The organism is Luteimonas suaedae, from assembly GCF_008312895.1.
GTDB classification, from domain to species: Bacteria; Pseudomonadota; Gammaproteobacteria; order Xanthomonadales; family Xanthomonadaceae; genus Luteimonas; species Luteimonas suaedae.
This window is the reverse complement of record NZ_VSSP01000006.1, coordinates 56515-113158: the sequence shown is the minus strand read 5'-3', so window position 1 is coordinate 113158 and position 56644 is coordinate 56515. Positions and strand designations below refer to the sequence as shown.

At 70.2% G+C, this 56644-nt stretch carries 53 protein-coding genes (1 of these 53 cut by a window edge); 21 read left to right on the top strand and 32 right to left on the bottom strand.

The genetic code is table 11. From position 1 onward, the window contains the following. The 3 genes from FXO19_RS11035 to FXO19_RS11025 all read right to left on the bottom strand — a co-directional run. A protein-coding gene (locus FXO19_RS11035) for a superoxide dismutase family protein (RefSeq protein WP_149195149.1) crosses the window boundary here: on the bottom strand, positions 1 to 441 show its 5' portion. It extends 105 nt beyond the left edge of the window; the window shows 441 of its 546 coding nt (coding positions 1–441); its start codon is at positions 439 to 441; its stop codon lies beyond the left edge, outside the window. A gap of 130 nt (positions 442 to 571) precedes the next feature. Next, positions 572 to 1975: a nitrogen regulation protein NR(I) gene (gene ntrC, locus FXO19_RS11030; protein ID WP_149195148.1), complete on the bottom strand. Its 1404-nt coding sequence runs from the start codon at positions 1973 to 1975 to the stop codon at positions 572 to 574. 113 nt (positions 1976 to 2088) lie between these two features. Further along, positions 2089 to 3162: a two-component system sensor histidine kinase NtrB gene (locus tag FXO19_RS11025; RefSeq protein ID WP_149195147.1), complete on the bottom strand. Its 1074-nt coding sequence runs from the start codon at positions 3160 to 3162 to the stop codon at positions 2089 to 2091. Positions 3163 to 3269: 107 nt separating this feature from the next. Between FXO19_RS11025 and ku the strand changes: the two genes are divergently transcribed. Continuing rightward, the gene (gene ku, locus FXO19_RS11020) at positions 3270 to 4202 is read left to right on the top strand and encodes a non-homologous end joining protein Ku (protein WP_149195146.1); all 933 of its coding nucleotides are present in this window, start codon (positions 3270 to 3272) and stop codon (positions 4200 to 4202) included. Between the two features lie 105 nt (positions 4203 to 4307). Beyond that, positions 4308 to 5162, top strand: a complete 855-nt coding sequence (ligD, locus tag FXO19_RS11015) for a non-homologous end-joining DNA ligase (protein WP_425481466.1) — start codon at positions 4308 to 4310, stop codon at positions 5160 to 5162. A 264-nt stretch (positions 5163 to 5426) separates the two neighbouring features. Here the strand turns inward: ligD and FXO19_RS11010 are convergent, their stop codons facing one another. The 6 genes from FXO19_RS11010 to glnA form a co-directional block, all read right to left on the bottom strand. Further along, positions 5427 to 5783 carry an MmcQ/YjbR family DNA-binding protein gene (locus tag FXO19_RS11010; RefSeq protein ID WP_149195144.1) on the bottom strand — a complete coding sequence of 119 codons (357 nt, stop codon included), beginning with the start codon at positions 5781 to 5783 and terminating at the stop codon, positions 5427 to 5429. 217 nt (positions 5784 to 6000) lie between these two features. Then, entirely contained in the window at positions 6001 to 6765 is a 765-nt protein-coding gene (locus FXO19_RS11005) for an N-acetylmuramoyl-L-alanine amidase (RefSeq protein ID WP_149195143.1), read from the bottom strand. Between the two features lie 361 nt (positions 6766 to 7126). Further along, the gene (locus FXO19_RS11000) at positions 7127 to 8539 is read right to left on the bottom strand and encodes an ammonium transporter (protein WP_149195142.1); all 1413 of its coding nucleotides are present in this window, start codon (positions 8537 to 8539) and stop codon (positions 7127 to 7129) included. Between the two features lie 19 nt (positions 8540 to 8558). Continuing rightward, a complete protein-coding gene (locus FXO19_RS10995) occupies positions 8559 to 8897 on the bottom strand; it encodes a P-II family nitrogen regulator (protein WP_149195141.1) in 339 nt (112 codons plus the stop codon). Positions 8898 to 8937: 40 nt separating this feature from the next. Beyond that, positions 8938 to 9639, bottom strand: a complete 702-nt coding sequence (locus FXO19_RS10990) for a TorF family putative porin (protein WP_149195140.1) — start codon at positions 9637 to 9639, stop codon at positions 8938 to 8940. 651 nt (positions 9640 to 10290) lie between these two features. Next, entirely contained in the window at positions 10291 to 11700 is a 1410-nt protein-coding gene (gene glnA / locus FXO19_RS10985) for a type I glutamate--ammonia ligase (protein ID WP_149195139.1), read from the bottom strand. Between the two features lie 401 nt (positions 11701 to 12101). On the opposite strand from glnA, the gene FXO19_RS10980 reads away from it, so the two are divergent. The 9 genes from FXO19_RS10980 to FXO19_RS10940 all read left to right on the top strand — a co-directional run bounded on the left by FXO19_RS10980 (position 12102) and on the right by FXO19_RS10940 (position 17874). After that, positions 12102 to 12314 carry a hypothetical protein gene (locus tag FXO19_RS10980; protein WP_149195138.1) on the top strand — a complete coding sequence of 71 codons (213 nt, stop codon included), beginning with the start codon at positions 12102 to 12104 and terminating at the stop codon, positions 12312 to 12314. Positions 12315 to 12613: 299 nt separating this feature from the next. After that, the gene (locus FXO19_RS10975) at positions 12614 to 13810 is read left to right on the top strand and encodes a BaiN/RdsA family NAD(P)/FAD-dependent oxidoreductase (protein WP_149195137.1); all 1197 of its coding nucleotides are present in this window, start codon (positions 12614 to 12616) and stop codon (positions 13808 to 13810) included. 246 nt (positions 13811 to 14056) lie between these two features. Further along, entirely contained in the window at positions 14057 to 14494 is a 438-nt protein-coding gene (locus FXO19_RS10970; protein WP_223115485.1) for a PadR family transcriptional regulator, read from the top strand. Then, a complete protein-coding gene (locus FXO19_RS10965) occupies positions 14485 to 14688 on the top strand; it encodes a hypothetical protein (RefSeq protein WP_149195136.1) in 204 nt (67 codons plus the stop codon). Before FXO19_RS10970 ends, FXO19_RS10965 begins: the two co-directional genes overlap by 10 nt. Further along, positions 14685 to 15452 carry an arsenical resistance protein ArsH gene (gene arsH, locus FXO19_RS10960; RefSeq protein ID WP_149195135.1) on the top strand — a complete coding sequence of 256 codons (768 nt, stop codon included), beginning with the start codon at positions 14685 to 14687 and terminating at the stop codon, positions 15450 to 15452. The genes FXO19_RS10965 and arsH overlap by 4 nt, the downstream gene beginning before the upstream one ends. A gap of 140 nt (positions 15453 to 15592) precedes the next feature. Beyond that, positions 15593 to 16387 (top strand): undecaprenyl-diphosphate phosphatase, encoded by a 795-nt coding sequence (locus FXO19_RS10955; RefSeq protein WP_149195134.1) that lies wholly within the window; start codon positions 15593 to 15595, stop codon positions 16385 to 16387. Positions 16388 to 16501: 114 nt separating this feature from the next. Further along, positions 16502 to 16714 (top strand): DUF4287 domain-containing protein, encoded by a 213-nt coding sequence (locus FXO19_RS10950; protein ID WP_149195133.1) that lies wholly within the window; start codon positions 16502 to 16504, stop codon positions 16712 to 16714. Positions 16715 to 17017: 303 nt separating this feature from the next. Further along, a complete protein-coding gene (locus tag FXO19_RS10945) occupies positions 17018 to 17374 on the top strand; it encodes a DUF1428 domain-containing protein (protein WP_149195132.1) in 357 nt (118 codons plus the stop codon). Positions 17375 to 17451: 77 nt separating this feature from the next. Beyond that, a complete protein-coding gene (locus FXO19_RS10940) occupies positions 17452 to 17874 on the top strand; it encodes a GFA family protein (protein WP_149195131.1) in 423 nt (140 codons plus the stop codon). Positions 17875 to 17968: 94 nt separating this feature from the next. On the opposite strand, the gene FXO19_RS10935 is transcribed toward FXO19_RS10940, so the two are convergent. Continuing rightward, on the bottom strand, positions 17969 to 19237 hold the full coding sequence (locus FXO19_RS10935; protein ID WP_149195130.1) for an RNA polymerase sigma factor: 1269 nt from the start codon (positions 19235 to 19237) through the stop codon (positions 17969 to 17971). Positions 19238 to 19344: 107 nt separating this feature from the next. Further along, positions 19345 to 19740, bottom strand: coding sequence for a YciI family protein (locus FXO19_RS10930; protein ID WP_149195129.1), 396 nt, complete (start codon positions 19738 to 19740; stop codon positions 19345 to 19347). Positions 19741 to 19985: 245 nt separating this feature from the next. On the opposite strand from FXO19_RS10930, the gene FXO19_RS10925 reads away from it, so the two are divergent. Continuing rightward, the gene (locus FXO19_RS10925) at positions 19986 to 20780 is read left to right on the top strand and encodes an META and DUF4377 domain-containing protein (protein WP_149195260.1); all 795 of its coding nucleotides are present in this window, start codon (positions 19986 to 19988) and stop codon (positions 20778 to 20780) included. Between the two features lie 296 nt (positions 20781 to 21076). Here FXO19_RS10925 and FXO19_RS10920 read toward each other — a convergent pair whose 3' ends face one another. The 12 genes from FXO19_RS10920 to FXO19_RS10865 form a co-directional block, all read right to left on the bottom strand. Next, on the bottom strand, positions 21077 to 21691 hold the full coding sequence (locus tag FXO19_RS10920; protein ID WP_149195128.1) for a YbhB/YbcL family Raf kinase inhibitor-like protein: 615 nt from the start codon (positions 21689 to 21691) through the stop codon (positions 21077 to 21079). A gap of 76 nt (positions 21692 to 21767) precedes the next feature. Next, positions 21768 to 23831: a tetratricopeptide repeat protein gene (locus FXO19_RS10915; RefSeq protein WP_149195127.1), complete on the bottom strand. Its 2064-nt coding sequence runs from the start codon at positions 23829 to 23831 to the stop codon at positions 21768 to 21770. A gap of 63 nt (positions 23832 to 23894) precedes the next feature. Further along, a complete protein-coding gene (locus tag FXO19_RS10910) occupies positions 23895 to 24881 on the bottom strand; it encodes a YheT family hydrolase (protein ID WP_149195126.1) in 987 nt (328 codons plus the stop codon). Positions 24882 to 24928: 47 nt separating this feature from the next. Further along, on the bottom strand, positions 24929 to 25765 hold the full coding sequence (locus FXO19_RS10905) for a lysophospholipid acyltransferase family protein (protein WP_149195125.1): 837 nt from the start codon (positions 25763 to 25765) through the stop codon (positions 24929 to 24931). 137 nt (positions 25766 to 25902) lie between these two features. Then, a complete protein-coding gene (locus tag FXO19_RS10900) occupies positions 25903 to 26286 on the bottom strand; it encodes a hotdog fold thioesterase (protein ID WP_255516387.1) in 384 nt (127 codons plus the stop codon). A gap of 183 nt (positions 26287 to 26469) precedes the next feature. Further along, complete coding sequence (locus FXO19_RS10895; protein ID WP_149195123.1) at positions 26470 to 26664, bottom strand: hypothetical protein; 195 nt, start codon at positions 26662 to 26664, stop codon at positions 26470 to 26472. 31 nt (positions 26665 to 26695) lie between these two features. Next, positions 26696 to 26890 (bottom strand): hypothetical protein, encoded by a 195-nt coding sequence (locus FXO19_RS10890; RefSeq protein WP_149195122.1) that lies wholly within the window; start codon positions 26888 to 26890, stop codon positions 26696 to 26698. A gap of 33 nt (positions 26891 to 26923) precedes the next feature. Continuing rightward, the gene (locus tag FXO19_RS10885) at positions 26924 to 27112 is read right to left on the bottom strand and encodes a hypothetical protein (RefSeq protein ID WP_149195121.1); all 189 of its coding nucleotides are present in this window, start codon (positions 27110 to 27112) and stop codon (positions 26924 to 26926) included. Positions 27113 to 27449: 337 nt separating this feature from the next. Continuing rightward, positions 27450 to 29420, bottom strand: a complete 1971-nt coding sequence (locus FXO19_RS10880) for a phospholipase D family protein (protein ID WP_149195120.1) — start codon at positions 29418 to 29420, stop codon at positions 27450 to 27452. After that, positions 29417 to 29983 (bottom strand): YceI family protein, encoded by a 567-nt coding sequence (locus FXO19_RS10875; RefSeq protein ID WP_187775740.1) that lies wholly within the window; start codon positions 29981 to 29983, stop codon positions 29417 to 29419. The genes FXO19_RS10880 and FXO19_RS10875 overlap by 4 nt, the downstream gene beginning before the upstream one ends. Beyond that, positions 29980 to 30456 carry a SixA phosphatase family protein gene (locus tag FXO19_RS10870; RefSeq protein WP_149195118.1) on the bottom strand — a complete coding sequence of 159 codons (477 nt, stop codon included), beginning with the start codon at positions 30454 to 30456 and terminating at the stop codon, positions 29980 to 29982. Before FXO19_RS10870 ends, FXO19_RS10875 begins: the two co-directional genes overlap by 4 nt. A gap of 134 nt (positions 30457 to 30590) precedes the next feature. Further along, the gene (locus FXO19_RS10865; protein WP_149195117.1) at positions 30591 to 31223 is read right to left on the bottom strand and encodes a ParA family protein; all 633 of its coding nucleotides are present in this window, start codon (positions 31221 to 31223) and stop codon (positions 30591 to 30593) included. 105 nt (positions 31224 to 31328) lie between these two features. Between FXO19_RS10865 and FXO19_RS10860 the strand changes: the two genes are divergently transcribed. After that, entirely contained in the window at positions 31329 to 32816 is a 1488-nt protein-coding gene (locus FXO19_RS10860) for an AAA family ATPase (RefSeq protein WP_149195116.1), read from the top strand. A gap of 449 nt (positions 32817 to 33265) precedes the next feature. Here FXO19_RS10860 and FXO19_RS10855 read toward each other — a convergent pair whose 3' ends face one another. Together FXO19_RS10855 and ggt are read right to left on the bottom strand one after the other, a co-directional pair. Continuing rightward, positions 33266 to 34282, bottom strand: coding sequence for a hypothetical protein (locus tag FXO19_RS10855; RefSeq protein ID WP_149195115.1), 1017 nt, complete (start codon positions 34280 to 34282; stop codon positions 33266 to 33268). Positions 34283 to 34319: 37 nt separating this feature from the next. Beyond that, positions 34320 to 36020, bottom strand: coding sequence for a gamma-glutamyltransferase (gene ggt, locus FXO19_RS10850; protein WP_149195114.1), 1701 nt, complete (start codon positions 36018 to 36020; stop codon positions 34320 to 34322). A 274-nt stretch (positions 36021 to 36294) separates the two neighbouring features. Here ggt and FXO19_RS19260 point away from each other — a divergent pair, with 274 nt between their 5' ends. The 4 genes from FXO19_RS19260 (at position 36295) to FXO19_RS10830 (ending at position 40458) form a co-directional block, all read left to right on the top strand. Beyond that, the gene (locus FXO19_RS19260; protein WP_187775738.1) at positions 36295 to 37836 is read left to right on the top strand and encodes a Tle-like phospholipase domain-containing protein; all 1542 of its coding nucleotides are present in this window, start codon (positions 36295 to 36297) and stop codon (positions 37834 to 37836) included. Positions 37837 to 37930: 94 nt separating this feature from the next. Next, positions 37931 to 38662: an ankyrin repeat domain-containing protein gene (locus FXO19_RS10840; RefSeq protein WP_149195113.1), complete on the top strand. Its 732-nt coding sequence runs from the start codon at positions 37931 to 37933 to the stop codon at positions 38660 to 38662. 77 nt (positions 38663 to 38739) lie between these two features. After that, entirely contained in the window at positions 38740 to 39675 is a 936-nt protein-coding gene (locus FXO19_RS10835) for a Tle-like phospholipase domain-containing protein (protein WP_149195112.1), read from the top strand. A gap of 54 nt (positions 39676 to 39729) precedes the next feature. Continuing rightward, a complete protein-coding gene (locus FXO19_RS10830) occupies positions 39730 to 40458 on the top strand; it encodes an ankyrin repeat domain-containing protein (protein ID WP_149195111.1) in 729 nt (242 codons plus the stop codon). A 217-nt stretch (positions 40459 to 40675) separates the two neighbouring features. Here the strand turns inward: FXO19_RS10830 and FXO19_RS10825 are convergent, their stop codons facing one another. Then, entirely contained in the window at positions 40676 to 41308 is a 633-nt protein-coding gene (locus tag FXO19_RS10825; protein WP_149195110.1) for a tetratricopeptide repeat protein, read from the bottom strand. A 69-nt stretch (positions 41309 to 41377) separates the two neighbouring features. Beyond that, a complete protein-coding gene (locus FXO19_RS10820) occupies positions 41378 to 43213 on the bottom strand; it encodes a putative bifunctional diguanylate cyclase/phosphodiesterase (protein WP_187775737.1) in 1836 nt (611 codons plus the stop codon). A gap of 200 nt (positions 43214 to 43413) precedes the next feature. Between FXO19_RS10820 and FXO19_RS10815 the strand changes: the two genes are divergently transcribed. The 4 genes from FXO19_RS10815 to FXO19_RS10800 all read left to right on the top strand — a co-directional run bounded on the left by FXO19_RS10815 (position 43414) and on the right by FXO19_RS10800 (position 49441). Continuing rightward, the gene (locus tag FXO19_RS10815) at positions 43414 to 47193 is read left to right on the top strand and encodes an indolepyruvate ferredoxin oxidoreductase family protein (protein ID WP_149195108.1); all 3780 of its coding nucleotides are present in this window, start codon (positions 43414 to 43416) and stop codon (positions 47191 to 47193) included. 76 nt (positions 47194 to 47269) lie between these two features. After that, entirely contained in the window at positions 47270 to 47857 is a 588-nt protein-coding gene (locus tag FXO19_RS10810; protein ID WP_149195107.1) for a putative glycolipid-binding domain-containing protein, read from the top strand. A gap of 169 nt (positions 47858 to 48026) precedes the next feature. Then, positions 48027 to 48914 carry an SDR family oxidoreductase gene (locus tag FXO19_RS10805; RefSeq protein WP_149195106.1) on the top strand — a complete coding sequence of 296 codons (888 nt, stop codon included), beginning with the start codon at positions 48027 to 48029 and terminating at the stop codon, positions 48912 to 48914. 194 nt (positions 48915 to 49108) lie between these two features. Then, positions 49109 to 49441: a hypothetical protein gene (locus FXO19_RS10800; protein ID WP_187775736.1), complete on the top strand. Its 333-nt coding sequence runs from the start codon at positions 49109 to 49111 to the stop codon at positions 49439 to 49441. Between the two features lie 28 nt (positions 49442 to 49469). Here FXO19_RS10800 and FXO19_RS10795 read toward each other — a convergent pair whose 3' ends face one another. The 5 genes from FXO19_RS10795 to FXO19_RS10775 form a co-directional block, all read right to left on the bottom strand. After that, positions 49470 to 51128 (bottom strand): M28 family metallopeptidase, encoded by a 1659-nt coding sequence (locus FXO19_RS10795; protein WP_149195104.1) that lies wholly within the window; start codon positions 51126 to 51128, stop codon positions 49470 to 49472. 62 nt (positions 51129 to 51190) lie between these two features. Further along, positions 51191 to 53326, bottom strand: coding sequence for a S9 family peptidase (locus tag FXO19_RS10790; RefSeq protein ID WP_149195103.1), 2136 nt, complete (start codon positions 53324 to 53326; stop codon positions 51191 to 51193). Between the two features lie 70 nt (positions 53327 to 53396). After that, a complete protein-coding gene (locus FXO19_RS10785) occupies positions 53397 to 55241 on the bottom strand; it encodes a hypothetical protein (RefSeq protein ID WP_149195102.1) in 1845 nt (614 codons plus the stop codon). A gap of 30 nt (positions 55242 to 55271) precedes the next feature. Beyond that, complete coding sequence (locus FXO19_RS10780) at positions 55272 to 56192, bottom strand: ABC transporter ATP-binding protein (RefSeq protein ID WP_149195101.1); 921 nt, start codon at positions 56190 to 56192, stop codon at positions 55272 to 55274. A 31-nt stretch (positions 56193 to 56223) separates the two neighbouring features. After that, positions 56224 to 56634: a GntR family transcriptional regulator gene (locus FXO19_RS10775; RefSeq protein ID WP_149195100.1), complete on the bottom strand. Its 411-nt coding sequence runs from the start codon at positions 56632 to 56634 to the stop codon at positions 56224 to 56226. Between the last annotated feature and the right edge of the window lie 10 nt (positions 56635 to 56644).

Sequence of the window (56644 nt, the reverse complement as noted above, 5' to 3'; positions counted from 1 at the left end):
GCCGCCGAGCACCGCGCCCGGCAGCAGCAGGTCGACCCGCGCCAGGCCTTCGGCGTCGGCGACGATACGATCGCGATTGCCGCCGACCACGCCACGCTGTTCGGCGCCGGCCTGCGGATCGAAGTACGGGCCGGCGCTGGCGGCGTCGGCGGCGCTGCAGTCGCCGCGCTCGTGTACCTGCAGGCTGTGCGCGCCGTTGCGCACCAGACCGCCGATCTCGCCGGTGACACGCACGCCGCCGTCGGCGGGCACCAGGGTGACGCGGCCGCTGACCAGGCTACCCGACGCCGACGCCAGGTTGGCCACCGCTTCGCTGGCGGTCCCGATCGTCGCCAGCGCCGGCGCTGCCGGAAGCGCAGGAGGCTGCGGCGCGCGAGGCGCGGGTGCACTGGCGCAGGCCGAGAGCAGCAATACGGCAACGACAGGCAGGATCGAGCGCATGGCAGGCGGCGGCAGTGGAGATGCGCGACACCATAGCGCCGCGCGACTCAGCGCACCATGAATTCCGTTTGCACATGCATCGGTCGCGATGCCATACCCGCGGCCGCGCCAACCGCTTGCCCCGTCGGCCTCAGTGCCGCTTGCGGCCGGCGGCGAGCTTGCGGGTGACGGTGTTGCGGCCGAGGCCGAGGCGCGCCGCGGCCTCGGCGCGGCGGCCGCCGGTGTGCGCCAGCGCCGCCTCCAGCAGCACGCGGTCGAAGCGCTCGCGCGCATGGGCGTGCAGGTCGGAATCACCGGCGGCCAGGCGCTCGCGCGCCCAGCGCCCGAGCGTGTCTTCCCATGACGTCTCGACGGCGGGAGAGGGCGCCGTCGACAGCGCGCTGTCGAGGTCGGCCGCGTCGATCGTGTCGCCCGGGGCCAGCGCCGCCAGGCGCCAGCACAGGTTCTCCAGTTCGCGCACGTTGCCGGGCCAGTCGTAGGCGAGCAGGCGTTCGCGCGCGGCGCGGTCGAACTGCTTGACCGGTGCCTGGAACCGGGCCGCGGCTGCGCGCAGGAATGCATCGGCCAGGCGCGGCACGTCGGCGCGGCGCTCACGCAGCGGCGGCAACCGCAGCCGCACCACGTCCAGGCGATGCAGCAGATCGGCGCGGAAGCGGCCGTCGGCCACCAGTGCCTCCAGCTGCTGGTGGGTGGCGGCGACCACTCGTACGTCGACCCGGATCAGTTCGCGGCCGCCGACACGGAAGAACTCGCCCTCGGCCAGCACCCGCAGCAACCGGGTCTGCAGCGGCAGCGGCATGTCGCCGATCTCGTCCAGGAACAGGGTGCCGCCGTCGGCCTGCTCGAAGCGGCCGACATGGCGCTTGCCGGCCCCGGTGAAGGCCCCGGCCTCGTGCCCGAACAGTTCGCTCTCCAGCAGTTCCGACGGCACTGCGGCGGTGTTCATGGCGACGAAGGGCCGCCGCGCCCGCGGCGACTCGTGGTGCAGGGCGCGCGCCACCAGCTCCTTGCCGGTGCCGGTCTCGCCGGTGATCAGCACGTTGAGCGGTGCCTGCGCCAGGCGCCCGATCGCGCGGAACAGGTCGCGCATCGCCGGAGTGTCGCCGATCAGCGTGTCCTCGTCGGCGGCGACCGGCTCGCCGTCGCCGGAGGCGCCCGCGTTGTCGCGGAGCGCGCGCGCCGCCAGCGCCACCGCATCGTCGAGATCGAACGGCTTGGACAGGAACTCGTGCGCACCGCCACGGAAGGCACCGGCGGTGCTGGCGATGTCGGTATAGGCCGACATCACGATCACCGGCAGCTGCGGTCGCGCGGCCTTGAGCTTGTCCAGCAGCACCAGGCCGTCGTCGCCGGGCATGCGCACGTCGGTGAACAGCAGCTGCGGCGCCGGCCGCCGCTGCAGCGCCTCCAGTGCCCCCTGCGCCGAGTCGAAGCCGGAAACCTCGTAGCCGGCCTCGCCCAGCGCTGCCGCCAGCACGAAACGCACACTGCGGTCGTCGTCGACGATCCAGACGCGGGCGGGCTCAGCGGACATGGGGAAGACGAGGAGTGAGAAACGAGGAGTGAGAAACGAGAAGTGAGAAACGAGTGAAGGCGGATCCGCCCGCTTTTACTCGTTTCTCACTCCTCTCCACTCGTTTCTCGCTTTCAGGTCGCATCATCGCAGGACTCCTTCGCCGCCAGCGGCAGCAACAGCGTGAACACGGTATGGCCGGGACGCGAGCGATATGCCAGCGAGCCGCGATGCTCGCGCACCACCTGCTGCGCCAGCGCCAGGCCAAGGCCGCTGCCGTCGGCGCGGCCGGACACCAGCGGCAGGAAGATCTGCTCGGCCAGTTCCTCCGGCACGCCGCGGCCGTCGTCGACGATCTCCAGCCGCAGCGCCAGCGCGTGCACGGCATCGGCGATGCGCACGCCGCGCTCGATGCGGGTGCGCAGGGTGACGTTGGCGGCGCCGGCCTGGATCGCGTTGCGCACCAGGTTCCAGGTCGCCTGGGTCAGGCGGTCGGCGTCGCCGGTCATGTCGGGCAGGCTGGGGTCGTAGTCGCGGATCAGCTTCACCACCCAGCCGGCCTCGTGCTCGGCCAGCCGCAGCACGCGCTCGAGCACGCCGTGGATGTTGAGCGCGGCGTGCGGCTGCGGCGGCGACGGTGCCAGCAGCTGGTCGATCAGGTCGGTCAGGCGCGCGACCTCGGACTGGATCAGGTCGACCAGCTCGCGCGACTCGCCGTCGTCCACCCGTCGCGCCAGCAGCTGCGCCGCACCCTTCAGCCCGGCCAGCGGATTGCGCAACTCGTGCGCCAGGCCCTTCAGCGCAGCGGCCAGCGCGCTCGGCAACACCCGCAGCGGATCGTCGCCGGGAAATTCGTCGACCGGATGCGCTTCCAGCATCCAGCCGCCGCCCTCGCGCCGCGACAGCCAGCCGTCGGCGAAACGCGGCTCGCCGCCCAGGAACGCCAGTTCGATCCGCCGCAGCCGCAGCTGCTCGGCGCCATCGCCCGCGTCCGCCACCAGCGCCCGCCGCAGCGCCTCGCCCTCGACCTCCAGCGCCGCCAACGGCTGGTCCAGCAGCCGCCGCGCGCTGACCCCCAACCAGCGCGCGAACGCCGGATTGCAGCCCTCGATGCGGGCATGACGGTCAGTCCAGGCCATTGGCGTGACCAGGGAGTCGAAGGCCGGATCGGCGGATGGGGGCGGCGCCATCGCACCAATGTAGTGCATGCACCGGGCCGGTGCGAGTGGCCATCGCGCGATCCGGGGCGCGTACCGTTTCACCCGCGTCTCACCCGGGCGGCCGTAGCGTCGGGCTTCCCGCCCGCGGAGCTGCCATGGCGCGCCCGATCTGGACCGGCACCCTCTCCTTCGGCCTGCTCAACGTGCCGGTGTCGCTGATGTCCGGCGAGCGCAAGACCGACCTGCACTTCCGCATGCTCGATTCGCGCAACAACACCCCGGTCCGCTACGAGCGGGTCAACGCCGAGACCGGCGAGGAGGTGCCGTGGAAGGACATCGTCAAGGCGTTCGAGTACGACAAGGGCAGCTACGTGGTGCTGGAAAAGTCGGACATCGCCTCGGCGGCGCCGGAGAGCCATGAGACGGTGGAGGTGGAGAGCTTCGTCGACGCTGCCGCGATCCCGCTGCCCTACTTCGACAAACCTTATGTGCTGGTCCCGGCGAAGAAGGCGGAGAAGGGCTACGTGCTGCTGCGCGAGACGTTGAAGCAGACCGGCCGCGCCGGCATCGCGCGGGTGGTGATCCGCACCCGGGAATACCTGGCGGCGGTACTGCCCCAGGACGACGCGCTGATGCTGCTGTTGCTGCGCTACCCGCAGGAACTGGTGGATCCGGCCGACTACCGCCTGCCGGAGGGCAGCCCCAGCGACTACCGGATCGCCGGCAAGGAGCTGGAGATGGCCAAGCAGCTGATCGAATCGATGGCGGGCGAGTGGAAGCCCAACGACTACAAGAACGAGTTCCGCACCCGGCTGGAGGCGGTGATCCGCAAGAAGATGAAATCGAAGGGGGCGCTGGCCGAGGCCGAGGACGCCGAGTACGAGGCACCCGAGGACACCACCACCAACGTCGTCGATTTCATGTCGCTGCTCGAGAAGAGCATCGCCGGCAAGAAGCGCACGCCGGCGAAGAAGAGCGGCGGCAGGAAGACCGCGAAGAAGGCGGCAAAGAAGACTGCCGCAAAGAAGGCGGCGAAGAAGACCGCGCGCAAGGGCGCCAAGAAAACGGCGGCGCGCAAGGCGGGATGACGATGATGCCGCGCGAATCCGGCCGCGCACACCGGGCGAAGGCTGCGCCGGAACGTACGCGGCCCCGCGACCATGCCTGCGACGCCTGGTAGAGGAGAAGCCGACATGCGGCTGACCAGCGCCGACCGGGTGATGTTCGAGGGCGCGACGTACACCAAGCAGGACGTGGCGGACTACTACCGCGGCGTGGCGGACCGGCTGCTACCGGAACTGGCCGGCCGGCCGCTGTCGCTGCTGCGCTGCCCGGACGGCGCCTGCGGCGAGTGTTTCTTCCAGAAGCATCATGCCGACAGCCTGGGCGGGCACGTGCACGCGATCGCGCTGCGGCAGAAGAGCGGCATCGAGCCCTACCTCTACGTCGACGACATCGGGGGCGTGCTCGACCTGGTGCAGATGAACACGCTGGAGTTCCACCCTTGGGGTTCACGCACCGACGCGCCCGAGCGCCCCGACCGATTGGTGTTCGACCTCGATCCGGGCAAGGGCGTGCGCTGGCCGGACATCGTCGCCGCGGCGCGCGACATGCGCCGCACGCTGAAGCGCGCCGGATTGGAGAGTTTCGTGCGGCTGTCCGGCGGCAAGGGCCTGCACGTGGTGGTGCCGATCGCGCCGGGCCCGTCGTGGGACGAGGCGCGCGGCTTCTGTGAGGGCGTCGCGCAGGCGATGGCGGAACGCGCACCCGAACGCTACGTCGCCACCATGTCCAAGGCCAGGCGCGGCGGCAAGGTGTTCATCGACTGGCTGCGCAACGCCCGCGGCCAGACCAGCGTGGCGTCGTGGTCGTTGCGCGCGCGCCGAGGCGCGCCGGTGGCGGTGCCGATCCGCTGGGAGCAGCTGGGCAAGATGGCGCGTCCGGACGCCGTCGACCTGGCCGCAGCCGGGCGGCGCGCGGCACGGCTGCGCAAGGATCCATGGGACGGGTTTGATGCGCTGGCGCAGACGCTTCCAGCGCGGGAATGAGCGGACGCAAAGGCGTGGAGCCGTAGCGCGTGCGATGCCTTTGCCAAAGGTGCCTGCGCGCCGGCGGCTCTTCCGTAGGAGCGCGCCATGCGCGCGATGCCGCGGGTGCCCGCAGGATCCGGTAAACGCCGCGATTCCAGACCGGCAGCCGCGCCGCTCACCGAAATCCACAGGCGGTGAAATGTCCGCGGTATCGCGCGCATGGCGCGCTCCTACGGATTCGGCAGCCCACGCCAATGAGCGAGCGCCGGGAAGCCGGGTGGTTCAACCCGTCAGCTGCGCCCGGCGCGCCTTGCTCAACCCGGCCAACGCCTTACGGTAGGACCAGTCCACCAGTTCCCGCAGATGCGCATCGGGCAGGCGGCGCACGTCGACGATGGTGATCCAGTGGTAGCGGCCCAGCCAGCGCGCCGGCTTGATGCCCGGCACGTCGGTGAGCTCGAGGAAGCGCTCGTCCGCCACCTTGAGGCTGAAGCGCCAGCGCTCCGGATCGCTGGTCTTGAAATGGGCGAAGCGCTTGCCGCCGATGGCATAGACCAGGATGTTGGCCGGTGCGCCGTGCGCGCGGCATTCGGCGCCCGGCAGGCCGGCGCACAGGGCCTTGAGCTGTTCGACGTTCATGGCGGCATGATGCACTCCAACCGCAGATGCCAGGCGGTGGCCGTCCGTAGGAGCGCGTCATGCGCGCGATGCCGGCGCGGCCGGGAGACGCGCGTATCGCGCGCAAGATGCGCTCCTTTGGTTTCATGGCGAATGCCGGAAGAGCGCGGCCGGCCAGCGGGAATCACAAACGACACCGGCGCGGCAATGGCGGGGGCATCGCGCGCATGGCGCGCTCCTACGGGGAGGCGACGGGCGTCGGGCCCGGCGCTTGCAGCGGTGCGGTCAGCGCGTGCAGGATGCGCAGGTCCTCGGCATCGAGCACGGTGCCGTCGAGGCCACGGAAGCGCAGGCGAAAGGCACGGACGGTCGCCTCGGGGGCGTCCACCGGATAGCCGATCAGGCGCAGCGCCCGGATCGGGTCGAACCCGGGCGGCGGATCGGCGACCAGCGCCGGATCCGGCCAGATGCCGAAACCCGCTTCGGCGAGCCGCTTCCACGGAAACCGTGCGCCGGGGTCGACTTTGCGCACGGGCGCCAGGTCGGCGTGGCCGATCACGTTCTCACGCGGGATGCGCCACCGCGTGGTGAGGTCCTCCAGCAGCCGCAGCAATGCGGTGATCTGGGCCTCGGAGAACGGTTCGTGGCCGTCGTTGTCCAGCTCGATGCCGATCGAGGCGGAGTTGACGTCGCTGATCGCACCCCAGCTGCCGGCCCCGGCATGCCAGGCGCGATGTTCGTCCGCGACCAGCTGGTACAGCGTGCCGTCGTCGCCGATCAGGTAGTGCGCGCTGACCCGCCCGCCGCTGTTGCGCGTGCGCAGGGTGCGCAGGCTGCGCTCCACCGAGTCCTGCTCGGTGTAGTGGATCACGATCAGGACCGGGCGACGGACATCGTAGTTGTCCGACGGCACCCAGTGCGCCATGGGATTGCGTGGCGGCGCGTGGGTGCACGCGGCCAACGCGACGATGCAGCACGAGAGCAGCAGGATCCGGAAACGCATGCCGCATTGCACCCGCTTGGCCGGCGGATTGCAAGGCGGTCCGCTGCGCGGATTGCATCAAGAAGATCCTTCTCCCGATCCAGGGAACGGCGCATGCCGTCCAAGACCGCACCTCCGTAGGAGCGCGCCATGCGCGCGATGCCGCGGGCATCGTGCCGCCCGCAAATTCCGGTGACCGGCGCGCCGGCCGCTCCAAAATCGCGGCGTCCAGCGGATCCGGCCGGCACCCGCGGCATCGCGCGCATGGCGCGCTCCTACGGAAGCAGCGGGCTCGTTCCGGCAATCGGGAGAAGGACCAAAAGAAAGCGGGCGGCGGATCGCTCCGCCGCCCGCGTCACCTCGTGGGGGAGGTGGATCCCGCTCAGTACTCGTAGGCGGTCTCGCCGTGCTCGGCGATGTCCAAGCCGGCGCGTTCGTCTTCCTCTTCCACGCGCAGGCCGAACACCAGCTTGGCGATGAAGAACGCCACTGCCGCGACGATGCCGATCCAGATCACCGTCAACGCCACGCCCATCGCCTGGATCGCCACCTGCGCGCCCATCGAGAAATCGGCGTCGCCGGTGCCGCCCAGCGCCGGCGCGTGGAACACGCCGGTGAGCAGGGCGCCGACGATGCCGCCGATCGCGTGCACGCCGAACACGTCGGCGGTGTCGTCGGCGCGAAGCATGCGCTTGAGGCCGTTGACGCCCCACACGCACAGCACGCCCGCCGCCGCGCCGATCGCGATCGCGCCCAGCGGGCCGACCAGTCCCGCCGCCGGGGTGATGCCGACCAGTCCGGCCACCGCGCCCGAGGCCACGCCCAGCGCCGACGACTTGCCCTTGATCAGCTTCTCGGCCGCCGCCCACGCCAGTACCGCGGCCGCGGTGGCGACCATGGTGTTGAAGAACGCCAGCGCGGCATCGGCGGTCGCCTCCAGATTGGAGCCGGCATTGAACCCGAACCAGCCCACCCACAGCAGCGATGCGCCGACGAAGGTCAAGGTGACGTTGTGCGGCTTGAGTGCCTCACGCCCGAAGCCGACGCGCTTGCCGACGAAGTACGCGCCCACCAGACCGGCCACGCCGGCATTGATGTGCACCACCGTGCCGCCGGCGAAGTCCAGCGCGCCGCGCTCGAACAGGAAGCCGCCGGCCGCCCACACCATGTGCGCGATCGGCAGGTAGCCGAACGTGAACCACAGCGCCGCGAACAGCATTACTGCGGCGAAACGTGCACGCTCGGCGAAGGCGCCGACGATCAGCGCGCCGGTGATGCCGGCGAAGGTGGCCTGGAACGCCACGAACACGTACTCGGGCAGGGCCACGCCGTCGGTGAACGTCGCCGCCAGCGAGTCCAGCGTCACCCCCGACAGGAACAGCTTGTCGAGGTTGCCGATCCACGGCCCTTCGCCCGAGAACGCCAGGCTGTAGCCGTAGGCCACCCACAGCAGGATCAGCAGCGAGAACACGCTGATCACCTGGATCAGCACCGACAGCACGTTCTTGGCGCGCACCATGCCGCCGTAGAACAGCGCCAATCCGGGCACCACCATCAGCAGCACGAGGAAGGTCGAGGTCAGCATCCAGGCCACGTCGCCCTTGTCGACCGTCGGCTCGGCGGCCGCGTCTTCGGCCGCCGGCGCGTCCTGCAGCGCCGCGGTTTCCATCACCGGCACTGCGGCCTCCTGCGCCAACGCGCCGCCGGCAACGCCGGCCAGCAGCAGCCCGCAGGCGGCGGCCAGTGCCAGCAGGTCCAGTCGGGCCTTCCACCCGGAGAAAAGTCGGATCGTCATGGTTGTCTCCTGCGTGGGGTCAGAGCGCGTCGGCGCCGAGTTCGCCGGTCCGGATGCGGATCACCTGCTCGAGCGTGGTGACGAACACCTTGCCGTCGCCGACCTTGCCGGTCGCCGCGGCCTTGGTGATCGCCTCCATCGCGCCGTCGAAGGCGTCGTCGGACACGGCGCACTCGATCTTCAGCTTGGGCAGGAAGTCGACGACGTACTCGGCGCCGCGGTACAGCTCGGTGTGGCCCTTCTGCCGGCCGAAGCCCTTGACCTCGGTGACGGTGAGCCCCGACACACCGGCCTCGCCGAGCGCCTCGCGCACTTCGTCGAGCTTGAATGGACGGATGATGGCGGTGATCAGTTTCATGCTGCTCCTCCGGTGGAATGCGATGCCGTCGCCACGGCCGTCAGAACGACTTGGTGACGGCGAAGGTGAAGGTCTCGTCTGGCCCGATGAGGTCGTTGTCGTTGAGCGCGGCGGCGATCTCGAAGCCGTTGTCGAAGCCCTTGCTGACGCCGAGCTTCCAGAACGCGTAATCGGCGCCGTCGTAGCCGCTCACCCACTGCTTGCCGACCGCGGCGTTGAGGGTCCAGCTGGGCACGAACTCCCAGTCGGCGGTCACGTCGAGATTGCTGCTGCCGTCGGAATCGGGCAGGCCGAACAGGTCGCTGACGGCGTAGGAGTACTTGCTGCCGAAGATGCCGTAGCTCAGGCCGACGTACAGCTCGGTGGTGTCGGGATCGGTGAATCCGGGCGGGTAGTCACCGGGATACCAGTAGTAGATCGCGCCGACATCGAAGCCGACGCCGCTGTCGCCGAACTCGCCGCCGTAACCCAGGTACAGGTCGATCTCCACCTGGCTGGAGACGTCGGGATCGGAATCGGACAACCAGCTGATGCTGCTGCCCCAGGCGCCGGCATAGAAGCCGCTGTCGTGCGTGTAGTCGATGCCGCCCTGCAACGCCGGCTCCTCGTTGGTCTGGGTAAGCCCGCGGAACAGGTAGTCGCTGGTCAGCGTGACCGATCCGGATACCTCCGCGTGGGCATGGCCGGCGGCCAGCAGGCCCAGTGCGAACAGCGTTGCAACCCCTCGTGTGCGAAACGTCATGACTAGGCTCCTCGATGAATGGAACCCTCCCCGGTCGGTACCTGTTGCGTATCGCCCTTTGCCCGCGCGGCGCCGTGTTGCGATCGCTGCGCTCCGGCCGGAGGCTCTGCGTCCCCGTGCCGGCAATGCTCTCCCTCTCCCTCGTTCTGTTACTCGACTAGAGACTTTCCTATTGGGTACCTACGCGCTTGTGGAAATGCCTCCCTCTCCCGCTTGCGGGGAGAGATCGCGCCAAAACCGCTTGGCGCGGCGCTGCGCTTCCTGAAGCGGCGCGCCGATATCGGTGTCTGCCTCACGTCGTCCGCCGGACAATGCGACGGCCCGGGCAAGCGCACCGGGCCGCCTTCCCCCGTTAGACGGTGTAGTACAGCTGGTACTCGAGCGGGTGAGGTAAGGGCGCTTGCGCGGCACTGCCGCGCGCCCTTTCCGAACGCCCGGCGCGCTGCGCCGGGCCGGACATCCGCCGGCCCGAAGCCCCGTCATTGGTATGCCCGAATGCCATCAGACCGTGTAGTACAGCTGGTACTCGAGCGGGTGAGGTAAGGGCGCTTGCGCGGCACTGCCGCGCGCCCTTCCCGAACGCCCGGCGCGCTGCGCCGGGCCGGACATCCGCCGGCCCGGCGCCCCCGTCATTGGGATGCCCGGATGCCATCAGACGGTGTAGTACAGCTGGTACTCGAGCGGATGGGTGGCCGCGCGGAACTTGGTCACCTCCTGCATCTTCAGCGCGATGTAGCCGTCGATGAAGTCGTCGGAGAACACGCCGCCGGCGGTCAGGAACTCGCGATCGGCATCCAGCGCCTCGAGCGCCTGGTCGAGCGAGTGGCACACCTTCGGAATGTTCTTCTCCTCCTCCGGCGGCAGGTCGTAGAGGTCCTTGTCGCTGGGGCCGCCCGGATCGATCTGGTTCTTGATGCCGTCCAGCCCCGCCATCATCAGCGCGGCGAAGGTGAGATAGCCCGACTGCATCGGATCCGGGAAGCGCACCTCGATGCGGCGCGCCTTCGGGTTGCTCACGAACGGAATGCGGCAGCTCGCCGACCGGTTGCGCGCCGAGTACGCCAGCATCACCGGCGCCTCGAAACCCGGCACCAGCCGCTTGTAGCTGTTGGTGGTGGAATTGGCGAACGCGTTGATCGCACGTGCGTGCTTGAAGATGCCACCGATGTACCACAGCGCCATCTGGCTCAATCCACCGTAGCCGTCGCCGGTGAACAGGTTGGTGCCGCCCTTGGCCAGCGACTGGTGCACGTGCATGCCGCTGCCGTTGTCACCGACCAGCGGCTTGGGCATGAAGGTGGCGCTCTTGCCGTTGCGGAAGGCGACGTTCTTGATGATGTACTTCATCGTCAGCAGCTCGTCGGCCTTCCTGACCAGCGAGTTGAACTTGGTGCCGATCTCGCACTGGCCGGCGTTGGCCACCTCGTGATGGTGCACCTCGACCTCGATGCCGACCTGTTCCAGGGTCTTGCACATCTCGGCGCGCAGGTCGTGCAGCGAGTCCACCGGCGGGGTCGGGAAATAGCCGCCCTTGATCGTCGGCCGGTAGCCGGTGTTGCCGCCCTCGTACTCCTTGGCCGAATTCCAGTGCGCCTCTTCCGAATCGACGTGGAAGAAGGTGTGGCCCATCTCGACGCCGAAGCGGACCGAGTCGAACACGAAGAACTCCGGCTCCGGGCCGAAGAACGCCTGGTCGGCGATGCCGGAGGACTTGAGGTAGGCCTCGGCGCGCTTGGCCACGCCGCGCGGATCGCGCGAGTACGACTGCATCGTCGACGGGTCGAGCACGTCGCAGACCAGCACCAGGGTCGGATCGGCCGGGAACGGATCGACGTAGGCGCTGGCCGGATCGGGCAGCAGCACCATGTCGGATTCGTTGATGCCCTTCCAGCCGGGGATCGACGAGCCATCGAACATCGTGCCGTCCTCGAACAGGCCCGGCTCGACGATCGACTTCGGATAGGTGACGTGGTGCTGCACGCCGCGGATGTCGGTGAAGCGCAGGTCGATGAACTCGACCTTGTGGTCCTTGATCAGCTTTTCGACGTTGTCGATGGACATCGGGGGTTTCAACCTCGGATTGGTGATGGATGGTCAAGTGTATGCAAGGCGCGTGCCAGCCACTCCGGACCCACAAGCCATTGATTTTGCGGCGCTTTCAACCCGGACCCGCCACGGCGATGCACTGCAACCGTGCGTAGATGGAGATGCCGCACCAGGTTGGTGCAATTGCCGTGCGTGCGGCGACGCGCTCGTCCCTGGCCAAACCGGGAACGCCTGCTTCGCCGTGCCCCTCGGAGTTTTCCTACGCACCAAGGCGCATTCTCCCGACTACCCGCAATCCCCGCCGTCCGCCAAGCTGCCCCGATCGGCACCGCCATCCACGGCACACGTGCTGCGCGTGAAGGCAACGCTCCGGCTGGCGGATCGGCCGCCGTCCGGAACGATCACAGGGGAGCAGGATGGAACGCGCATTGGTGGAAGTGGCTCCGGACGACGATGGCTGGACCATCCGCATCGCCGGCTACGCGATCGCCCGCGAGCTCGACATGATCACCGCGATCCAGGAAGCCTCGCGCTTCGCCCGGCAACGGCACGTGGCCACCGGCCGCCCGACCGGCGTACGGGTGAGGTCGACCGCGGGCGACGAGATGGTGGTGGGCGCCTGCGGCTGAGGCGGGACGGCACTCAGTTCAGCTCATCAAGAGCTGTCCGCTACGGATCAACGCGGATGCGCGAAGCCGCAACGCAAAACGGCTCCGTGCAACCTCACTGGCCGCTTTTCCGCGTCGATCCGCGGCTGAACGGCTTGTTCGAGATGCGCTCTAGAATGGCAGGCCGTTCCCGTCCGGCTCCCGCATGTCACCGTCGCCAGCACCGGGCATCGCATCTCGCGGACGAGTGACGCGGCCTGTCGCTGCGTCGGACGCGCGCCAGCGGTTTTCGCGACGGCACGGGCCGGTGGCCTGACACCATGACCGATACGGACGCGCACGAAGCCGACGTGGCGGTGATCGGCGGCGGCGCCGCCGGGCTGATGTGCGCGCACGTCGCCGGCGCGCGCGGGCTGCGGGTGCGGGTGATCGAGCGCGCCAACAGGGTCGGCAAGAAGATCCTGATGTCCGGCGGCGGGCGCTGCAATTTCACCAATACCGGCACCGCGCCGGCGAACTTCCTGTCCGCCAATCCGCACTTCTGCAAGTCGGCGCTGGCGCGCTACACGCCGTGGCAGTTTCTGGAACTGGTCGAGCGCCACGGCATCGCCTGGCACGAGAAGGAGCTCGGGCAGCTGTTCTGCGACGAGTCGTCGAAACAGATCGTGCGCATGCTGCTGGACGAGTGCGTGCACGCCGGCGTGCGCATCGACACGCAGTGCGAAATCGGCCGGGTGACGGTGGAAGACGATGGCCGCTTCCGCCTGGCGACCGACCGCGGCGATCTGGTCGCGGCGAAACTGGTGGTCGCCAGCGGCGGCCTGTCGATCCCGAGCATGGGCGCGAGCGGCTTCGGCTACGAGCTTGCCCATCAATTCGGCCACGCACTGCTACCCACGCGCGCCGGCCTGGTGCCGCTGACCCTCAGCGGCAAGCATCAGCAGCGGCTGGCGGACCTGGCCGGCGTGTCGCTGCCGGTGGAAGCCGCCTGCAACGGACAACGCTTCCGCAACGCGATGCTGGTCACCCATCGCGGCGTCAGCGGCCCGGCGATCCTGCAGATCTCCTCCTATTGGCAGCCCGGCGATGCGCTGCAACTGGACCTGCTGCCGGACGCGGACGTGCCGGCGCTGCTCGCCCGCTGGCAGGCCGAGCGCCCGGCCGCCGAACTGAAGACCCTGCTCGGCGAGGTGCTGCCGCGGCGCTTCGCCCAGCGCCTGTGCGAGGTCTGGCTGCCGAATCGGCCGATGCGGCAGTACGCGCCGGCGCAGCTGCACGACATCGCGGCGCTGCTGCAGGCCTGGCCGCTGGTGGCCAGCGGCACCGAGGGCTACCGCACCGCCGAGGTCACCCTGGGCGGCGTAGCCACCGACGAGGTGTCCTCGTCCACGTTCGAGTCGCGGCGGGTGCCGGGGCTGCACTTCATCGGCGAGGTGCTCGACGTCACCGGCTGGCTCGGCGGCTACAACTTCCAGTGGGCGTGGGCGTCGGGACACGCCGCCGGTCTGGCGGTGTGAGCGCCGTCGGCGCCGCAACTTCCTTGTAAGGGCGCGCCATGCGCGCGATGCCGCGGGCATTGCGCCGCCTGCGATGTCCGCCCACCGGTGCGCTTCTGGCTCGCGGGGGGGCCGCAATGACCGACGACCCGAGGCACCCGCGGCATCGCGCGCATGGCGCGCTCCTACGGGGGTGACGCCGCATTTCGAACGCCTTCAGAAGCGATCGGGACAGGTCTGCGGCTGCTTGATGCCTCGAGCATCGAGGTGTATAACGCCGGTATGCCCTCCACCGCCGAATCCCCCCGCAGAGCATCGCGATCGACGCCCGACTACACCGATCGCGCCTACTGGCAGGGCTCGATCAAGATGTCGCTGTCGAAGTTCTTCGTCCTGCGCGTGCTGCACCGGCAGCCGATGCACGGCTACGAGGTGGTGCAGGCAGTGGCGAAGACCACGCGCGGCTGCTGCAGTCCGACCGAGGGCACGATCTACCCGATGCTCGCCGACTTCGAGAGCGACGGCTGCCTGCGCTCGCACCTGGAAACCGTGCAGGGCCGCGAACGTAAGGTCTACGCGCTCACCGAGCGTGGACGCGACGCCTTCCGCACCGCGGTGGCGGCATGGCTGGAGGCGACCGACTGCATCCTGGCCAGCAAGGCCGCCGCCGCGCCGCGCCGGAGCGAACAGGACGGATGCTGCTGATGATGGTGTTGCTTTACCTATATACATCGATCATCGAGGCATCGATGGCCGATAGCTCGGCCGTTCCACTGTGGCCGCCTGCACGAGCAATGCCGAATGTCGCACGCGCGCTGCCGCCCGCAACTCCCCTGGCGCTGGCCGGACCGGCCGGGCTTTCGGCTCCTGTTCCCGCACCCGAGGCAACGCCGGCATGAGACTGCGCCCCCTTCCCGATCCCGACCACCTGCCCGCGCTGCAGCCACGCCATGCGCCGCAGCGGCCGGCCGACGGCCTGACCGCCGGCGCGCAGGCCCCGCCGAAGATCCTCCTGCTCTACGGTTCGCTGCGCGAGCGCTCGTATTCGCGCCTGGCGATCGAGGAGGCCGCACGGCTGGTGCGCTGGTTCGGCGGCGAGCCGCGGATCTTCGACCCGTCCGACCTGCCGCTGCCGGGACAAGTCCCCGACGATGATCACCCGGCGGTGCACGAACTGCGGGCGCTGTCGCTGTGGTCCGAGGGGCAGATCTGGTGCAGTCCGGAGCGCCACGGCCAGATCAGCAGCGTGATGAAGGCGCAGATCGACCATCTGCCGCTGAGCCTGGGCGGGGTCCGCCCCACCCAGGGACGCACGTTGGCGGTGATGCAGGTCTCGGGCGGCTCGCAGTCGTTCAACTCGGTCAATACGCTGCGCCTGCTCGGGCGCTGGATGCGCATGTTCACCATCCCCAACCAGTCCAGCGTCGCCCAGGCATTCCGCCAGTTCGACGAGGCCGGGCGCATGCTGCCCTCCGGCTACTACGAACGTATCGTCGACGTGGTCGAGGAACTGGTCCGGTTCACCGTGCTGCTGCGACCGCATGCCGCGCGGCTGGTGGACCGCTACTCCGAACGCCGGCAGGCGGCGGACGCGGCGATCGCGGCGGCGAACGACCTGTCATCGATCGCGATCGCGCCGCAGGCGAAGCAGGCGCGGGGATGATCCGGCACATCTGACCGATCCACGCCCGCGGCTGCGCGCGGCGCTGGCGAGCGCGGCGCAGCACGCATGGCATCGGCACGCATGGGTGGGTACAGACGGCTTCGCGTATTCTTGCGCCTCGTTCCGCATCCTCCACGCCCGTGTCCGACCTGCTCGCCGCCCTGCTACTGGGCATCATCGAAGGCTTTACCGAGTTCCTGCCGGTGTCGAGCACCGGACACCTGCTGATCGTGCAGCACTGGCTGGGCGCGCGTTCGGACTTCTTCAACATCGTGATCCAGGCCGGGGCGATCCTGGCGATCACCCTGGTGTTCCGGCAACGGCTGTGGACGCTGGCCACCGGCCTGCACCAACGCGAGAACCGCACCTACGTGCTGAAGCTCGGCGCCGCCTTCGCCGTGACCGCGATCGTCGGCCTGCCGGTGCGGATGGCCGGCTGGGAACTGCCGGAGACGGTGACGCCGGTGGCCTGGGCGCTGATCCTTGGCGGCGTCTGGATGATCGTGGCCGAGCGGTTGGCCGAGCGCCGCGGCGACAGCATCGACGTGACCTGGACGGTGGTGGTGCTGGTCGGCCTGGCGCAGGTGGTGGCGGGCGTGTTCCCGGGCACCTCGCGTTCGGCGGCGGCGATCTTCATGGCGATGCTGGCGGGGCTGAGCCGGCGCTCGGCGGCCACCGAATTCGTGTTCCTGGTCGGCATCCCGACCATGTTCGCGGCCAGCGCCTACGCCTTCCTCGAGCTGTGGCTGGAGCAAGGCCTCGGCGGCGAGGCCTGGAGCGAGGTGGCGGTGGCGTTCACGGCCGCCACGGTCACCGGATTCGTGGTGGTGAAATGGCTGCTGGGCTACATCAAGTCGCACCGCTACACCGGCTTTGCGATCTACCGCATGGTGCTGGGCGGATTGTTGCTGCTGCTGATGCCGGCCGGCAGCTGAGGCCAGGCACCGCAGCGGATTTTCCCGGCAGTCGAAACCGCGCCGCGCCATTCGTCGTCCCTGCAGCGGGCAAGCCAGCGCTTGCCCGCCCGCCCGAACCGGAGACGCACCGACATGGCCAATGCCCCGAAAACCCGAGGCCCCGCCTCCTATTTCCCTTCCATCGAGAAGAAGTACGGCCATCCGGTCGATCACTGGTTTCGGCTGCTGGACGGACTGGGTGAACGCAAGCACATGGAACTGGTCGCCTGGCTGAAGACCGAGCACGCAATGGGCCACGGCCATGCCAATGCACTGGTCGCCCACCATCTGCGGCGAACCGCCTAGGACGCTTGGCAGCGCGGGCTGCATTGTCGAGGCGCCGTTGCGGCAGCCCCTGTCGGGACGGTCAGCCGATGCGTCCGCCCATGTCGTTGTCCCGGGCCGCGAGGACCCCCTAAACGCGCGCGGATGCACAAGACGTTGCATCGCGTTCGCGCATCATGTGTCCTGCTTGGGCGTTTCCGGCCGCGACAGCGGGGGCGCGCCACCGGACAACCCCGAACCGCTCGATGGCACCGGTCGAAATCGCACATCGCGGATCGTCGTTCCAGGAACGACGGCCCTTCACCACTCGCAACGGAGGACAACATGAGCTACGTCGACGGTTTTCTGCTGGCGGTTCCCAAAGCCAAGCTGGCGGCCTACAAGGCGCTGGCGCGCAAGGCCGGCAAGATCTGGATGGAGTACGGCGCCACGCAGTACGTGGAGTGCGTGGCGGATGACGTGGAGCCGGGCAAGGTCACCTCCTTCCCCAGGGCGGTGAAGCTGAAGGAGGACGAGGTGGTGGTGTTCTCCTACATCGTCTACAAGTCGCGCACGCAGCGCGACCGGATCAACAAGAAGGTGATGGCCGACCCGCGCCTGGCCGGCATGGATCCGAAGACACTGCCGTTCGACGGCAAACGCATGATCTGGGGCGGGTTCAAGGGCCTGGTCGAGATGTGATCCGGGGCCGGAACACGTCTGCCGGCCCGGCACTACGATCGACGGCGGTCTCGGCCGCCGTCCGAAGGAGAGACGACATGCGCAGGACCTATTACGGCAGCTGCCACTGCGGCGCGGTCCGCTTCGAGGCGGACATCGACTTCGACGAAGGCATCCGCAAGTGCAACTGCAGCTTCTGCTGGAAGACCGGCTACCGCAAGGCCCTGATTCCTTTCGACGCCTTGCGCATCGTGCAGGGCGAGCAGTCGCTGCACGACTACCGGCCCGAGCCGTCGGCCTGGCCGCCCGGAGACGTCGACCACTACTGCTGTCCCACCTGCTGCACACACCCGTTCTCGCGCGGGTACCTGGAAAAGGAGATGGGCGGCGAGTTCTGGGCGGTCAATGTGGCCTGCCTCGACGACGTCGACGAGGAGACGCTCGCTGCGGCACCGACGATCTACGAGGACGGCAAGCGCGACCGCCAGGACCGCGCGCCCGACATCACCGGCTATCTGTAGGACGCGACCGGGCCGGCCGCGACTTGCATCGCTCCCACGCCAGGGCCGCGGCGCGGCGCCGGAAAGCGACGCGCCCCGGCCTATGGCTGCCGGATCAACCGGCTCGTGCCGCGCTCTGCGCCGCACGCTCCAGCAACAGGCGCCGCTCGGGCTCGTTGCCGGCCAGCGCGGCGGCGCGTTCGAATTCGATCAGGGCTTCGGCGTGGCGTTCGAGCTTCGCCAGCAGGTCGCCGCGCACGGCGGGCAGCAGGTGGTAGTTCGCCAGCGCCGCCACCTCGCGCAGCTGGTCGGCCAGGTCCAGGCCGGCCTGCGGACCATGGGCCATCGCCAGCGCGACCGCGCGGTTGAGTTCGACCACCGGCGAGGGCACCAATTCGGACAGGGTGTCGTACAGGGCGACGATGCGCGGCCAGTCGGTGGCCTCGGCGCTCGGCGCGCGCGCATGACAGGCTGCGATCGCGGCCTGCAATGCATATGGACCGCGCACGCGTCCGAGGCGCTCGGCGCGTTCCAGCGCCTCCAGGCCGCGGCCGATCAGCAGGCGGTCCCACTTGCCACGATCCTGGTCGGGCAGCAGGACCGGGGCGCCGTCGGCGCCGGTGCGCGCGCCCAGCCGCGAGGCCTGCAGTTCCATCAGCGCCACCAGGCCGTGCACCTCAGGCTCGTGCGGCATCAGCTCGGCCAGCACCCGCCCCAGCCGCAGCGCGTCCTCGCACAGCCCCGGCCGTATCCAGTCCTCGCCGCTGCTGGCGCTGTAGCCCTCGTTGAAGATCAGGTAGATCACGCCGAGCACCGAGGCCAGGCGTTCGGCGAGTTGGTCGCGCGGCGGCAGCTCGAACGGGACCTGCGCCGCGCCCAGGCTGCGTTTGGCGCGCACGATGCGCTGGGCCACGGTCGGCTCCGGCAACAGGAAGGCGCGCGCGATCTCCGGCGTGGTCAGCCCGCCCAGCAGGCGCAGGGTCAGCGCCACCTGCGCCTCGGTCGACAGCACCGGGTGGCAGGCGATGAAGATCAGCCGCAACAGGTCGTCGCCGACGGCATCGTCGAGCGCAGCTTCTTGTTTGGCGTCGATGTCCTCGCGTTCGGATTCGAGTTCGTAGGCGAGCTGTTCGTGCTTGCGGTCCAGCAGCTTGTGCCGGCGCAGACGGTCGATCGCGCGGTGCTTAGCGGTGGCCATCAGCCAGGCACCCGGGTTATCCGGGATGCCCGAATCGGGCCAGCGCTCCAGCGCGACCACCAGCGCATCCTGCGCCAGCTCCTCGGCCAGGTCGATGTCGCGCACCATGCGCATCAGTCCGGCGATCAGCCGGGGCGACTCGATCCGCCAGACGGCGTCGATGGTCTTGTGCACATCCGTGGTCATGGCAAGCGATCACAGCACCATCTCCGCGGCCAGGCAAGGGCCACTCGTCGTGCGCCCGGCGGCTCGGGCCGGCGCACAGCCACACCGTCGCGGACGGCGGGACCCGTTCACGCCGCCCGTCCGTCGCGCTCGTGCGTGGGCGCGGCACCGAACGCCTCGGCCTCGAGCACCGGCCGGATCTCGATGTCGGTGTCCCCGCGATGCGGATTGGGACAGCGTTTGACCCATTCGATCGCCTCTTCCAGCGATTTGACCTGGAGCAGCCAGAAGCCGGCCAGCAGCGCCTCCGTCTCGGCGAACGGCCCGTCGATCACGGTCCGGGTTGCGCCTGAAAAGCGCACCCGCACGCCCTTTGCGCTCGGGTAGAGGCCTTCGGCATCGAGCAGCACGCCGGCCCTGACCAGCATCTCGTTGTAGCGGCGCATCTCGGCCAGCAGCCGTGCGTCCGGCAGTGCGCCGGCTTCGCTGTCCCGGGTCGCCTTCACCATCACCATGCAGCGCATGTCGTTTCTCCCACGATCGCGCGGATCCCCCACCGACGGTGCCGGCGCGGCGGCCGCTCATCTGGACGACGAACGACGCGCACCGGGATCGACAACACGGTCGCGGCGGCGCAAAGCGTGACCCGCGCCACATGGACGACCTCGAACCGGACGCGGGCGTACGCAACCCCATTGGCGAAACTGCCGCGTTCAACCTGTTAGTTTCGATCCTGCCTCCTTGCCTGGGAACCGCCATGACACGTCGCCTGCCCCCATCCCTGTCGCTGCTGCTGCCTTTCGCCCTCGCCGCCTGCGCGCCCACCGAGCCACCACCGGCCACGCCTGCGCCCACACCCGCTACGGCGGCGATGCCGGTCGGCGGCGACCGGCTCGAGGCCTATCACTGGCGCCTGCGCGACGCGGTCGCCGCCGATGGCAGTCGCATCGACGCCCTGTTCGCCAGCACCGAACGTCCGCTGCAACTCGACTTCAGCGAGGGCCGGCTGGGGGTGTCGGGCGGCTGCAACCACATCGGCGGCAGCTACACCCGCGAAGGCGACACCTTGCGGATCGACGAGCTGATGCAAACGCTGATGGCCTGCGAGCAGGCGCTGATGGCGCAGGATGCCGCCGCCAACACGCGCCTGCAGGGCGAACTGCAATTGCGGCTCGACGACGGCGATCCGCCGATGCTTGCCCTCACCACTGCCAAGGGCGACCGCCTGCGCTTCGAAGGCGCCGCCACCGCGGATACCCGCTACGGCGGCGCAGGCGAGACCGTGTTTCTGGAGGTCGCCGCGCAGCGCATCGCCTGCAACCACCCGCTGATCCCGGACATGCAGTGCCTGCGGGTGCGCGAGGTGCACTACGACGCGCAGGGCCTGAAGGCCGGCGCGCCGGGCGAATGGCAGCCGCTGTACGAGGAGATCGAGGGCTATACCCACGAGCCGGGCGTGCGCAACGTGCTGCGGGTCAAGCGCTACGCGATCGAAAACCCGCCGGCCGACGCATCGTCGATCGCCTACGTGCTCGACATGACGGTGGAATCGTCCGTCGAATGACGACAGCCGGCGCGGCAGCGCGCCTGTCGTAGGAGCGCGCCATGCGCGCGATGCCGCGGGCGCTTCCGGTGTCGGCCATCGACGGCTCTTGCGCGGGCCGGAAGGCGCGCCGGTGTCCGGAATCTCGTGACGGCGAAGCGCCCGCGGCATCGCGCGCATGGCGCGCTCCTACGGAAACGATAGCCGGGGTGCCGCATCCGCGGCGCCCACGCCGCGTGCGATAACGATGGACCGTTGGCCAAGACGCCCACCGCAAGCGCGCGCGGACGACCGGGCCGGCCGTTCCGGCGTCGCGGTTATCCCTGCGCGTCTGGGTTGAGGCTGTAGGTGCCGTACACCGCGGCCTCGGCCAGCACGTGGTCGTGCATTGCGGCGAGTACGTCGCCGGCAGTGAACTTCTCCGGCAGTTCGAGACGCTCGACGTCGAGCGCGAACAGGCGGAAGAAATAGCGATGGGTGCGCAGGTCGTTGGACGGCGGATACGGACCGTCGTAACCGAAGTACTCCCCGCCCATGGCGTCGTCGCCGGCGAAGAAGCTGGTGTAGTCGTTCAATCCCTGGCGCGCGCCCGCGGGGCCGGGCGGATTGCGCTTGCCGCCCTTGGTGGGGCCATCGCTGCAGCTGCCCGCCGTGATCTCGCGCAGGTCGGCGGGAATGTCGGCCATCACCCAGTGGTGGAATTCGGTGCGCGTCTGCTCGGCGGGAATCTGCACTCCGTCCTTGTTCACCATCTCGCCCACCGTCGGCGCATCGGGATCGATGCACAGCAGCGCGAACGCGCGTGCGCCATCCGGCACCTCGTCCCAGACCAGGTGCGGATTGCGGTTGCCGCCGAATCCGTCGGGCGTGCCCAGCGCGAACTCGGAGGGGATCGGCCGGCGGGGTTCGAAACTGTCGCTGCGGATACGCATCGCTGTCTCCTGTGTCTGGGTGTCGGGAAACCTCCGGACGAGTCCGGAGGTGACGCGCGGAGAATAGCGCGCGTCCTCAGGTCTCCGGGTAACCCAACCGTACCGCCACCGGCGTGAGCACCGCGAAAGCCGCCGCGAGCACGTCGCCGTAGGCGCGCCAGTGGCCGGCGGCAAAGCGCCGGCCGTTGAACAGCCCGGCCGGCGGCACCGGCAGGGCCAGCGCCAGTGCCTCGCCGAGCGCACTGGCCGCGGCTGGCGGATCGTTGACGCTCTCGTCGAGCCGCAGCAGCCGGTGCGGATGCAGGTCGCGCTCGTGCAGCGCCGCGACCTGTTCCAGCCCCCGCGCGAGCCAAGCGGCCGCCTCCGGCAGCGAACCCATCCGCAGCGGCACCGGTGCGCCGAACGCGAGCCAGTTGATTAGCATGTCGCGCGGATCGCGCAATGCGACCAGCACGCGCGCCTGCGGCACGTGCGCGCCGATCATCTCGAGCAGCGCGTTGTCCCACCACAGCAACCAGTCGACCACCGCGCCGTCGGCGATCTGGCGCGCCGGCAGCTGCGCGCGCCAGGCCTGGGCGAGCGCGGCCGGATCGGCTTCGCCACGGGCCAGCGCGGGGATCGTGTGGACGTTCTGCAGCGGATCCTGCGGCGGTTGCGGGCCGAAACGATCACCGCGGAACGCCGGCACGATGCCGCCGAGCAACTGCGCGGTGCGTTCGATACCGGAGCCCGGCAGCCCGGCCAGGAACACCACCGGCGGCGCGGCGTCCGGTACCGGTGCGGACGCCTGGCGCGGCGCCTGCGGATCGCTCCATTCGGGCAGCGGAATCATGCGCTCGCTCGCTTCGGCGTGCAGGTCCGTCCAGATGCGGACCGCCTCGCCGTGATGTTCGGCACCGTCGTTGGCGATCGCCAGCCAGCCGCGGACCATCCGCTGCATGCGCGTGTCGGTCGTCAACTGCTGCAGCTCCTCGGCACGGTGGACCGCGGCCTGCGGATCGCGGCGCGCCAGCAGGTCCAGCAGCTTCGCCTCGGCCAGCACATGCCCCGGCTGCAGGGCGACGATCCGCCGCGCAGTCTCTTCCGCGGCCTGCGCGTCCTCGTCCAGCAGCGCCAGCTTCGCTTCCAGCGCCGGCACCGCCTCGGGTGTCGCCGCCAGCCAGCGCGCGACCACCTCGCGCCCGTGTTCGGGCGATCCGCGTTCGAGCGCGAGGCGTGCCTGCCACAGGCCGGCCACGTGCGGCGAGGTCGCCAGTGCGGCGTCGAGCGTGTTGCGGGCGTCGTCGACGTCGTCCAACTGCTGCCACGCAGCCATGATCAGGTTCAGGGCGCGGCCGTCCGCCGGGTTCGCCGCCAGCGCCCGCCGCAACCACGGCAGGGCTTGCTGCGGCCGCCGCAGCGCCAGTTCGAGTTGCCCGGCGAAAGCGAGATTGGCGGGCGTGGCCTGCGACTCCAGCAGCGGCTGCAGTTCCGCCAGCGCCTCCTCGTGCCGCCCCTGACGGTGCACGACTTCCGCGATCAGGCGCTGTTGCGCCGGGCCACCGACCTGTTGCTCGCGCATCCGCCGGAAAATCTGCTCGGCGAACGCCAGGTGCCCCTTCGCTAGGTAGGCGAAGCCGAGCGCGTTGAGCAGTTGCGGATCGTCCGGCGCCCGCGCCTGCGCCGACGACAGCACCGACAGCGCGCGATCGGCGTCGCCGCGGCGCAGCGCAACCATGCCGGTCACCGACGCCAGCGCCGGATGTTCGGGCGCGATCCGCTCGGCGATCCGCACCAGCCGCTCGGCCTCGTCGACATCGCCCAGCCCGACTGCCAGCTCCGCCTGCACCACGTAGGCGCCGAACTGGTTGGGGTCGAGTTCGATGGCGCGTGCGAGCTCCTGCTGCGCGCTGCCGATCTGGCGCGCGCCGATCAGGAAACCGGCGCGCTGCAAATACAGCGCGGCATCGTCCGGCGCCAGCGCGATCGCGTGATCGATGGCGGCCATCGCCGCGGCATCGTCGCCGGCCGCGCGGTGCGCCAGCGCCAGCAGGTGATGGGCGCGGGGGTCGTTGCCGTCGGCCTCGACCGCAGTAGTGGCGGCGGCAAGCGCCTCGTCATGGGCGCCGCGGCGCAGGGCGTCGAGAATCTGTTCGTGCATCGTTACGGCTATCCGTCGGCGGCCGGCCATTGTAGCGGCTGGCCCCTGCCCGACCCGCCGCGCCTACGCCGTGGCGGCGAGCCGTTCGGCCACCCAGCGCTCGGCGTAGCCGTCCAGGCGCGCGTTCTCGAGAAAACCGCAGTGGCCGCCCCAGGGGGCGATCTCCACCGTCGCGGTCTCCGGCAACTGCAGCGCGCGGAAGCCGTCGACCGGAATCACCGGATCGTCGGCGCTGGTGAGGATGTCGACCGGCACCTGCAGCGATGCCAGGCGCTGGCCGGCGATCGAGTAGCCGTCGAAATAGTTGTCGAGCGAGCCGAAGTCGGTATGCCGCAGCACCAACCATTCGGTCAGCGCGCGCATGCCGAGCTTAAGCGTGGCATCGTCGAAATCGTGCAGCTGCGGGAACAGCGCGCGCTTGCGCAGCAGCGAGCCGCGCCACTTGCGCTCGAAATAGCGCAGGTATAGCGGCATTCCGCGCTCCATCTGCACCAGGGTCAGCGCCGGATCGAGCACCGGGCAGACCGCGGCCACGTGCGCCAACGGCAGGCCGGCGGCGGGCGCGCGCAGCGCCAGCCGCAGGGCGAAGTTGCCGCCGAGCGAGTAGCCGGCGGCGACCAGCGGACGCGCCGGGAAGCGCCGCGCGATCTCGAGCGCTGCCTGCACCACCTCGTCGATGCGGTTGGAATGGAACAGGTCGGGATTGAGGTGGTGGGTCTCGCCGTGGTCGCGGAAATTCAGCCGGAACACCTCGAACCCGCGGCGCAACAGCTGCGCCGCCGTCAAGCGCATGTAGCTCGATTCGCTGCTGCCTTCCCAGCCGTGCAGCAGCAGCGCCAGCCCGCGCGGCGCGGTGTCGGGCACGGCGCTGTGCATGCCGAACAGGCGCACGCCGTCACCGGCGTCGAGCAGGTGTTCGAAGGTCTGCGCCCCGGTCGCCGCCAGCGCCTCGGCACCGCGTCGCCGCCGCCACGGGCTCGAACCGAGTGCCGACTGCATGTGCGCATTGCGCAAACAGCGCGGTGGAAGGTAGGAGCTGCGATCAGACATGCGCTCGCTGTCGGGAAGGCGGTGGGCGCGGTGCAGGTCCTCGCGGCTCACGCCGCGTCGTCGCCGGCGCGACCGGCGTGCATCGCGGCGACGATCCGCTCGCGCGCGACCTCGGCGATGCGCCGGCGGCCGATGGCATCGCCCGGTGCGATCGGCTCCAGGAACGCCACCTCGGCGCTCCGGGCCGGCTCGCCAAGCAGACGTAAAAAGTTGCCGACGAAGCTTTCGCGCTCGCGGAACGCCACCATGGTCTGCGCAGCGGCGTGGTCGCCGTAGCGCAGCGCCACCGGCTGCACCGGCACTCCGGCCTCGACCGCGGCCAGGAAGATGCGGGCATGGAACGGCCCGACCTCGCGGCCATTGCGGGTACGGCCCTCGGGAAACACCCCCACCGAGCGCCCGCCGCGCAGCCGCGCCAGCATCTCGTGCAGCACGCCACCCAGCGATTCCTGGCTGCCGCGCTGGTGATAGATGGTCTCGCCGCGGCTGGCCAGCCAGCCGACCAGCGGCCAGCGGCTGATCTCCTTCTTGGCGACGAAGCCCATCATGCGCTGGCTGTGCAGGGCGATGATGTCGATCCAGCTGACATGATTGGCGACGAACATGGTCGCGCCGTGCATCGGAACGCCGCTGCGGCGCAGGCGGAACCCGAACACGCGCATCAGCCCCGCCGACCAGGCGCGGATCAGGCGGTGGTCGAGGGGCTCGCCGCCGCGCAGGCGAACGGAGGCGGTCAGCGGCGTCATCGCCAGCAGTACCAGCGGCAGATCGACGAACAGGTGCCAGAGCAGCATTGGCACGCGATAGCCGTAGCGCAGCATGCGCAGGGCGTTGCTGTCCGCGACGGACGCGCTCGTGCTCGAGAGGAATGGCGGCTGGTTCATGCGTTGCGAGGAAGACCCGTGCCGGTCGCGACCGTTTGCCGCGAACAGACCCGTGATTATGGGGCAGATGCAGGTGACGGGCGCGGACGCAGCGATCCCTCCGCGGATGCCGCCGTCGCCGACGGCGATGCGGGGGGTCAGCGCCGCGGCCGCGCCACCACCGCTAGGGTCAGGCGCGAAATGCAGACCAGGCGCCCGGCGTCGTCCTCGATGCGGATCTCCCAGACTTGGGTGCTGCGGCCGACATGCAGCGCGCGTGCCGTGCCGGTGACGCGGCCGCTGCGCACGCCGCGCAGGTGATTGGCGTTGATCTCGATGCCGACGCAGCCTTCGTCCTCGCCGACCGAGAGCATGCCGGCGGTGCTGCCGAGAGTCTCTGCCAGCAGCACCGAGGCGCCGCCGTGCAGCAGGCCGTAGGGCTGGTGGGTGCGGACGTCGACCGGCATGGTCGCGCGTAGGTAGTCGGGGCCGAGTTCGGTGAAGACGATGCCCAGCGGCTCCATCGCGGTGTTGCGCGACATCGCGTTCAGCGCTTCCAGCGTCTCGGTACGCCGGAACGGCGAGTGGGGTTGGGCGGATCCCGCGGCGGCGCGGTCGGTGTCGTTCATGCCCGCACGATAGCCGAGCGTCGCTTCGCATCGCCAGCGCCACGGCAATCGCGGCTGACAGGTCCGGCCGCTGGCGCGACCGCGGGGAACCGCGGCTCAGGCGCAGCGGAAGCGCGGCGCGAGGTGGTTGCCGACGTAGTGGCGATCGGCCGCGTAACCGCTGCTGCTGCCATAGCCGACGCCGAAATCGCGCGCGCGATGTTCGCGGCGGGCGGTGGTGACGGCGGTCGACTTGGGCGTGGCGGCCCGGGCGACTTGCGGAGCAGCGTTGCGGACGGGGAGCGTGTTCATGACGGTGTCTCGGGGAGAGGCGTGCGGTGGCTCAGGCGATCCGGAAGCGCGGGACGAATGCAGTACCGGCGTAGCGACGAGCGTGGGCGTAGCCGCTGCTGTGGCCGTAGCCGACACCGAAATCGCGGCTGCGCGGTTCGCGGGCAACCGCCACCCGGGCCGAGGCGATCACGACGGCGGGCAGCGGGCGCGGGCCGGAGGGGAGCGAGAGGGCGAAGACGTTCATGGCGGTTCCTCTGTGGATAGCGGACGTGGCGGATCAGGCGAAGCGGAAGCGCGGAGCGATCGAGGCGCTGGCGTAGCGGCGGTTGCTGACGTAGCCGCTGCTGTTGCCGTAGCCGACGCCGAAGTCGCGGACGCGGTTTTCGCGGCGGGCGGGCGGAGCCTTGGCGGGAGTGGAAGGACGGACGTGGTCGCGGCGGTCGGCGATGAGAGACTGGACGTGCATGGCGAGCTCCTTTGGGGTAATAGTGCTGCGGTGTGCTGGTAGACTACAACACCTGGACAACACGACATGTGCCGGAAGTCACCCCAGCCCCGGAATCTCAATAAGTGGTTGATTTATAAGAGAGCCGCCGACGCCCGGGCCGACGAACGGTCTACAGGATCGGCGTCGGACGGTGGACCTGAGGGCGGAAAGGAGGCGCGTAAGGCAGCCTGCCGTCGTCCCAGCCCAAGCTGGGATCCAGCTTGATGTTGCAGTTTCGCTCGGACCGGAAGATGGATCCCAGCTTGCGCTGGGATGACGGGCAAAAGCAGGCTCTTCCGATTCCCGATTTCCGGCCCTACAGGATCGGCGCCAGGCCGGCCCCGAACGCGGTGAAGATCCGCGTCAGCACGCTCTTGAAGCCGAGATTGACCTCGGGGAAATCTCCCACCGGCTCGTGGCAGGCGCGGAAACCGGGATCGTCCGGCGGCGGCGCCCGCGGGCAGTCCGGTCCGGGGACGAACTCGTAGCTGGTGGCGTAACGGGTCGGCCACAGGTCGAACAGCGGCAGGTGCTCGGAGATCTTGGCCAGTGAGTAGTCCAGTCCCGAGAACACCGGTGGCTTGTCGCGGCGCGCGATCGCCCACGAGTTGGCCGGCGCGATGTCACGGCGGATGCTGGCGGCCAGCGCGCGCGCGAACGCAGGATCCTCGATCACCAGGGCGCTCTCGGTGTTGAGGTTGTCGCCGCGCGGATCGAAGTTGTGGGTGCCGACCACGCCGACGCGCTCGTCGATCACCAGCGATTTCGAATGCAGGCCGATGCGCACGCCGGCCCGCTGCAGCGGCACCGGACGGTTGACGCCGACACCGGCGTAACGCAACGCCGAGTATTCGCGGTTCAGCGGCAACCGTTCCCGTGACCGCGATTCCGGGCGCGGTCCCGATCCGCTCGGCTGCAACTGCACGTCGTCCGGTGTCGACACAGGACCATCGTCGCGAGCCTCGATGTCGACGCTGCCGTCCGCATTCCAGCGGATGCCGACCGCGCCGGTGGCGTCAAGATCGATCGGCGCGTCCTCCGGGAACGGCTTGTACTCGTAGATGTTGAAGCCGAAGTCGCGCAGGTAGCGGCGCTTGTACTTGTACGACAGCGCATAAGTGATGAAGGAATCGGTCGCCGCAAGACTATTCGTCGACACCACCACGCGCGGTCCGCCGGGGCGCTCGTGCAGCGATTCGAACAACGCCTGCGCCGGGCGCGACAGCACCAGGTACGGCGTCTGCAGCAGCACCTCGCGCTCGGCCGATTCGATCAACGCGCGCAACTCCACGGTCGACGGCGCGACGTCTTCGTAGCTGCGGCGGTGCTTGTCCGGGGGATCGGCGATGAACGCGACCTCGCCCACCGGGATCGCCGCCGCCGCCAACCGCTCGTTGACCAGCAGCGGATCGTCGGCATCGCGCGAGATCGCCGCCACCCGCTCCGGCGCGGTGAACGGCGCGTGCGGCATCGGCGGCGCGCCGTCGCGCAGCAGTCGCCCGGCGACATCCGTCAGTTGCGCCACCGGCACGCTGCGGCGTGCGTGCCAGAACGCCTCGAAGTTCGCCTTCATCTCGCCCGCCACCGGGCCGGCGACCAGCACGTCGCGGTCGCGGAAGTTGTAGGCGCCGTCCCAGTCGTAGTACCTGTCCTGGTAGTTGCGCCCGCCGGTGATGCCGACCATGTCGTCGATCAGCAGGATCTTGTTGTGCATGCGCCGGTTGAGCTGGCGCCAGCAGCAGGCGGCCGCGAGCAGGTACTGCGGATAGCTGGTCCGCGCCCGCCCCAGCAGCGGGTTGTAGACCCGCATCTCGAAGTTCGCGTGCACCGATGCCAGCGCCGCCAGGGTGTCGACGTGCTTGAGCGCGGACAGCTGGTCGACCAGCATCCGCACCCGCACCCCGCGCCGCGCGGCGGCCAGCAGCTCGTCCAGGACCAGGCGGCCGGCGTCGTCCTCGTCGTAGATGTAGGTCTGCAGGTCGATGCTGCGCTGGGCGCTGCGGATCAGGTCGAGCCGCGACAGCAGCGCATCCTGGCCGTAGTCGAGCAGCAGCGCGTAGTGCCGCGGCGCGCCCGGGGCGCTCTGCGCGAAGGCGCGCGCGCCCAGCGCGCGCAGCGGCGAGGGCCGTGCGCAAGCGGTCAGCGGATCGTCGCAATCGATCGCGGTCGAGCGCGCCTGCGCCGCGACATGCATCGCCTGGTCGCGCTGCAGCGGCGACAGGCTCGTGCAACCGCTGCCGGCCGCCGCCAGCAGCAGCACCACGCATGTCCGCAGCACCGGTCTCACCGGGGCGGCGCCGCGCGCAGCACGAGGTCGAACTGGACCCGCTCGGCCAGCGCGAAGGCCCAGCGGTCCATCGCGTAGTCGGCGCGGCGCACGCTGCCGGTGACCTCCACCGGGCAATCGACCAGCGGCCGCTCGCAGGCCGCGGGCGCGATCTCGAACAGCTCGCGCCGCTGCACGCCACGGATGTCGAGCACTCCGGCGAGTTCGCCGCCCGCGCGCACCAGCGCCGGCGCGAACGCCTCGGAGACGAACGTCACCTGCGGATGCCGTTCCGCGTCGAAGAAGCCCTCGCCGCGCGTCAGCCGGCTGTAGCGCGGATGGCCGACGATTTCGATATCACGCGCCGACAGCCGCAGGTGCACCTGCTTGCGACCGTCGGCGAGCAGCCGGACCTCGCCGTCGAACGCCAGAAAGCGCCCCTCCAGCGACTGGCCCCAACGGGTGCGCAGGGTGAAACCGACCTGGGAGGCGGCGGCGTCGATGACGATGTCGTCGCCATTGCCCGCCGACGGCGCCGCGGGCAGGAGCAGGAGAGCGATCAGCAGCGCCGCATGGCGCTTCACGGCCACCAGAATGCGGAGAGGGTGGCGGCGCCCGGCTCGATCGCCGTCTCGGTCGCGAACTCCAGCACCGCGATCCCGCCCGGCGGGATGCCGCGATAGTCGCCCGACTGGCCGCTGTGCAGCAGCGCCGCCAGCCGCTCCAGTCCCGGGTTGTGGCCGACCAGCAGCAGCCGGTCGACATCGCGGTGGGTGTCCACCAGCGCCGCCAGGGTGCCGGGCGTGGCGTCATAGATCGCCAGTTCCAGGCGCTGGTCGACATAGCCCAATGTCGCCAGCACGGTCTCCAGCGTCTCGCGCGTACGCCGCGCCGGCGAGCACAGCACGCAGTCCGGCACCAGCTTGCGCTGCTGCAGCCAGCGCGCGGCCGCCTCGGCCTCGGCATGGCCGTCGGCGGACAGCGGCCGGTCGAGGTCGGACTGGTCGGGCGCCGCGGGCTCGGCGTGGGCGTGACGCAGCAGGATCAGTTCGCGCATGGGTCGGAGAAGCCGGGAATGGGGAATTGAGAATAGGGAATCGGGGGCAATCCTGGTACTGCCGCCAGCCGAGCCGGAACCGGCGACGGGCTTGCGCTGTCAACCATTCTCCATTCCCGATTCCCGCTTCCCGGCTACCTGCGCAACCAGCGCAGCAGCGGCTGCCAGTCGGCCTGGTGCTCGCGAACGTGCAGCGACTGGTAGTCGAACAGGCTCCGGCCCAGCCCGGTCAGCATCACGTAGGCCTGGCTGTCGCGCAGTTGCGCGACCACCGGGTACGGCCACTGCTGCAGCAGCTCCATCGCCTGCCGCGAGGCGTTGGTCCAGGGCCGCAGGCGGTTGCCGACCAGCCCGACCTTGAGTTCGCCGCGACGCACCCGGGGATGCTTGACCAGGGTGTTGAGGAACGGGACGGTGGCGTCGATGTCCAGCGAGGACGGCAGCACCGGCACCACCACCGCGTCGGCGTGCTCGAGCCAGGCATCGAGGTCCTCGCGCATGGCGCCGGCGGGGGCATCGACGATCACCCGGTCGGTGCCTTCGGGGATCGAACTCCACGCCGTCTTGTGTCGGCGGGTGCCCTCGATCGGCAGCACCGCGCTTTCGAGTCCGGCGCGACGCTCGGCCCAGCGGGTCGACGAGTGCTGCGGATCGGCGTCGATGAGCACTGTGCTGTGGCCGGACAACGCCGACTGCGCGGCGAGATGGGTGGCGATCGTGGTCTTGCCCACGCCGCCCTTGGAACTGGCCACCAGCACAGTCTTCATCCACACCCTCCGGTCAGTCAGGTTCCCGCGAGAGTACACCGGCTCGCGCCGCGTCGCGAGCCGGCCTCTGCTATCTTCACGCGCCATCCCCGACCGCCGCGCCACATGAGCGAACTGCAGGACCTGGCCGCGCTGATCCGCGCCGACACGCCGCTGATCGTGGTCGAGACCCCGGACGAACCGCGGGCGGTGGAACTGTTCCGGCAGACCCTGACCCACGTCTGGCGGGCCATGTACCGCTGGACGATCACCGAAGGCCTGCGGCGGATCGACCTCGACCGCGAGGATCCGGCCGAAGACGCGGCCGACATCGGCACCACCCTGCGCGCGATCCGCGGCGCCGACCAGCGCGGCGTCTACCTGCTGCTCGATTTCCACCCCTACCTCGAATACGCCGGCAGCCAGCGCCAGCTGCGCGACCTGCTGCAGCGCCGCGACTGCCTGCCGCACGTGATCGTACTGGTCGGGCACAAGGTCGAGCTGCCGGCCGAACTCGACGCACTGGCGGTGCGCTACACCCCGCGCCTGCCCGACGCGGCAGCGCTGCAGAAGCTGGTGCGCGAACAGGCCGACGCCTACGCCGCCGAACACGGCGGCAAGCGGGTCGAGTCCGACGCCGACGCGGTGCGGCAGATCGTGCGCAACCTGCAGGGCCTGAGCCTGACCGATGCACGCCGCATCGCCCGCCAGCTGATCTTCAGCGACGGGGTGCTCGGCCCCGGCGACCTGCCGGAACTGACCAAGCTCAAGTTCGAGCTGCTCAACCGCAGCGGCCACCTGCACTACGAGTACGACACCGCGCGCTTCGCCGACGTCGCCGGCGCGCGGCGGCTGAAACGCTGGATCGAGCAGCGCCGCCGGGTGTTCGTCGAGGGCGATGCCCCGCCCGGCCTCGACCCGCCCAAAGGCGTGCTGCTGCTGGGCGTGCAGGGCTGCGGCAAGTCGCTGCTGGCCAAGGCGGTGGCCGGCGGCTTCGGCGTGCCGCTGGTGCGGCTGGACTTCGGCACGCTGTACGCCAAGTACCACGGCGAGACCGAGTCCAACCTGCGCTCAGCCCTGGCCTCCACCGAACAGCTGGCGCCGTGCGTGCTGTGGATCGACGAGATCGAGAAGGGCCTGGCCGCGGGCGGGCCCGACGGCGACGGCGGCGTCTCGCGGCGCGTGCTCGGCTATCTGCTGACCTGGATGGCCGAACGCAAATCGAACGTCTTCCTGGTCGCCACCGCCAACCAGGTGCAGGAGCTGCCGGCCGAGCTGCTGCGCAAAGGCCGCTTCGACGAGATCTTCTTCGTCGACCTGCCCGATGCCGACATTCGCCGCGAGGTGTTCACGCTGCACCTGGCCAGCCGCGAACTCGACCCGGCTGCGTTCGACCTAGACGCGCTGGCACAGGCGGCGGAGGGCTTTTCCGGCGCCGAGATCGAGCAGGCGATCGTCTCGGCGCTGTACGCCGCGCATGCCGCCGGCACGCCGCTCAACGACTTCCTGCTCCGCGCCGAGCTGAAACAGACCCGCCCGCTGTCGGTGGTCATGCGCGAACAGGTCGCCGCGCTGCGCGCCTGGGCTGCCGAGCGCACGGTCCCGGCGGACTGAACCACCCCGGTTCGTTCCCGCCGCCCGAGACCCAGACGTGTAGGCAACGCCACATGTCTGGGCACGAATGGCGCTGACCTACGTATCGTCATTCCCGCGCAGGCGGGAATCCAAGGACGTTGATGTCCATGGCTCGACGTCCCCTGGATTCCCGCCTGCGGGGAATGACAAGCGGAAGGCCACCACCTCATCGCGGGTCGCGATGCCGCCTGCTTCGACGACGAGGGCGCGGTGCTGGCCGCCTACCTGATCGCCGCCTTCGCCACGAGTAGCCCGCCGGGCTCCGCGACCGACTCCCGTAGGAGCGCGCCATGCGCGCGATGCCGCGGGCATGGCGCCGCCCGCGAATTCCGGTGACCGGCGCGCCTGCCGGTCCGGAAGCGCGGCATCCACCGGATCCTGCCGGCATCCGCGGCATCGCGCGCATGGCGCGCTCCTACGGCGAAAACTCAGTCGCGACGTGGCGGCTGCCAACCCGCGGGCGGGTCGAGCGGAATGCCGGCTTCGCGCAACAGGCGTTCGACCAGGCCGGGCTCATCGCCGATCGCCGGGTCGCGCAGCAGGCGCACGAAATCGTCGATCCCGCCGCCGGGCGCGGATGCGCTCAGGCGGCCCCATTGCAGCATCTGCCAGTCGAACCGGCGCCGCGCCGCGTTCAGCACGTGATACGTATCGTCGTCGCGAACCATCTCCTCGGCCAGGGCGAAACCGAGCATCCGCACCAGGTGGGTATCGCCGGCCATCAGCAGCGCGCCCGCGTTGCGGCAGTCGTCGGCCTGGATCGACGTCGGTGCCGCCGTGGCCGTGTCGCGGCAGAATTCGAGCAACGGCTGCAGGTTCGGCATCGCTGCCGCGAGCAGGCCCATGCCGTGGATCGCGGCGTACGCGTCCAGCGTCCCGGAGCGACCGTCCGCATCGCCAAGCAGCCGGTCGGCTTCCTCGGCCGTGGGCGGGTGGCTGCGGTAGCCGTCGAGCATCGCCCGCAACTGGGCATAGGCATGCGTGTCCATCCGCGTCGCGGTGCGCGCCGCCTCCAGCACCTGCCGCGGCGATGCCTCGGCATCGCGCAGCAATGGCGCCAGGTTCGCCGGCTCCAGCTGACGCCAACGCGCCAGGGCCTTGGCACGGATGGGGTCCTCATCGTCCGTGCCTGCCAGCAACAGGGTCAGCGCCGCCAGGTCGGAACCGGCGCGGGCGAAGGCCATTTCACGCCATTCCCGCGCACGCGCATCCGCCGGCGGGGCGGCGGCGTCCGATCCGTGGCGCAGCCCGGTTTCGCGCAGCAGCGCGGCGAAGGCCAGCGCGCGCGGCTGGCCGGATTCGGCCAGCCGCGGCGCAATCCGTTCGGAGTAGGCGTGATGGGCGGCAGCGGCCGCCCGCTGTTCCGGCGCGGCGTCTTCGGGCACCTGGGCGCCCAGCAGCGGTGAAACCCCCAGCAACAAGCCCGCGATCCAGCCGTTGCGCATCCTCGCCCTCCCCCGTGATTCGAATGTGCGTGCCGCCTCAATACCCCGCTGCATGCCCGTCCTTGCGCGATTCGCTGGCGCCGATCCAGCCGCCCTGCGGATTGACCATGATCGCCTGGTAGCCGCCGTAGGGGCCGTGGGCGAAGCGCACCGAATGCCCCTTGCGCATCAATTCGCGCACGGTCGCGTAGGGAAAGCCGGTTTCCAGGTCGACCTCGCCGCCGTCGCTCATCACCGTCGCCTGGCCGGCGGGATCGGTGGAGCCATCGTGCTGGATCCGCGGCGCATCGCCGGCCTCCTGCAGGTTCATGCCGAAGTCGATCAGGTTGAGGATGATCTGCGCGTGGCCCTGCGGCTGCATCGCGCCGCCCATCACCCCGTACGACAGCCACGGCTTGCCGTCCTTGGTGACGAAGGCGGGAATGATGGTGTGGAACGGGCGCTTGCCGGGCTCGAAACTGTTCGGATGGCCGGGCTTGAGCACGAACTGCTCGCCGCGATCCTGGAAGATGAAGCCCAGCCCCGGCGGCGCCATGCCGCTGCCCATGCCGCGGTAATTGGACTGGATCAGCGACACCATCATGCCGTCGCCGTCGGCAACGGTGAGATAGATGGTGTCGCCCTCGTCGAGCTGCTGCGGCGTGTCCGGCTGCGCCTCGCGCAGCACGCGGTCCATCGAGATCAGCTTGCCGCGCTCGGCGGCGTATTCCTTCGAGATCAGCCTGGCCACCGGCGCCGGATGGAAGGCCGGATCGGCATACCAGCGCGCGCGGTCGGCGAAGGCGAGCTTCTTCGCCTCGACGAACAGGTGCACGTGCTCGGGGCTGCCGAAACCGTACGACTTCAGGTCGTAGGGCTCGAGCAGGTTGAGGATCTGCAGCGCGGCGATGCCCTGCCCGTTCGGCGGCAGCTCCCAGACGTCATAGCCGCGGTAGTTGGTCGAGACCGGCTCCACCCACTCGCCTGCGTGCGCGGCCAGGTCCTCATAGGACAGGAAGCCGTCGTTGGCCTTGAAGTAGGCAGCGATGGTGCGGGCGATGTCGCCCTTGTAGAACGCATCGCGGCCGCCGTCCGCGAGGGCCTGCAGGGTGTTGGCGAGGTTGGGGTTCTTCCAGGTCTCGCCGGTGCGCGGCGCACGCTTGCCGTCGACGGTGAACTGCTCGGCGAAACCGGGCCACTTCGATAACAGCGGCACGCTGCGGTTCCAGTAGTAGGCGATGGTCTCGTGCACCGGATGGCCCTGGCGCGCGTAGCGGATCGCCGGCGCCAGGTTGTCGGCCATCGGCCGCTTGCCGAAACGCTCGTGCAGCGCGAACCAGGCGTCCACCGTGCCCGGCACCGTCACCGGCAGCGGGCCGTGCGGGGGCACGTCGGTCAGGCCGCGGCGCTCGAACTCGGCCAGGCTGAGCGCGCGCGGCGAACGCCCGGAGCCGTTGTAGCCGTGCAGCTTCCGCGTCGCCGGATCCCAGACGATCGCGAACAGGTCGCCGCCGATGCCGTTGCCGGTCGGCTCCATCAGCCCGAGCGCGGCGTTGGCGGCGATCGCGGCGTCGACCGCGCTGCCTCCGGCCTGCATTACGTCGAGCGCGACCTGCGTGGCCAGCGGGTGCGAGGTGGCGGCCATCGCATGCGGTGCGTAGACCTCGCTGCGGGTGGCGAAAGGCTGCCCGGTAATGCGGTCGGCGGCATCGGCGGCCAGGGCCGCGGCCAGGGCCCCCATGCAAAACAGGGCTCTCATCGATGGCGACATGGACGTTCTCCCGGACGGCAAGGCGCCTACGATAGCGGCTCCCGCCGGGCGGGGTCACACCGGTCGGTGCCAGCGACCGCCGGACGCCGCTCGCGCCGTGCAGCAAGGCGTCCGGTGACGATGCCCGCGGCCTCGCGGCACGCCGATCGGACGGGCGCCGGCCGCACGCATCCGCCCGGGGGCCGACGACTGGGGCACGCCCTAGCTGTCGCGCCGCGCGCAGCGGGGTACGTTGTCCATGGAAACGCGTATGGAGCGGACCATGGGTGCGATCTCTCCTGCCATGGATTCCGGCGCCGCCCACGGCTGGCGGCCGCCGGAGCACGCCGGCAACCCGAACACGACGCCGCCGCCGCCGATCGCCGCCGGCGCGCCGTACCGGCCGGAACCGTCCTATCACCCGCAGGTAGCGCCGCCGGGTGCCACGGGCGCGCCGCAATGCGGTCCGTCCTCCGCCCCCTATGGGCCGGGCGAGTTCTCGTCCTACGTGCAGGGCACCCAGGCGCGCGCGCTGGACGTCGACTTCATGCGCATGGCCTACGCCACCTATGACGATGGCCCGCAAACGGTCTGCGGCTGGACCGAGGTGGGTCAGGCCGAACTCGAGGCGATGGGCTGGGATGCCGACGTCCGGCTCGACGTCCCCGGCAGCCAGTTCCGCGCCGAGGTGTTCACCGACGGCGAGGGCAACTACGTCCTGGCCTACCGCGGCACCCAGGGCGAGGGATCGATGCTGACCGATCCGGACTGGCAGACCAACTACGCCCAGGGCAGCGGGCTGGAAACCGACGAGTTTGATCGCCTGGCGCCGCAGGTGGCGCAGGAGTTCAAGCGCACCCTGGGCGAGTCCGGCGCCGACGGCGCGACCACCAACCTCGCCATCACCGGCCATTCCCAGGGCGGCGGCCTGGCCTCGGTCGGCTCGATCATCACCGGCATCCCGGCCGTCACCTTCGATGCCTCCGGCGTGCATCCCGACACCCTCGAGCGGCTGGGCATCGACATCGCCGCCGCGCGCGAGGTCGCCGGCGACGGCCAGATCCGCCGCTACTCCATGTTCGAGGACCTGCTGACCCAGCTGCAGGAGAATTCGCCGCTGGCGCCGGCGACGCCCGACGCGCTCGGCGCGCCGATCGTGGTCCGGCCCGAGGGCGAGCTCGACCGCGGCCTGGTCGAACGCGCGCTCGAATACGCCGGCGCCCCCGACTGGGTCGATCCGGCCGTGGTCGACCGCATCCCCGTCGTCCGCGACCTGCTGCGCGCCGCCATCAGCCACGAGCAGCAGCTGATGATCGACACCATGCTGCAGCAGCAGCCGTGGCAGCCCGGCTACGAGAATCCCACCTCCATCAGCCGCGTACTGATCGACGCGATCCCCGACATCATCCAGGACGACTACGCCCGCAACGTCGGCGACTTCGCCAACGACCTGCGCGACGTGACCGGCGACCAGTTCGCCCGCGGCGACCATGTCGACGGCGTCGCGCATCTGCTCGGCGACTTCGGCGAGGGCTTCTTCAACTCCGCAGGCGACACCGTCGACGGCCTGGCCGACACCGCCGCCGGCGCCGTCGACCGCGGCAGCAGCGATGCCGCCGACGCCGTACGCGACCTCGGCTGGGGCCGCGCCGGCGACATCCTGGCCGGCGCGGTGGAAGGCGGCGGCGACCTGCTGTCGACCGGTGTCGATCGCGTCGGCGACGGAGTCGAGTTCGTGACCGACGGCATCGGCCAAGGCGTGGAGAACATGGCCGATCTGGCCGGCGACATCGGCCAAGGCGTCGTCGATTTCTTCCGCCGCTGAGGCGCGACGCGCCCGCGCACGCAACGGCCGTGACAGGGAGGGGCGATCCGCCGCGCACACCGGCAGCGATGTCCGCGCATGGCAGAATCGGCAGGTGAGCAAGTTCCCATCCATCCCGGCGCTGCTGGCCGCGGTACTGGCCACCACGTCCTGCCACGGGAGCGCCATGCAGACCGGCCCCTTCACCGACCCCGCCGTCGCCCGCCTCGCCGACGCGGTGGAACAGGGCGATACCTACGTCATCCGCACCCTGCTCGACGAGAACGGCGATCCCGACGCCCGTGGCGAGGGCGGGCTCAACCTGCTGCAGCACGCCATCTTCAAGCAGAGCCGGGATGGCCTGGAGGCGCTGCTGGCCGCCGGCGCCGACCCGAACCTGCCCGGCTACGGCGGCAGCACGGCGATGCATACCGCCGCCCTGGTCGACGACCCGGCCTATCTCGAGCTGTTGCTGGCCCACGGCGGCAACGCCGACGCGCGCCACGCCGAAAGCGGCGAGACTCCGCTCGCCCAGGCGGTGGGTCCGCGCACCGCCGCCACCTTCCGGCGCCTGCTGGCCGCCGGCGCCGATCCGAATGCGGCCGACCGCACCGGCAACACCCCCTTGCACCGCGCGGCCATGATCAACGCCGGCGCCCACGTGCTGCAGCTGCTCGAGGCCGGGGCCGATCCGCAGGCGAAGAATGCCCAGGATGCGACCTTCCAGCCGTACTACTTCGGCGTGCCCGCCCCTGTCCTCAGCGACCGCGCCCGTGCCGAGCGCGAGGCGGTGCGGACCTGGCTGCGCCGCCACGACGTGCCGCTGGAGGCCGGCAGCGACGCCTGACCGCCTCGGGTCGGCCCTAGCTGGTCTGGACGCGAATGCGGGGCTAGGGTCGTAGCATCCCAGCGGAGGGGTCTGGAATGGGCCTGAACATCGAATCGTCGACCGCCGCGCAGCAGGCGCTGCACAACCCGGCGTCCAGCGAACGGACGCCCCAGGCGACGACGGTGCCGCAGGCGCCGACCGGCAGCTACCGGCTCGAGCCGAGCTATCACCCGCAGCTGGCCGGACTGCTGTCCGGGCAGAACGCGGCCAACGCTGCATCGTTCGACGCCCAGGTCCGCGGCCAGGACGCCAAGGCGATCGACCTGCAGATGATGGAACTCTCCGCGGCGGCCTACGACCCGTCGGTGCGGTCGGTCGGCGACTGGACCCGGCTGGACGACGCGCAGCTGCTCGCGGCCGGCATCGACCCGGCGTCGCTCGAGAACCCGGAAACCGGCTTCCGCGCCGGCATCTACACCGACGGCGAAGGCAACCACGTGCTGGCCTTCGCCGGCTCCAACGAGTTCCAGGACTGGACCGGCGCCAACATCCGCCAGGGCCTGGGCTGGCAGGCCGAGCAGTTCGACGAGGCCGTGCAGCTGGCGCAGCTGGCCGATGCCGCCTTCGGCGACAGCCTCGCCATCACCGGGCATTCGCTGGGCGGCGGCCTCGCCGCCACCGCATCACTGGCGACCGGCAATACCGCCGTGACCTTCAACGCATCCGGCGTGCACGACGACACCATGCGCGACCTCGGGCTCGATCCCGACGCCGCCAAGGCCGATGCCGCGGCCGGGCAGATCCGCCGCTACAACGTCGACGGCGAGGCCCTGACCACCGCGCAGCAGGACATCTGGGGGGTGAACGGCATTCCGGATGCGCCCGGACACGAGATCGTGCTCGACGATCCCGACCCGCTGACCGGCTGGAACCGCTTCAACCCGATCGCCATCGTCCAGCACAGCGGCGAGCTGCATTTGCAGGGCGCGGTGCTGGAAGCCCTGCGCGAACAGCGTCCCTGGGCGTCCTGACCGGCCGGGGCAGCGCGTGCCTCGCGCGCGGGACGGGTGTGTGAGAATCGCCCCATGCGCGCCGCACTGCTGACGATCCTGCTGATGCTGACCGGCGCCGCCTGCAGCGGAGACGCCATGGACGCCAAGCGAGCTTTCCCCGACGACCCGACCGCCGCCGCGCTGGCCGAAGCCGCCGCCGACGGCGATGCGGCACGCGTCCGCGACCTGGTGCAGCAGGGTGCCGATCCGAACGCGCAGGGCGCGCAGGGCGTCAACCTGCTGCAGCTGGCGATGCTGGCGCAGAGCAAGCACGGACTGCAGGCGCTGCTGGCCGCAGGCGCCGACCCCAACCGTCCAGGCCTGGGCGGCAGCACCGCAGTGCACGGCGCCGCCATCGCCGACGATCCGGAATACCTGGAGATCGTCCTCGCCGGCGGCGGCGATCCCGATGTCCGCCACGGCGAGACCGGCGCCACGCCGCTGGCCGGCGCCACCGGCCCGCGCACCGACGCCCAGTTCCGCCGCCTGCTCGAAGCCGGCGCCGACCCGGATCTCGCCGACCGCACCGGCAACACCCCGCTGCACAAGGCGGCGATGATCAATGCCGGCACGCACGTGCGAGCGCTGCTCGAAGCCGGCGCCGACGCCGGCGCGAAGAACGCCCAGGACGCCACGTTCCAGGCCTACTTCTTCAAGACGCCGACCGATCGCCTGACTGCCGAAGCCCGCGCCGAGCGCGAGGCGGTGATGGCCTGGCTGCGCGCGCACGAGGTTCCGGTCGAGGCCGGCGCCTTGCCCTGAGCGGACGCGCCATCAGCCCGATGGGCGAAGCAGCCCCACACACCACAGACACCGCGCCTGCGCTCGTGTAGGAGCGCCCCATGGGCGCGATGCCGACTTGCCCATGGGTGCCGCACGTGTCCGGGGCCACACACGTCACGCGGCATCGCGCCCATGGGGCGCCCCTACGAAGGGCGGCGGCAATACTTGCGCGACCCTGTCGCGCCTGCGGCCGCGCTCAGGGCCAGGCCGGCGGGTTCTCCAGCCAGGCGGCATGCACCTCGCCCAAGGTCTTGCGCTCGTCATCGCGCCAATCGGGCAGCAATGCGCTGAAATCGCCGGGACTGCGCCAACGTCCGGGATAGGTCCGCACGGCCGCGGCATACCAGGCCAGCGCCTCGTCGCGGCGCTCGAGGCGCCACAGCGCCAATGCCAGCGTCGGCGGCAGCCATTCGGGGTTGATCAGGCGATCCGATGCGGCCGCCAGCCACTGCTGCAGCGCACCCTCGGCATCGCCGCTGCGCGACAGGTCCCAGCCGTAGTTCCAGTGCAGCGCATGGCGCATCATGCCGCGTGAGGCGCCATCGAACGCGCGCCGGTACAACGCGTGGCCGGTGTCGACGCGGTCGGTCGACATGGCGATATGCGCCAGCTGCGCGGCGGCGCGATCGGCATCGCGCCGGTCGCGCTCCATCAACTGCATCAGGCGCGCGAGCGTGGGCTCGTCGCTGCCTTCGATGGCGACGATCGGGCGCGTGGTCGCGGTGTCCTCGTCGAAGTAGAACTCCTTCGGCTTGGGCACGGTCTGGGCGTGGACGGCGAGCGGCAGCAGGAGCGTGAGCCCCAGGCAGCGGACGAGACTGGCTTTCATGGCGTTGGCACGTGTTCCGGATCCCCGCGCGCATTGTGCCACGTGCGGGACCGGGCGCCCGCGCCGCGCTCACCCGGCGCCGTAGCGCGCCAGCAGTTCCGCGTGGTCGAGCGCCGGCGCGAACAGGAACCCCTGCGCCCGCAGGATGCCGAGCGCCAGCAAGGCATCGGCCTGGGCCTGCGATTCCACGCCCTCGGCCACCACGTCGATCCCGATCTTGCGGGCGATGGTGGCCACCGCCTCGACGATGGCGCTGTCGTAGCGGTCCTCGGGCAGGCCGCCGATGAAGCTGCGGTCGAGCTTGATCGCGTCGATCGGTAGCCGCTTGAGATACCCCAGCGACGCCCAGCCGGTGCCGAAATCGTCGAGCGCAACACCGATGCCGAGAGCGCGCAGCCGCGACAGCGTGTGCGCCGCGCCCTCGGCATCGGCCAGCAGCGCGGTTTCGGTCAGTTCCAGGCACAACCGCGCCCGCGGCAATCCGGTCTGCTGCAGCACCTGCTCGATGTCGGCCAGCAGGTTCGGCTGCTCGAACTGCCGTGCCGACACGTTGACCCGCAGCACCGGCGCCGTGCCGTCGCGCGCGGTCCAGCCACACGCCAGCCGGCAGGCGTTGTCCAGCACCCAGCGCCCGAGCGGCACGATCAGCCCGGAGGATTCGGCCACGTCGATGAACTCCTCTGCCGGATGCAGGGTGCCGTCCGCGTCCTGCCAGCGCAGCAGCGCCTCGGCCGCCAGCCAACGGCCGTCGCGCAAGTCGACCTCGGGCTGGAACCACACCTGCAACCGCTCCTGAGTCATCGCCTCGCGCAGCGCCCGTTCGATGCCCAGGCGCTTGAGCAGGCCGCGGTGATGTTCGGCGTCGAACACTTCGCATCGATTGCGGCCGTCCGCACGCGCGCGCTGGCTGGCCAGCTCGGCATTGCGCAGCAGGGCATGGGCCGACGGTGCCGCCAGGTCGCGGGCGAAGGCGACACCGACCGCTGCGGCGTGATGCGCCACCTGCACCAGCGCCAGGCAGCGCTCGGCGAGCTCGAGCGCCTCAGTCTCCGGCAGGTCACCGTGCGGCAGCAGTGCGAAGGCGTGCTCGCGCACCCGCGCCAGGGTGACCACGTCGCCGAACTCGCGGCGCAGCTGCGCCGCGAGCCCGGGTAGCACCAGGGCGTCGTCGCCACCGACGCCGCCGGGTTCGATCTGCAGATGGATCGCGGCGAGGCCGTGGCCTCCGCGACCCATCGGCCGCAACGCGCTGTGCGCGACCTCCAGCAGGTGATCGCGATTGGGCAGGTCGGTCAACGGGTCGTGCAGCTCCAGATAGCGCAGCCGGTTCTCGGCCTCGCGGCGACGGTTGATCTCGGCGGCCATCGCCGCGTAGTCACCGATGCTGGCGGCGAACGCCTGGTCTTCCGGCGTCCACACGCGCGGCGTGCCGACCTGCTCGTGGCAGACCACGCCGACCAGCTCGCCGCCGCTGCGCACCGGCGCATCGAGCATCGAGACGATGTCGTGCCGCTCCAGGTAGCCGGCCAGCGCGGGATCGGCGGCGGTCAATGCGACATCGCCGGTCACGTCGGCGGCGTCGATCACCCGCATTTGCCCCAGGCGCGCGCGGTACTCATCGCCCAGAGGCAGGACCTCGTGCGCGCCGGGCGGATTGTGCAGCGCGCCCTTGCGCTGGAACAGGTGCACGCAGGCGAGCCGGGCATGGGTGGGGTCCAGGTGCCAGATGCCGACACGATCGGCCTCGAGGGCGGCGGCGGCGACCTCGCAGATCTGCGCGTAGGCCGACTCCAGGCTGCAATCGTCGTGCCACACCTGCCGCGCCAGCGCCACCAGCGCATGGTTGTGGCGCCGCGCCAAAGCGCCGCGCTCCGATCGATCGGTTGCCTGCAGGTCCGCGGACATCCTCTCGCTCCCGAAGGCCGACGCGCTGACGCATCGGCTCGCTTCCGCATCCTGCGCTCCTTTCCTGGGCAACGCCAGCTGGCACGATCGCCGGCCAGGCGGCGAGGCACCCGCTGCTACAATTTCCGGCCGTTTCAGCGCCTCCCGGCAATCCCGCCGTGGCCCGCCAGCGACCCGTTCGCAAGCCGAAGATCCCCGCCATGACCCGCATTGCCGACCTTTCGCCGCCCGCATCCGCAGGCACCGGCCCGACCCACACCGGGATCGATGCCGACTACACCCTGGAACACCGGTACACCCGCGCCGAGGGCCGGATCTACCTGTCCGGCGTGCAGGCGCTGGTGCGGCTGCCGCTGATGCAGCGGCTGCGCGATCAGGCCGCGGGCCTGAACACTGGCGGCTTCGTGTCCGGCTACCGCGGCTCGCCGCTGGGCGGCTTCGACCTGGAGCTGTGGCGCGCGCGCAAGCACCTGGACGCGGCGCGGGTGAAGTTCCAACCCGGCCTCAACGAGGACCTGGGCGCGACCATGGTCTGGGGCACGCAGCAGACCAACCTGTTTCCGGGCGCGAACGTCGATGGCGTGTACGCGATGTGGTACGGCAAGGGCCCCGGCGTGGACCGCTGCGGCGACGTGTTCAAGCACGGCAACGCCGCCGGCACCGCGCGTCACGGCGGCGTGCTGGCGCTGGCCGCCGACGACCACGCCTGCCGCTCGTCGACCCTGCCGCACGGCTCGGAGGGCGAGTTCACCGCGGCGATGATGCCGATCCTCAATCCGGCCGGGGTGCAGGACATCCTCGACCTGGGCCTGCTGGGCTGGGCGATGAGCCGCTACACCGGGCGCTGGGTGGGCTTCAAGACCATCGCCGAGACGGTGGAGTCGTCGGTGTCGGTGGACGTGAACCCGTTCGCGCTGCAGATCGCCCTGCCGGACGACTTCGAGATGCCGGCCGGCGGCCTCAACATCCGCTGGCCCGACCCGCCGATGGAGCAGGAGATGCGCCTGCACCGCTACGCGGTGAAGGCGGCGCAGGCGTTCGCGCGCGCCAACCGCATCGACCGCACCGTGATCGACTCGCCGCAGGCGCGGCTGGGCATCGTCACCACCGGCAAGAGCTACCTCGACGTGCTGCAGGCGCTGGAATACCTGGGCCTGGACGCGCGTGCCTGCTTCGATCTCGGCATCCGCGTGTACAAGGTCGGCATGACCTGGCCGCTGGAGCCGGTGGGCATCCATGCGTTCGCACGCGGGCTGCAGGACATCCTGGTGGTGGAGGAGAAGCACGCCTTCATCGAGAGCCAGATGAAGGAACTGTTCTACAACTTCGACGGCCAGCGCCCGAGCATCGTCGGCAAGTACGACGAGGCCGGTGAGTGGATCCTGCCCTCGACCGGCGAGCTCACGCCGGCGCGCATCGCCGGCGTGATCGCGCGCCGCATCCAGCGTTTCCATGACTCCGAGCAGATGCGCCAGGTGCTGGCGTGGATGGAACAGAAGGAAGGCGAGCTGGCCCTGCCGCGGGCGCAGTTCCCGCGCGTGCCGCACTACTGCTCGGGCTGCCCGCACAACACCAGCACCCGGGTGCCGGAGGGCTCGCGCGCGCTCGCCGGCATCGGTTGCCACTACATGGTGACGTGGATGGACCGCGACACCGACACCTTCACCCATATGGGCGGCGAAGGCGTCACCTGGGCCGGGCAGGCGGCGTTCACCGACACCCCGCACGTGTTCCAGAACCTCGGCGACGGCACCTACTTCCATTCCGGTTCGCTGGCGATCCGGCAGTCGGTCGCGGCCGGGGTCAACATCACCTACAAGATCCTCTACAACGACGCCGTGGCCATGACCGGCGGGCAGCCGGTGGACGGCACCCTCACCGTGCCCGACATCGCCCAGCAGATGCGCGCCGAGGGCATCGCGACGATCGTCGTGGTCAGTGACGACATCGGCAAATGGTCGAAGCCGGAGTTATTCCCCTCGGGCGTGGAGTTCTTCGACCGCAAGGAACTCGACGCGGTGCAAAGGCGCCTGCGCGAGGTGAAGGGCGTCTCGATCCTGATCTACGACCAGACCTGCGCCACCGAGAAGCGCCGCCGCCGCAAGCGCGGCAAGCTCGAGGACCCGGCCAAGCGGGTGTTCGTCAACACCCTGGTCTGCGAAGGCTGCGGCGACTGCGGCAAGAAGAGCTTCTGCGTCTCGGTACTGCCGCAGGAGACCGAGTTCGGGCGCAAGCGCGCCATCGACCAGTCCAACTGCAACAAGGATTATTCCTGCGTCGAGGGCTTCTGCCCCAGCTTCGTCACCGTGCACGGCGGCCAGCCGCGCAAGGGCCGCAAGGTTTCCGCCGCCGAACGCCTCGAGAACCTGCCGCTGCCCGCGTTCGAGACCGACCTGTCGCAGCCCTGGAACATCCTGATCACCGGCGTCGGCGGCACCGGCGTGGTGACCATCGGCGCCCTGCTGGGGATGGCCGGGCATCTGGAAGGCCGCGGCTCCACCGTGCTCGACCAGACCGGCCTGGCGCAGAAGGGCGGCGCGGTCACCACCCATATCCGCATCGCGCGCACGCCCGCCGACATCCATGCCGTGCGCATCGCCGCCGGCGAGGCCGACCTGGTACTCGGCTGCGACATGGTGGTGGTGAACGATTACTGGGCGCTGTCGAAGATCCGCGCCGGCCGCAGCCAGGTGGTGCTCAACACCTGGGAGGCGATGCCCGGCACCTTCACCACCCGTCCGGACATGGAGTTCCCGGCCACCGACATCGTCGCCGCCATCCAGGGCGCGCTCGGCGGCGAAGCGCCGCTGCTGGTCGACGCCACCCAGCTCGCCACCGCGCTGATGGGCGACGCCATCGCCGCCAACCTCTTCATCCTCGGCTACGCCTGGCAGCGTGGCCTGGTGCCGCTGTCGTTCGAGTCGCTGATGCGCGCGGTGGAACTCAACGGCGCCGCGGTGGAGATGAACAAGACCGCCTTCGCCTGGGGCCGCCTGGCCGCACTCGACCTCGGCGCCGTGCAGGAGGCCGCCGGCATCGTCCGCAATGCGCCCACCGCCGCCGAGTCCACCCCCGGCGCACTGCAGGCGCTGCCGCCCGGCGAATGGGAAAGCGCCGAATGGGGCGCCACCAGCGCACCGAAACCGTCACGCAACGGCGACGACCTGCGCCACCTGCCCGCGCACGATGCCGCCGCCGAAGGCGCTCGGGAGTCCTCCCTTCTCCCGCCCGCGGGAGAAGGTGGCCCGCAGGGCCGGATGAGGGCCGCCGCCGAAGGCGGCGTCGCCTTCCTCCCACTCGACGACCTGCGCCTGTCGCGCTCGCTCGACGAGCTGATCGCCCGCCGCATAGCCTTCCTCACCGACTACCAGAACGCGAGGTACGCCAAGCGCTATGCCGACTTCGTCGCGCAGGTGCGCGCCGCCGAGCAGGCACGGGCCCCCGGCAGCACCGACCTGTCCGAGGCCGTCGCCCGCTACTTCTTCAAGCTGATGGCCTACAAGGACGAATACGAAGTCGCGCGCCTGTACACCAGCGGCGATTTCCGCCGCCGCATCGAACAGCAGTTCGAGGGCGACTACACCGTGCGCTTCCACCTCGCCCCGCCACTGCTGGCGAAAAAGAACGACAAGGGCGAACTGCAGAAGCAGGAGTTCGGCCCCTGGGTGTTCAGGGCCTTCGGCGTGCTGGCGAAACTGCGCGGCCTGCGCGGCACAGCGCTGGACATCTTCGGCTATACCGAAGAACGCCGGCTGGAGCGCCGCCTGATCGACGACTACGAACGCACCATCGGCGGTCTGCTGGAGAAACTCGACAGCGGCAACGCCGCCCTCGCCGCCGAGATCGCCGGCATCCCCGAGCACATCCGCGGCTACGGCCACGTCAAGGAAGCGCACCTGCACGCGGCCAAGGCGCGCGAGGCCGAATTGCTGAAGGAGTGGGACAACCCGCTGCGGGTGGTGCAGGTGCAGGCAGCCTGAGCCGTGCTCGGCGGCACGAGCCCGCCGCAGCGCGCGGCGGAAGTTCGCGGTAGAGACCAGATGCGCGAGGAGGCACATGGCGACGGAAAATTCCGCGATTCTATGGCGCCGGCTGGATACGCCGGGCCACGATGCCTGCCGCCTGATCCAGCGCGATGACGGCTGGAGGCTGCAAGGTTCGGCGGCCTTCCTGCACGAAGATGGCAGTCCGGCGTGCGCCTGCTACGAGGTGGATTGCGACCGCGAATGGAGGACCCGCCGTGGCCGGGTGCGTGGATCGATCGGTGCGCGCAGCCTCGACCTGCACATCGAGCGTGCAGACGATGGGCAGTGGAGGCTCGACGGCAAGGCGGTCGACGGGATGGATGGGCTACTCGACCTGGACCTCGGCTTCACTCCCGCCACGAACCTGCTCCAGCTGCGGCGGATCGCACTCGACACCGGACAGACCGCAGACGTGCCGGTCGCGTGGCTGGATCTTCCCGAGCGCGGTTTGCGGACGCTGCAGCAGCGCTACGAGAGGCGCGCGCGCGGAGCGTACTGGTACGAGGCGCCGGAGTACGGATATTCCGCGCTGCTGCGCGTGAACGTGTTGGGCTTCGTCGAGGACTACCCACAGCTGTGGCGGATGGAAGCGCGCGACGGCAATCCCCCGGCCGATTGATGAGCGCTTGCGGGGCACCGACCCTCGCGGCCTGCGGCGACAGGCAGCCGGTTGCCCCGATCGACCAGCGCATCCCTTGCAGCGGCCGAAGCATCCTGCCCGGATTCGCGCTGCCGTGACTCCCGACGGCCTACCTTGGGCGGCTCCCACCCCCGCGAGGAACAGCCACATGAACGCGAAACACAAACCGCTCGACGAACAGGTCATCGTGGTCACGGGAGCGTCCAGCGGCATCGGCCTAGCCACGGCGCTGCTGGCCTGCGAACGTGGCGCGACGGTCGTGTTGATCGCCCGCAGCGAGACGGTGCTGCGCGAAGTCAACGCCGACATCGCCGCCCAGGGCGGTCGCGCCGACCTGATCTGCGCCGATGTCGCTGACCGCGCCGCGGTCGAGCAGGCTGCGGCGACCTGCGTGCAGCGCCACGGCCGCATCGACAGCTGGGTGAACAATGCCGGCGTCGCGATCTTCGGCCGGCTCGAGGAGGTCAGCGAGGAGGACAACCGGCGCCTGTTCGACACCAACTTCTGGGGCGTGGTGAACGGCAGCCTGGCGGCGCTGCCGCACCTGCGCGCCAGCGGCGGCGCGCTGATCAACGTCGGCAGCGAGGTGTCCGACGCGGTGCTCCCGCTGCAGGGCATGTACTCGGCCAGCAAGCACGCGGTAAAGGGCTTCACCGATGCGCTCCGCGTGGAGGTGGAACAGGTGGAGGAGGCACCCGTCTCGGTCACGCTGATCCAGCCGACGGCGGTGAACACGCCCTATCCGCAGCACGCACGCAACTACATGGATCGCGAGCCGAAGCTGCCGGATCCGCAGATCGATCCGTTCCAGGTCGCAGAGGCGATCCTCGAGGCCGCGACCGACGGCGGCCGCGACTACAAGGTCGGCGCCATGGCGAAGATGAACACCTCGATGGCGAAGCTGCTGCCGAAGATCGCCGACCGCTTCTCGGCCAGGCAGGCAGGTCGCCAGCAGCAGGAGGCATCGCCGCGCCAGCCACAGGGCGCGCTGTACCGGGCGAGCAACGACGGCCGCGTGCACGGGCACCGGCCGTGACGCACCGACCATCGAGGTGGCAGGTTTAGACAACGTGCGGAGAGCCGCGGATCCGACGGCGCCAACCGGAACGGGTGCACGCGGACACGGGTTAGACTCGCCAGACCGAACGACAAGGAGACGTTGTGAGAAGTTTTCCGGCCCTGGTTTTGCTTCCTGCCGCCCTGTTCGCCTGTGGCGGCCTTGCGGAGGCGATGGATGACGCGCCCGGCGCACGCCACTTCGGCGTGGGCGAGCAGATCCCGGTGACGCTGACATTGCACACCAGCAACGGCGAGCCGCGCGGCAGGCAGACCCCGATCTACTCGAAGTACCGGCCAACCGTCAGCTTCGCCGGCGGGCCCGAGGTTGTCTGTTCGGTCGCCATCCCGCGGGACGTGCGCAGCATCGCGCCGGGACAGACCGCCGATGCGACGCTCGGCTGCCAGGAAGCAATTTCGGTCGGTCCGGACTCGGCGGGCTTCGTCGTCATCGAAGGCAACAAGCAGGTCGGCGTGGGCGAGGTGCGGCTGCCGCCAGCCCCATAGGGCGGCACGCGCCGCTGGGACGCGGCGATCAACGCGCCGGCGTGTCGCGGGCAGCCTTGGTCTTGTCGCGCTCGGCCGCGAACTCGCTGCCGGCGTCCCATTCCGGCCACGCATCGCCATCGGCGATGGTGCGTACCAGACGGTACACCACCCGGGTGTCGGCGGTCGGCCCGCGCATGTCCCAGTCGTCGCCGAACTCGTCGCCGGGCTGATGGTAGCGATGGGTGAAGTAGTCGGCGCGGGCAGCCTTGCCGCCTTCCACGCCGCCTTCGATCTGGTCCATGCCGGGACCGATGGTGATCGCCGGCACCCCGGCCTGGGCGAAGGCGAAATGGTCGGCGCGGTAGAAGAAGCCGGCCTCGAGATTGGGATCGGGCGAATAGCTGCGGCCGTCTTGCTCGGCAGCGGCCTTCAGGCTGCGCTCCAGCGAGACCTTGCCGACGCCCCAGGAGGAAATGTCATGCGTGGGGCCGTCGGGACTCCACATTTCGAGGTTGAGCACGGCCGCGGTAGTTTCCAGCGGCCGCAGCGGGTTGGCGGCGTAGTAGTGGGCGCCGAGCAGGCCGTTTTCCTCGGCGGTGAGGGCGAGGAACAGCAGGCTGCGCGCCGGCCGTTCGCCGGCGGCGAAGACGCGCGCCAGTTCGATCAGCGAGGCGACGGCGGTGGCGTTGTCGACCGCGCCGTTGATGATCGCATCGCCGCTGTCGTCCGGCTCGCCGATGCCGAAGCTGTCCCAGTGGCCGGAGAGGATTACGGTCTCGTCGGCGCGATCGGTGCCGGGCAGCAGGCCGGCGACGTTGCGGCTGACGATGCGGTCGCGCTTGACCTTGAAGCCGATGGACAGGGCGGCATCGCCGAGCGCATGGCCGGTGAAGCCGTCCTGCTGCGCGGCGTGCTTGGCCCGGTCGAAGTCGAACCCGGCATCGGCGAACAGCTGCACGGCGGGCTCACGCTGAATCCAGCCGCGCACCGGCAGGTGATACGTCTCGGCATCCTCGCGCACGATGTCGTACTGCGGCGCGGCGCGGCCGTTGCGCACCGTGGCCCAGGGGTAGGACGCCGGTTCGGTCTCGTGCACGATCAGCACGCCGGCGGCGCCGCGGCGCGCCGCCTCCTCGTACTTGTAGGTCCAGCGGCCGTAGTAGGTGATGGCGCGACCGCCGAACTTGCCGGGCTGCTCGCGCTCGAAGTCGGGATCGTTGACCAGCACCACGACGATCTTGTCCTCGACGTCGAGCCCGGCGTAGTCGTCCCAGCCCAGCTCCGGCGCGGTGATGCCGTAGCCGGCGAAGACCAGCGGCACCTCGCGCAGGTCGACGCGCTCGCCCGGGCGCAGCGTTTCGACGGCGATGTCGTCGCCGTTGGCGAAAACACGGGTGTCGCCGGCGACGTGCAGCGAAGCCTCGACCGGGCCGTCGATCTCGCTGCGTTCCAGCGTCACCGCGTGGGTCCAGCCGCCGTCGTCGCCGGCCGGCTGCAGGCCGGCGCGCTCGAACTGCTCGCTGATGTAGGCGACGGTCTTGTCCTCGCCGGGCGTATTCGGCGCCCGGCCCTCGAATGCGTCGGAGGCGAGCACCCGCAGGTGCTGCGCGAGATTGTCGGCGCGGATGTCGCCGCCGGGCACGTCGTCGGCACAGGCCGTCAGAAGGAACAGTCCAAGGAAGAGACAGGGGGTGCTGCGGGTCATGGAGGGCTCCGTCCGGTTCGGACCGACAGACTACGCGATGCGGCGCGGCGGACAGTGGCCGGTTACGGGCTGTCGGGCCGCGGATTCCGCTTCGCTTCACCGGCCGATGGCCGATGCATGTGCAGGTCGTGCCCGGTCATGCGCAGGTTGCGGTCGAGATACCGGCGCAGATCATTGCGCGGCGGTGCCGGCGCCGCACCGCCCAGATGTGCCTGCAGCACGCTTTCGAGCAGATAGAGGCTGGCTTCCAGGTAGAGCGGGTCGTCACTGGAGTGAGCGGCCTGCGGATCGATCAACAGGCTGACATCCTTGTCCAGCAGTTTCAGCCGCGCCGCATATTCGATGACGCCGCTGATCGCCACGCGACGGTCCTCGCCGCCGGCGATCAACAACAGGGGCCGGCGCAGCCGTGCGGCATTGGCCAGGGGCGACTGCGCATGCAGGCGCGCCATCGTTGCCTCGTCGGCGATGTCGAGCGACAGCATGCGCAGCACCGTCGTCAACGGGACATGGCGCGACAGCGACAGCGCTTCGGCGTTGCGTGCGGTCCAGCGCAGGTTCCAGCCGAATTCCGGCGGCGGCACCATCGCGACGCCGACCTTGAACAGCTCCGGCGAAAAGGTCAGGCCGAGCAGCGTCGAATAGCCGCCGAAGGAGGCGCCGACGATGCCGACGCGCTGCGCATCGCCGATGCCTTGCGCCAGCAAATGGCGCACGCCGTCGACGATGTCCCGGTGCACCCGTCCGTTGCCGTAGTCGCCCTGCGCGGCGAAGATGTAGTCGCGGCCGTAGCCGGTCGAGCCGCGGAAGTTCGGCTCGAACACGGCGTAGCCGCGATTGACGATGAACTGCGAGAATCTGCCGTACTCGGGCTGCGCGTGGCTCCACGGTCCGCCGTGCACGTTGACCACCAGCGGCACCCGCGCCGGATCGGCGCCCGGCGGCAGCAGCAGGAAGCCGTGCAGACGCATGCCGTCGGACGCGCGCCAGACGACCGGGATCTTGCGTGCCAGCGCCGACGCCGGCAGCCACAGCCCCGGCCTGTCGTCGAGTTGCCGCAGCGGCGGCTCGTCGAGCAGCCTGCGAAACCGCCCGGTGCGCGGATCGTGGAGATGCCAGCGCTCGCCCTGCAGCGAGCTGCCGCGTTCGTTCACCAGCCAGTGCGCGTCGGCGCCGACCCCGACCTGGATGCGCAACTGGCGCTGCGGGAACTGCCTTGCGATCGCCGCGACCCGACGGCTCGTGTCGTCGGTCAGCCCGTAGCTGGCCGCCTCGATGCTGCGATAGCTGGCGATCAGGGGCCGCCGGCTGATCGGGTCCAGCACCAGATCGGCGAGATCGGCATCGCCGTGCGGATCGGCGTGCAGCGTGTGTACTGCACGCTGCGCATCCAGCCGCAGCAACCGTGACAGGCTGCCGCCGGGATCGCCGTGCAGCAGCAGTTCGCCGCGATCGCCGGTGACCGGCAGCAGGTCGCAACGATGCATGCTGCCGCAGCGCAGAACCTCGTGCAGCCCGCCCGGCGCAGCGACCCGGTGGATCACGAGGGCTTCGCCCTCGACCCGGCTCAGGAACGCCAGTCGACCGTCCGGGTGGAGCGCGAAGCCGGCGATCCGATGCGTGTCCGCATGCAGCACTGTACGCCGGCCCCGCATGTCCACCCGCAACAGGCGCCAGTGCGCCGGCGCGCCCTGCCGCGGGGCGGGCGATCGCTCGAGCGCGATGATCGCCGCCGGATGCGTCGCGTCGACGGTCTGCAGCTCGCGGCGAACGCGATCGCCGAGCGCGGTCACCAGGCTCGAGCCGGCCTGGCCCGCCGTCGCCAGCGCAAACAGCTGCCGCGGCGACTCGAGCAACAGCCAGCGACCATCGCGCGTCCAGTGCAGCTGTCGTGCCGCCGTGTCCGCCAGCAGCCGGTGCGCGCGGCCGTCCATGGTCGGCTGCAGCCAGACTTCGCGATGGCGACCGTGCTCGCGCAGCCAAGCGACCCGGCGCCCGTCCGGCGACAGGGTGACGGCCTCGATCGCCGGACGCACGAGAAAGTCGCTGCGCTGGAAACGCAGCGCCGGCACACGGGCGCGCTCGACGGCGACGGCGGCATGCAGCCTGGCGGCATCGTCTGCGCTGGCCGGCGCGGCGGCGAGCAGCGCGAACACGAAGGCGTACAGCACCCCCGGCGCGTTCGGGAACGCGAGCATAGGTCTCTCCTGCGAAGCCGGACCGAAGGCGACCGGCGACGGGATCAGCGAATCGTGGTGCGGATCGTGGTCATGCCGTCACGGGGTCGAGGTGGGTCCGAGCCTGCGCCGGTACGCGTTGTGGATACAGCAGCCACAGGCTCGCCAGGGCAGGCAGCCCGATCAGCCCGCAGCTCAGGACCCAGGCCGCACGCGCCGGCACCGACAGCGTTTGGCGGCGGGTCAGCCACAACGCCGCCAATAGCGACAGCAGCATCAGCGCGCCGGCCAGCGCCCGCACGCTGCGCGGCACCGGCGGCGGATTCGTCGCGCGTAGCGGATCCGCGCCGGCGAACAGTTCGGTCGCGGCCCGGCGCAGTGCATACATCGCCGGCGACGGCCACCAGGCGCGGTATCGATGCAGTGCCGGATAGTCATACGCGATCGCGCGCCGCGCGACCGTCTCGGCGCGTCCGGCATCATCCACCCGCAGCAGGGTCTGGTAAGGCGCGGCACCGAGCAGGTCGTCCGGACGGCGGGTGAAGGAGAAGGACACCAGATAACCGCCGACCAGTTCGATCAGGTCGAGATTGCGCAGATCACCGAACGCGCCCGGGATCGGCACCCGTTGTCGTGGCGACAGCAGGCCATCGTCCTCCAGCACGGCACGGGCGTCGAAGAAGTACAGCGCACGGTCGCTGATCACGCCGATGCTCTCGCCGACCGGCGCCACGCCGGCCATCATCTCGCCGGCCGGCAGCCGGATCCGCTGCCGCACCTGCTGGCTTTCGCTGGCGTACTGGTACAACCCGCCGCCGGCGATCAACACCGCATCGCCTTCGCGCAGCCCAGGCAGATCGCCCGCCGCCAGCGCCGGCGCCGGAAACGCCGCATGGCCGGGTCCGACGCCGAGCACACCGGCGCGACGCCGGTCGGCGAGCCCGTAGCCTTCGTAGCGCATGCCGTCGTGACTGAACACCCAGCGCAGGCGCCGCTCGCCGTCGTCGAACTCCATCGGCATGACGTTGGTCAGTTCGTTGCGAACGGGCGCGACCTCGATCTGGGTGCCGACGCCGTAGATCTCCGAAAGTGCGACCTGCTCGCGCCACAGCGGCGCCTCGGGCGCGGCACTGGCGGCCAACCCGGCCAGCATCCTGTCGCGGCCGCTCATGCGCTCGCTTTCGTTGTGCCCGCCGGGCGGCGGCGTACCGGTGTTGTTGGCGTGGCTGCCCTGCATGATCCACAGCATCTCGACACCGAATCCCAGCAGCAGGATCAGCAGATACACCCCCATCTGCAGCGGTAGCGCAGTGGCGATCACGAGGGGCGCCGAGCGCAGCGGCGCGCTTCGGTCGGGCCTGAAGACCGCCGCCACCATCACCGTCAGCCACAGCAGCACCAGCGCCTGCAACGCCAGGGCGCCGGTGCCGGTAGCGCCGCCGATCCCCAGCAGGATCAGCGGCACCAGCGCGCAGGCGGCATAGCGACGATTGGCGAGCGCGCAATAGGCACCGGCAAGATAGCCACACGCGACGATCAGCAGCGTGGCGAGCGGCAACAGCCAGTGGCGGGCGTCGACCACGCGTGCGGTCATCAGCGCCTGCTGGCCGGCAAGGGCCAGGATCGGCATCGCGATCGCAACGGCGAGCGCCACGATGCCGGCCGCGAGCAGTGCGGCTGCGATTCTGCCGTTCGGCAGCGGCCGGTGCAGCAGGTTGAGCCAGACGCTCGGACGCCGATAGCCGCCCATCTGGTAAAGCCCCAGCAGCAATCCGGCCAATGCGTACCCCGCACCGAACACGCGATAGACCAGCAGCGGCTGTTGCGTCAGGTCGACCACGCGCGTCAGGAAGGCCAGCACCAGCAGGTGCAGCGCGGCAAAGGCGATGACCCAGGTGCGAAAGCGCAGCAGTTCGGCCTTGAACAGGTTCCACATGTCGTCTTCTCTCGCCAGCGACGGTTGCGTTCAGGCCCGGGCCGGCGCCGCGTGATCCTTGGCCAGAAAGCCGTTGATCGCGCGATCCAGGCTGACCTGCATGCACTGTGCCGAGCGTGCCCCGTGGGCGCGCAGGAACTCGGCGAAGTCCTCGTCCTGGTCCAGCACCAGATAGTGGTGCAGGCCATCCAGGCGCTGGGCCTGCAGCAGGCCGGGTACGGTGCCCGGTTCTGGCCCACGGAACGGGATGTCGGCGACCCAGTGGGTGACGCGCGCGCAAAATTCCTCGGGCGCCGACATGTGCTTCAGCTGGCCACGCTCGAGAATGATCAAGTTGTCGGCGACGCGCTCGATCTCCTCCATCTGGTGCGAGCAATAGATCACCGTGCAGTCATCGGCGGCGTTGCCGTACAGCAGCGATTCCAGGAACGCGCGCTTGGCCACCACGTCCAGCCCCAGCGTGGGTTCGTCGAGCACCAGCAACTCCGGCCGTTGCGCCAGTGCCAGGGCCAGATTGAAGCCGGCGCGCTCGCCGCGCGACAGCTCGCGGATCTTCTGCTCCGGCAGCACGTGATAGTGGCCGATGACCTCGTCGAATGCGGACTGGCTCCAGCGTGGATAGTGGCTGCGCTGCATTGCGATCACCGCCGACATCGTCATCCAGGCCGGCAGGGTGTGCTCTTCATTGACGAAGCCGATGCGGCCGCGGTCCTCGGGCGAGAGCCGGCGGCTGTCGCGGCCGAGGATGCGCGCCTGCCCGGCATCGGGAGACAGGAACCCCAGCAGAATCCGGAACAGCGTCGACTTGCCGGCGCCGTTGGCGCCGACGATGGCGTGAATGCGCCCGCGGGGAATCCGCAGGTCGAGACGATCGAGCGCCAGCTTGTGCCCGTAGCGCTTGCTCAATGCGACGGTCTCGATCACGTACTCGGAAGCTGTCAGGTCGGTCATGGTCATCCGGCATCGGAAGCGAGCGGGGCGGTCACGCGGTCTTCTTCGGCGCCAGCACGCGCAGTTCGCGGTCCAGGCGTGCGAGTGCGCGTTCGGGCGGATAGTCGAGCGCGGCCACCTCGTGCACGAAGCGCTGGATCGCCTCGTCGAGACGGCGGTCGCGCTCGCTGTCGCTCAGGCGCTGGCGCGGCGCGGCGACATAGAAGCCCAAGCCTTGGCGCGCATCGAGCCATCCTTCGGTCGCCAGCTCGGCGTATGCCTTGGCGACGGTGTTCGGATTGATGGTCAACTGCTGCGCCAGGCCGCGCACGCTCGGCAGCTGCGCGCCGGGGGTCAGTTCGCCGGTGGCGATCTTCATCCGCACGCCGTCGACGATCTGCCGGGTGATCGGGCGCGGATCGCCGGTGGCGATCTGCAGCATCAATGCGCTGGTACGGGCCATGGGACCTTCG

Coding starts and splice junctions, on each gene's coding strand:
- FXO19_RS10870 (WP_149195118.1), bottom strand. CDS start 30,456: ATGCGCGAACTGATCCTGCTGCGTCACGCCCACGCCGAGCCCGCGGCG.
- FXO19_RS10940 (WP_149195131.1), top strand. CDS start 17,452: ATGCGCAGGACCTATTACGGCAGCTGCCACTGCGGCGCGGTCCGCTTC.
- FXO19_RS10865 (WP_149195117.1), bottom strand. CDS start 31,223: ATGAAGACTGTGCTGGTGGCCAGTTCCAAGGGCGGCGTGGGCAAGACC.
- FXO19_RS10790 (WP_149195103.1), bottom strand. CDS start 53,326: ATGCTCGCGTTCCCGAACGCGCCGGGGGTGCTGTACGCCTTCGTGTTC.
- FXO19_RS10835 (WP_149195112.1), top strand. CDS start 38,740: ATGGGCCTGAACATCGAATCGTCGACCGCCGCGCAGCAGGCGCTGCAC.
- FXO19_RS11000 (WP_149195142.1), bottom strand. CDS start 8,539: ATGACGATCCGACTTTTCTCCGGGTGGAAGGCCCGACTGGACCTGCTG.
- FXO19_RS10950 (WP_149195133.1), top strand. CDS start 16,502: ATGGCCAATGCCCCGAAAACCCGAGGCCCCGCCTCCTATTTCCCTTCC.
- FXO19_RS10910 (WP_149195126.1), bottom strand. CDS start 24,881: ATGTCTGATCGCAGCTCCTACCTTCCACCGCGCTGTTTGCGCAATGCG.
- FXO19_RS10900 (WP_255516387.1), bottom strand. CDS start 26,286: ATGTCGCGCAACACCGCGATGGAGCCGCTGGGCATCGTCTTCACCGAA.
- FXO19_RS10780 (WP_149195101.1), bottom strand. CDS start 56,192: ATGACCGACCTGACAGCTTCCGAGTACGTGATCGAGACCGTCGCATTG.
- glnA (WP_149195139.1), bottom strand. CDS start 11,700: ATGTCCATCGACAACGTCGAAAAGCTGATCAAGGACCACAAGGTCGAG.
- FXO19_RS10830 (WP_149195111.1), top strand. CDS start 39,730: ATGCGCGCCGCACTGCTGACGATCCTGCTGATGCTGACCGGCGCCGCC.
- FXO19_RS10995 (WP_149195141.1), bottom strand. CDS start 8,897: ATGAAACTGATCACCGCCATCATCCGTCCATTCAAGCTCGACGAAGTG.
- FXO19_RS10800 (WP_187775736.1), top strand. CDS start 49,109: ATGGATGACGCGCCCGGCGCACGCCACTTCGGCGTGGGCGAGCAGATC.
- FXO19_RS10855 (WP_149195115.1), bottom strand. CDS start 34,282: ATGCGCAACGGCTGGATCGCGGGCTTGTTGCTGGGGGTTTCACCGCTG.
- FXO19_RS10825 (WP_149195110.1), bottom strand. CDS start 41,308: ATGAAAGCCAGTCTCGTCCGCTGCCTGGGGCTCACGCTCCTGCTGCCG.
- ggt (WP_149195114.1), bottom strand. CDS start 36,020: ATGAGAGCCCTGTTTTGCATGGGGGCCCTGGCCGCGGCCCTGGCCGCC.
- FXO19_RS10860 (WP_149195116.1), top strand. CDS start 31,329: ATGAGCGAACTGCAGGACCTGGCCGCGCTGATCCGCGCCGACACGCCG.
- FXO19_RS10810 (WP_149195107.1), top strand. CDS start 47,270: ATGGCGACGGAAAATTCCGCGATTCTATGGCGCCGGCTGGATACGCCG.
- FXO19_RS10905 (WP_149195125.1), bottom strand. CDS start 25,765: ATGAACCAGCCGCCATTCCTCTCGAGCACGAGCGCGTCCGTCGCGGAC.
- FXO19_RS10820 (WP_187775737.1), bottom strand. CDS start 43,213: ATGTCCGCGGACCTGCAGGCAACCGATCGATCGGAGCGCGGCGCTTTG.
- FXO19_RS10795 (WP_149195104.1), bottom strand. CDS start 51,128: ATGACCCGCAGCACCCCCTGTCTCTTCCTTGGACTGTTCCTTCTGACG.
- FXO19_RS10895 (WP_149195123.1), bottom strand. CDS start 26,664: ATGAACACGCTCCCCGTCCGCAACGCTGCTCCGCAAGTCGCCCGGGCC.
- FXO19_RS10785 (WP_149195102.1), bottom strand. CDS start 55,241: ATGTGGAACCTGTTCAAGGCCGAACTGCTGCGCTTTCGCACCTGGGTC.
- FXO19_RS10915 (WP_149195127.1), bottom strand. CDS start 23,831: ATGCACGAACAGATTCTCGACGCCCTGCGCCGCGGCGCCCATGACGAG.
- FXO19_RS11005 (WP_149195143.1), bottom strand. CDS start 6,765: ATGCGTTTCCGGATCCTGCTGCTCTCGTGCTGCATCGTCGCGTTGGCC.
- FXO19_RS10775 (WP_149195100.1), bottom strand. CDS start 56,634: ATGGCCCGTACCAGCGCATTGATGCTGCAGATCGCCACCGGCGATCCG.
- FXO19_RS10885 (WP_149195121.1), bottom strand. CDS start 27,112: ATGCACGTCCAGTCTCTCATCGCCGACCGCCGCGACCACGTCCGTCCT.
- FXO19_RS10805 (WP_149195106.1), top strand. CDS start 48,027: ATGAACGCGAAACACAAACCGCTCGACGAACAGGTCATCGTGGTCACG.
- FXO19_RS10945 (WP_149195132.1), top strand. CDS start 17,018: ATGAGCTACGTCGACGGTTTTCTGCTGGCGGTTCCCAAAGCCAAGCTG.
- ku (WP_149195146.1), top strand. CDS start 3,270: ATGGCGCGCCCGATCTGGACCGGCACCCTCTCCTTCGGCCTGCTCAAC.
- FXO19_RS10980 (WP_149195138.1), top strand. CDS start 12,102: ATGGAACGCGCATTGGTGGAAGTGGCTCCGGACGACGATGGCTGGACC.
- FXO19_RS11010 (WP_149195144.1), bottom strand. CDS start 5,783: ATGAACGTCGAACAGCTCAAGGCCCTGTGCGCCGGCCTGCCGGGCGCC.
- FXO19_RS11025 (WP_149195147.1), bottom strand. CDS start 3,162: ATGCACTACATTGGTGCGATGGCGCCGCCCCCATCCGCCGATCCGGCC.
- ntrC (WP_149195148.1), bottom strand. CDS start 1,975: ATGTCCGCTGAGCCCGCCCGCGTCTGGATCGTCGACGACGACCGCAGT.
- FXO19_RS10935 (WP_149195130.1), bottom strand. CDS start 19,237: ATGACCACGGATGTGCACAAGACCATCGACGCCGTCTGGCGGATCGAG.
- ligD (WP_425481466.1), top strand. CDS start 4,308: ATGCGGCTGACCAGCGCCGACCGGGTGATGTTCGAGGGCGCGACGTAC.
- FXO19_RS10920 (WP_149195128.1), bottom strand. CDS start 21,691: ATGCGTATCCGCAGCGACAGTTTCGAACCCCGCCGGCCGATCCCCTCC.
- arsH (WP_149195135.1), top strand. CDS start 14,685: ATGAGACTGCGCCCCCTTCCCGATCCCGACCACCTGCCCGCGCTGCAG.
- FXO19_RS19260 (WP_187775738.1), top strand. CDS start 36,295: ATGGGTGCGATCTCTCCTGCCATGGATTCCGGCGCCGCCCACGGCTGG.
- FXO19_RS10930 (WP_149195129.1), bottom strand. CDS start 19,740: ATGCGCTGCATGGTGATGGTGAAGGCGACCCGGGACAGCGAAGCCGGC.
- FXO19_RS10815 (WP_149195108.1), top strand. CDS start 43,414: ATGACCCGCATTGCCGACCTTTCGCCGCCCGCATCCGCAGGCACCGGC.
- FXO19_RS10890 (WP_149195122.1), bottom strand. CDS start 26,890: ATGAACGTCTTCGCCCTCTCGCTCCCCTCCGGCCCGCGCCCGCTGCCC.
- FXO19_RS10965 (WP_149195136.1), top strand. CDS start 14,485: ATGCTGCTGATGATGGTGTTGCTTTACCTATATACATCGATCATCGAG.
- FXO19_RS10975 (WP_149195137.1), top strand. CDS start 12,614: ATGACCGATACGGACGCGCACGAAGCCGACGTGGCGGTGATCGGCGGC.
- FXO19_RS10990 (WP_149195140.1), bottom strand. CDS start 9,639: ATGACGTTTCGCACACGAGGGGTTGCAACGCTGTTCGCACTGGGCCTG.